The organism is Klebsiella quasivariicola (assembly GCF_002269255.1).
In the GTDB taxonomy this organism is placed as follows: Bacteria; Pseudomonadota; Gammaproteobacteria; order Enterobacterales; family Enterobacteriaceae; genus Klebsiella; species Klebsiella quasivariicola.
Genome location: NZ_CP022823.1, coordinates 1,316,232 through 1,373,902 on the forward strand (window position 1 = coordinate 1,316,232; position 57,671 = coordinate 1,373,902).

Annotated in this window: 51 protein-coding genes, 1 tRNA gene, 3 rRNA genes and 1 other annotated feature (2 of these 56 cut by a window edge); of the genes, 37 read left to right on the top strand and 18 right to left on the bottom strand. The window is 56.1% G+C overall.

Going from position 1 to position 57,671, the window contains the following annotated elements; translation table 11 throughout:
- The 4 genes from B8P98_RS06730 to B8P98_RS06745 form a co-directional block, all read left to right on the top strand.
- Window positions 1–114: the final stretch of a hypothetical protein gene (locus B8P98_RS06730; RefSeq protein WP_095032851.1), read on the top strand. The gene continues 291 nt to the left of window position 1, outside the view; the window shows 114 of its 405 coding nt (coding positions 292–405); its start codon lies off the left edge, out of view; the stop codon is at window positions 112–114.
- A gap of 29 nt (window positions 115–143) precedes the next feature.
- Window positions 144–1,193 (top strand): site-specific integrase, encoded by a 1,050-nt coding sequence (locus B8P98_RS06735; protein WP_095032852.1) that lies wholly within the window; start codon window positions 144–146, stop codon window positions 1,191–1,193.
- Window positions 1,194–1,408: 215 nt separating this feature from the next.
- Entirely contained in the window at window positions 1,409–1,867 is a 459-nt protein-coding gene (locus B8P98_RS06740) for a DUF2946 domain-containing protein (protein WP_080897731.1), read from the top strand.
- A 56-nt stretch (window positions 1,868–1,923) separates the two neighbouring features.
- The gene (locus B8P98_RS06745; RefSeq protein WP_080897732.1) at window positions 1,924–3,294 is read left to right on the top strand and encodes a PepSY-associated TM helix domain-containing protein; all 1,371 of its coding nucleotides are present in this window, start codon (window positions 1,924–1,926) and stop codon (window positions 3,292–3,294) included.
- An 8-nt stretch (window positions 3,295–3,302) separates the two neighbouring features.
- Here B8P98_RS06745 and B8P98_RS06750 read toward each other — a convergent pair whose 3' ends face one another.
- From B8P98_RS06750 to B8P98_RS06760, 3 genes are read right to left on the bottom strand one after another with little or no spacing between them, the layout of a single operon-like run.
- Entirely contained in the window at window positions 3,303–3,785 is a 483-nt protein-coding gene (locus B8P98_RS06750) for an OmpA family protein (RefSeq protein ID WP_025712657.1), read from the bottom strand.
- A gap of 13 nt (window positions 3,786–3,798) precedes the next feature.
- Window positions 3,799–5,022, bottom strand: coding sequence for a diguanylate cyclase DgcN (gene dgcN, locus B8P98_RS06755; protein WP_080897733.1), 1,224 nt, complete (start codon window positions 5,020–5,022; stop codon window positions 3,799–3,801).
- Window positions 5,015–5,524 carry a YfiR family protein gene (locus B8P98_RS06760; protein ID WP_042929424.1) on the bottom strand — a complete coding sequence of 170 codons (510 nt, stop codon included), beginning with the start codon at window positions 5,522–5,524 and terminating at the stop codon, window positions 5,015–5,017. The genes dgcN and B8P98_RS06760 overlap by 8 nt, the downstream gene beginning before the upstream one ends.
- A gap of 341 nt (window positions 5,525–5,865) precedes the next feature.
- On the opposite strand from B8P98_RS06760, the gene aroF reads away from it, so the two are divergent.
- The 3 genes from aroF (at window position 5,866) to B8P98_RS06775 (ending at window position 9,002) form a co-directional block, all read left to right on the top strand.
- Entirely contained in the window at window positions 5,866–6,936 is a 1,071-nt protein-coding gene (gene aroF / locus B8P98_RS06765; RefSeq protein WP_025712659.1) for a 3-deoxy-7-phosphoheptulonate synthase AroF, read from the top strand.
- Between the two features lie 9 nt (window positions 6,937–6,945).
- Window positions 6,946–8,067: a bifunctional chorismate mutase/prephenate dehydrogenase gene (gene tyrA / locus B8P98_RS06770; protein ID WP_025712660.1), complete on the top strand. Its 1,122-nt coding sequence runs from the start codon at window positions 6,946–6,948 to the stop codon at window positions 8,065–8,067.
- A gap of 62 nt (window positions 8,068–8,129) precedes the next feature.
- Window positions 8,130–9,002 (top strand): SMP-30/gluconolactonase/LRE family protein, encoded by an 873-nt coding sequence (locus B8P98_RS06775; RefSeq protein ID WP_025712661.1) that lies wholly within the window; start codon window positions 8,130–8,132, stop codon window positions 9,000–9,002.
- On the opposite strand, the gene pheA is transcribed toward B8P98_RS06775, so the two are convergent.
- The 4 genes from pheA to bamD form a co-directional block, all read right to left on the bottom strand.
- Window positions 8,999–10,159 (bottom strand): bifunctional chorismate mutase/prephenate dehydratase, encoded by a 1,161-nt coding sequence (pheA, locus tag B8P98_RS06780; protein WP_025712662.1) that lies wholly within the window; start codon window positions 10,157–10,159, stop codon window positions 8,999–9,001. The two genes, B8P98_RS06775 and pheA, sit on opposite strands and share 4 nt — an antisense overlap.
- A gap of 24 nt (window positions 10,160–10,183) precedes the next feature.
- Window positions 10,184–10,308, bottom strand: a sequence feature (Phe leader region).
- Window positions 10,260–10,307, bottom strand: coding sequence for a pheA operon leader peptide PheL (pheL, locus tag B8P98_RS30385; RefSeq protein WP_100250063.1), 48 nt, complete (start codon window positions 10,305–10,307; stop codon window positions 10,260–10,262). It overlaps the preceding feature by 48 nt.
- A gap of 105 nt (window positions 10,309–10,413) precedes the next feature.
- Window positions 10,414–10,749 (bottom strand): ribosome-associated translation inhibitor RaiA, encoded by a 336-nt coding sequence (raiA, locus tag B8P98_RS06785; protein ID WP_002914111.1) that lies wholly within the window; start codon window positions 10,747–10,749, stop codon window positions 10,414–10,416.
- A 271-nt stretch (window positions 10,750–11,020) separates the two neighbouring features.
- On the bottom strand, window positions 11,021–11,758 hold the full coding sequence (bamD, locus tag B8P98_RS06795; RefSeq protein WP_025712663.1) for an outer membrane protein assembly factor BamD: 738 nt from the start codon (window positions 11,756–11,758) through the stop codon (window positions 11,021–11,023).
- A gap of 131 nt (window positions 11,759–11,889) precedes the next feature.
- Between bamD and rluD the strand changes: the two genes are divergently transcribed.
- The 8 genes from rluD (at window position 11,890) to B8P98_RS06840 (ending at window position 23,741) form a co-directional block, all read left to right on the top strand.
- On the top strand, window positions 11,890–12,870 hold the full coding sequence (rluD, locus tag B8P98_RS06800; RefSeq protein ID WP_025712664.1) for a 23S rRNA pseudouridine(1911/1915/1917) synthase RluD: 981 nt from the start codon (window positions 11,890–11,892) through the stop codon (window positions 12,868–12,870).
- Window positions 12,867–13,598, top strand: coding sequence for a purine nucleoside phosphorylase YfiH (yfiH, locus tag B8P98_RS06805; protein WP_025712665.1), 732 nt, complete (start codon window positions 12,867–12,869; stop codon window positions 13,596–13,598). The genes rluD and yfiH overlap by 4 nt, the downstream gene beginning before the upstream one ends.
- 129 nt (window positions 13,599–13,727) lie before the next feature.
- On the top strand, window positions 13,728–16,301 hold the full coding sequence (clpB, locus tag B8P98_RS06810) for an ATP-dependent chaperone ClpB (RefSeq protein ID WP_080897734.1): 2,574 nt from the start codon (window positions 13,728–13,730) through the stop codon (window positions 16,299–16,301).
- Window positions 16,302–16,766: 465 nt separating this feature from the next.
- Window positions 16,767–18,306: ribosomal RNA gene (locus B8P98_RS06815) — 16S ribosomal RNA — on the top strand.
- Window positions 18,307–18,391: 85 nt separating this feature from the next.
- Window positions 18,392–18,467: transfer RNA gene (locus B8P98_RS06820), tRNA-Glu, on the top strand.
- A gap of 318 nt (window positions 18,468–18,785) precedes the next feature.
- Window positions 18,786–21,687 (top strand): 23S ribosomal RNA (locus tag B8P98_RS06825).
- A gap of 197 nt (window positions 21,688–21,884) precedes the next feature.
- Window positions 21,885–22,000: ribosomal RNA gene (rrf, locus tag B8P98_RS06830) — 5S ribosomal RNA — on the top strand.
- Together the 16S, 23S and 5S rRNA genes with 1 tRNA gene alongside form the textbook arrangement of a ribosomal RNA operon.
- A 442-nt stretch (window positions 22,001–22,442) precedes the next feature.
- Complete coding sequence (locus tag B8P98_RS06840; protein ID WP_025711642.1) at window positions 22,443–23,741, top strand: MFS transporter; 1,299 nt, start codon at window positions 22,443–22,445, stop codon at window positions 23,739–23,741.
- 3 nt (window positions 23,742–23,744) lie between these two features.
- On the opposite strand, the gene B8P98_RS06845 is transcribed toward B8P98_RS06840, so the two are convergent.
- The 5 genes from B8P98_RS06845 to trxC form a co-directional block, all read right to left on the bottom strand.
- The gene (locus B8P98_RS06845) at window positions 23,745–24,068 is read right to left on the bottom strand and encodes a YfiM family lipoprotein (RefSeq protein WP_025711643.1); all 324 of its coding nucleotides are present in this window, start codon (window positions 24,066–24,068) and stop codon (window positions 23,745–23,747) included.
- A gap of 41 nt (window positions 24,069–24,109) precedes the next feature.
- On the bottom strand, window positions 24,110–25,465 hold the full coding sequence (gene pssA / locus B8P98_RS06850) for a CDP-diacylglycerol--serine O-phosphatidyltransferase (protein ID WP_025711644.1): 1,356 nt from the start codon (window positions 25,463–25,465) through the stop codon (window positions 24,110–24,112).
- A 93-nt stretch (window positions 25,466–25,558) separates the two neighbouring features.
- A complete protein-coding gene (locus B8P98_RS06855) occupies window positions 25,559–28,237 on the bottom strand; it encodes a bifunctional acetate--CoA ligase family protein/GNAT family N-acetyltransferase (RefSeq protein WP_025711645.1) in 2,679 nt (892 codons plus the stop codon).
- Between the two features lie 34 nt (window positions 28,238–28,271).
- The gene (tapT, locus tag B8P98_RS06860; RefSeq protein ID WP_025711646.1) at window positions 28,272–28,970 is read right to left on the bottom strand and encodes a tRNA-uridine aminocarboxypropyltransferase; all 699 of its coding nucleotides are present in this window, start codon (window positions 28,968–28,970) and stop codon (window positions 28,272–28,274) included.
- Between the two features lie 69 nt (window positions 28,971–29,039).
- The gene (gene trxC, locus B8P98_RS06865; protein ID WP_025711647.1) at window positions 29,040–29,465 is read right to left on the bottom strand and encodes a thioredoxin TrxC; all 426 of its coding nucleotides are present in this window, start codon (window positions 29,463–29,465) and stop codon (window positions 29,040–29,042) included.
- A 203-nt stretch (window positions 29,466–29,668) separates the two neighbouring features.
- On the opposite strand from trxC, the gene B8P98_RS06875 reads away from it, so the two are divergent.
- Complete coding sequence (locus B8P98_RS06875; protein WP_025711648.1) at window positions 29,669–30,754, top strand: tRNA/rRNA methyltransferase; 1,086 nt, start codon at window positions 29,669–29,671, stop codon at window positions 30,752–30,754.
- Window positions 30,755–30,810: 56 nt separating this feature from the next.
- Here the strand turns inward: B8P98_RS06875 and ung are convergent, their stop codons facing one another.
- Window positions 30,811–31,500 (bottom strand): uracil-DNA glycosylase, encoded by a 690-nt coding sequence (gene ung / locus B8P98_RS06880; RefSeq protein WP_025711649.1) that lies wholly within the window; start codon window positions 31,498–31,500, stop codon window positions 30,811–30,813.
- Window positions 31,501–31,811: 311 nt separating this feature from the next.
- Between ung and grcA the strand changes: the two genes are divergently transcribed.
- Window positions 31,812–32,195, top strand: a complete 384-nt coding sequence (gene grcA, locus B8P98_RS06885) for an autonomous glycyl radical cofactor GrcA (RefSeq protein WP_002914084.1) — start codon at window positions 31,812–31,814, stop codon at window positions 32,193–32,195.
- A gap of 45 nt (window positions 32,196–32,240) precedes the next feature.
- On the opposite strand, the gene srmB is transcribed toward grcA, so the two are convergent.
- Window positions 32,241–33,572 (bottom strand): ATP-dependent RNA helicase SrmB, encoded by a 1,332-nt coding sequence (gene srmB / locus B8P98_RS06890; RefSeq protein WP_025711652.1) that lies wholly within the window; start codon window positions 33,570–33,572, stop codon window positions 32,241–32,243.
- Between the two features lie 131 nt (window positions 33,573–33,703).
- Here srmB and trmN point away from each other — a divergent pair, with 131 nt between their 5' ends.
- Complete coding sequence (gene trmN / locus B8P98_RS06895; protein ID WP_025711653.1) at window positions 33,704–34,441, top strand: tRNA(1)(Val) (adenine(37)-N(6))-methyltransferase TrmN; 738 nt, start codon at window positions 33,704–33,706, stop codon at window positions 34,439–34,441.
- On the opposite strand, the gene nadB is transcribed toward trmN, so the two are convergent.
- Window positions 34,426–36,045 (bottom strand): L-aspartate oxidase, encoded by a 1,620-nt coding sequence (nadB, locus tag B8P98_RS06900; protein ID WP_025711654.1) that lies wholly within the window; start codon window positions 36,043–36,045, stop codon window positions 34,426–34,428. The genes trmN and nadB overlap by 16 nt on opposite strands.
- A gap of 327 nt (window positions 36,046–36,372) precedes the next feature.
- Between nadB and rseD the strand changes: the two genes are divergently transcribed.
- From rseD to acpS, 12 genes are all read left to right on the top strand, one after another.
- Window positions 36,373–36,468 carry a rpoE leader peptide RseD gene (rseD, locus tag B8P98_RS31995; protein WP_121980491.1) on the top strand — a complete coding sequence of 32 codons (96 nt, stop codon included), beginning with the start codon at window positions 36,373–36,375 and terminating at the stop codon, window positions 36,466–36,468.
- Window positions 36,465–37,040 carry an RNA polymerase sigma factor RpoE gene (gene rpoE, locus B8P98_RS06905; RefSeq protein WP_002914074.1) on the top strand — a complete coding sequence of 192 codons (576 nt, stop codon included), beginning with the start codon at window positions 36,465–36,467 and terminating at the stop codon, window positions 37,038–37,040. Before rseD ends, rpoE begins: the two co-directional genes overlap by 4 nt.
- Before the next feature lie 32 nt (window positions 37,041–37,072).
- A complete protein-coding gene (gene rseA, locus B8P98_RS06910; protein ID WP_025711655.1) occupies window positions 37,073–37,723 on the top strand; it encodes an anti-sigma-E factor RseA in 651 nt (216 codons plus the stop codon).
- A complete protein-coding gene (gene rseB, locus B8P98_RS06915) occupies window positions 37,723–38,679 on the top strand; it encodes a sigma-E factor regulatory protein RseB (RefSeq protein ID WP_004201821.1) in 957 nt (318 codons plus the stop codon). The genes rseA and rseB overlap by 1 nt, the downstream gene beginning before the upstream one ends.
- Complete coding sequence (gene rseC, locus B8P98_RS06920; protein WP_080896815.1) at window positions 38,676–39,155, top strand: SoxR-reducing system protein RseC; 480 nt, start codon at window positions 38,676–38,678, stop codon at window positions 39,153–39,155. The genes rseB and rseC overlap by 4 nt, the downstream gene beginning before the upstream one ends.
- A 185-nt stretch (window positions 39,156–39,340) precedes the next feature.
- The gene (gene lepA / locus B8P98_RS06925; RefSeq protein ID WP_025711657.1) at window positions 39,341–41,140 is read left to right on the top strand and encodes a translation elongation factor 4; all 1,800 of its coding nucleotides are present in this window, start codon (window positions 39,341–39,343) and stop codon (window positions 41,138–41,140) included.
- A 15-nt stretch (window positions 41,141–41,155) separates the two neighbouring features.
- Window positions 41,156–42,130 (top strand): signal peptidase I, encoded by a 975-nt coding sequence (gene lepB, locus B8P98_RS06930; RefSeq protein ID WP_025711658.1) that lies wholly within the window; start codon window positions 41,156–41,158, stop codon window positions 42,128–42,130.
- Between the two features lie 249 nt (window positions 42,131–42,379).
- Window positions 42,380–43,060, top strand: coding sequence for a ribonuclease III (gene rnc, locus B8P98_RS06935; protein ID WP_002914065.1), 681 nt, complete (start codon window positions 42,380–42,382; stop codon window positions 43,058–43,060).
- Complete coding sequence (era, locus tag B8P98_RS06940; protein ID WP_025711659.1) at window positions 43,057–43,962, top strand: GTPase Era; 906 nt, start codon at window positions 43,057–43,059, stop codon at window positions 43,960–43,962. The genes rnc and era overlap by 4 nt, the downstream gene beginning before the upstream one ends.
- 11 nt (window positions 43,963–43,973) lie before the next feature.
- Window positions 43,974–44,711 carry a DNA repair protein RecO gene (gene recO, locus B8P98_RS06945; RefSeq protein WP_002914062.1) on the top strand — a complete coding sequence of 246 codons (738 nt, stop codon included), beginning with the start codon at window positions 43,974–43,976 and terminating at the stop codon, window positions 44,709–44,711.
- Window positions 44,712–44,722: 11 nt separating this feature from the next.
- A complete protein-coding gene (gene pdxJ, locus B8P98_RS06950) occupies window positions 44,723–45,454 on the top strand; it encodes a pyridoxine 5'-phosphate synthase (protein WP_025711661.1) in 732 nt (243 codons plus the stop codon).
- Entirely contained in the window at window positions 45,454–45,834 is a 381-nt protein-coding gene (gene acpS, locus B8P98_RS06955; RefSeq protein ID WP_025711662.1) for a holo-ACP synthase, read from the top strand. Before pdxJ ends, acpS begins: the two co-directional genes overlap by 1 nt.
- 12 nt (window positions 45,835–45,846) lie before the next feature.
- Here acpS and B8P98_RS06960 read toward each other — a convergent pair whose 3' ends face one another.
- On the bottom strand, window positions 45,847–46,107 hold the full coding sequence (locus B8P98_RS06960) for a YfhL family 4Fe-4S dicluster ferredoxin (protein ID WP_025711663.1): 261 nt from the start codon (window positions 46,105–46,107) through the stop codon (window positions 45,847–45,849).
- A 203-nt stretch (window positions 46,108–46,310) separates the two neighbouring features.
- Between B8P98_RS06960 and B8P98_RS06965 the strand changes: the two genes are divergently transcribed.
- Both B8P98_RS06965 and nadS read left to right on the top strand, forming a co-directional pair.
- Window positions 46,311–46,634 (top strand): type II toxin-antitoxin system RelE/ParE family toxin, encoded by a 324-nt coding sequence (locus B8P98_RS06965; protein ID WP_080924283.1) that lies wholly within the window; start codon window positions 46,311–46,313, stop codon window positions 46,632–46,634.
- 60 nt (window positions 46,635–46,694) lie between these two features.
- Entirely contained in the window at window positions 46,695–46,991 is a 297-nt protein-coding gene (nadS, locus tag B8P98_RS06970; protein WP_080896817.1) for a NadS family protein, read from the top strand.
- A gap of 53 nt (window positions 46,992–47,044) precedes the next feature.
- On the opposite strand, the gene B8P98_RS06975 is transcribed toward nadS, so the two are convergent.
- Entirely contained in the window at window positions 47,045–47,893 is an 849-nt protein-coding gene (locus B8P98_RS06975; protein WP_080896818.1) for a MurR/RpiR family transcriptional regulator, read from the bottom strand.
- Between the two features lie 234 nt (window positions 47,894–48,127).
- On the opposite strand from B8P98_RS06975, the gene yfhb reads away from it, so the two are divergent.
- Window positions 48,128–48,739, top strand: a complete 612-nt coding sequence (yfhb, locus tag B8P98_RS06980) for a phosphatidylglycerophosphatase C (protein ID WP_217353409.1) — start codon at window positions 48,128–48,130, stop codon at window positions 48,737–48,739.
- A 62-nt stretch (window positions 48,740–48,801) separates the two neighbouring features.
- On the top strand, window positions 48,802–49,311 hold the full coding sequence (gene tadA, locus B8P98_RS06985) for a tRNA adenosine(34) deaminase TadA (RefSeq protein WP_025711668.1): 510 nt from the start codon (window positions 48,802–48,804) through the stop codon (window positions 49,309–49,311).
- Here tadA and mltF read toward each other — a convergent pair.
- Window positions 49,308–50,924, bottom strand: coding sequence for a membrane-bound lytic murein transglycosylase MltF (mltF, locus tag B8P98_RS06990; protein ID WP_080896819.1), 1,617 nt, complete (start codon window positions 50,922–50,924; stop codon window positions 49,308–49,310). The two genes, tadA and mltF, sit on opposite strands and share 4 nt — an antisense overlap.
- Before the next feature lie 175 nt (window positions 50,925–51,099).
- Here mltF and purL point away from each other — a divergent pair, with 175 nt between their 5' ends.
- The 3 genes from purL to qseG form a co-directional block, all read left to right on the top strand.
- Complete coding sequence (gene purL / locus B8P98_RS07000) at window positions 51,100–54,987, top strand: phosphoribosylformylglycinamidine synthase (RefSeq protein ID WP_025711671.1); 3,888 nt, start codon at window positions 51,100–51,102, stop codon at window positions 54,985–54,987.
- Between the two features lie 590 nt (window positions 54,988–55,577).
- Window positions 55,578–57,014: a sensor histidine kinase gene (locus B8P98_RS07005; RefSeq protein WP_025711672.1), complete on the top strand. Its 1,437-nt coding sequence runs from the start codon at window positions 55,578–55,580 to the stop codon at window positions 57,012–57,014.
- A gap of 17 nt (window positions 57,015–57,031) precedes the next feature.
- A protein-coding gene (qseG, locus tag B8P98_RS07010) for a two-component system QseEF-associated lipoprotein QseG (protein ID WP_025711673.1) crosses the window boundary here: on the top strand, window positions 57,032–57,671 show its 5' portion. The gene runs 47 nt beyond the window's last position; only the first 640 of its 687 coding nucleotides appear in the window; the start codon lies at window positions 57,032–57,034; the stop codon falls past the right edge of the window.

The window sequence follows — 57,671 nt, forward strand, 5'->3', positions numbered from 1 at the left end:
GTGCTTGAGAAGCCAAAAGCAACTTGTGATAAGGCCGGAGAAGAACAAGAAGAACAGTCTAAAATCACAATTTTGTCGAACACGCATGTTACTACAATGAAAGATTTGAAGTAAGAAAATGGCTTCTCGGTCGGGGTGATGTAATGACTGTTAGTAAGCAGAAAAATGGCAAATGGCTCTGTGAGCTTTATCCAAATGGCCGGGAAGGGCGGCGTATACGTCGACAGTTTAATACCAAAGGCGAGGCCGAGGCATTCGAGGCATTCACGAAAAATGAGAGTGAGGATAAGCCGTGGCTCGGTAAGAAAGAAGACCGCCGACGCTTAAGTGAGATTATCCAGCTTTGGCATAATTTACATGGACAGGCGTTGGTCGCCAGTAAGTCGCGGTTAGCTAAGCTTCAAATTGTATGTAATGGGTTGGGCGACCCTATTGCATCTCGTCTTACCGCTAAAGATTGGGCTCATTACCGTGACCGTCGATTACGTGGCGAAATAGACAACGGCTATCACAAAGACCCGGCGAAGTGGATCGCCAAGCCTATAACTGTCAATCGCGAGCAGCAATACCTCGAAGCGGTGTTCAATGAACTGCGACGATTAGGGGAGTGGAGTTTACCCAATCCACTGGACGGGATTCGCGTATTCAAAGAAGCTGAGAAAGAAATGTCCTGGCTAACTTTGTCTCAGCTCCCGGAGCTGTTCCGAGCCTGTGAACAATATGGCAAAGAAAATCTTACGATGATTGTTAAGGTTTGCTTGGCTACCGGCGCACGATGGGGAGAAGCCGAGAGACTTACACGTCCCCAACTTTCCCCATGCAAGCTGACTTTCACCAAAACCAAAGGTAAGAAGAATCGCACGGTTCCGATTCCTAAATGGCTCTACGACGAGTTGTCTGAACGTCAGGGGAGAATGTTCAAACCCTGCTATCAAGACTTTAAGAAGATGCTCAGGCTTACGAACATTGAGCTGACGGAAGGGCAGAAGACTCATGTTTTGCGTCATACCTTTGGTGCGCATTTTATGATGAACGGTGGAAATATACTGGTGCTGCAGAAAATACTCGGACATGCCAACATTCGAGAAACAATGAAGTATGCACACTTTGCGCCTGACCATCTTGAGCAAGCTGTTACCCTTAATCCGTTGTCGCTATATGTTGGCGACAATGTGGCGGCAGAGCTTGCATAACACTGCAATTCGCTGCATTAAAAATTACATTAACTAATTGTTTTATATGGTAAGTGTTTGTTTGTTGGGTGGTGTTAATAGGAGCGTCTTAACTAAGATTCGCTTTCGCGACATCCTGACAGAAAGGGCTGGCCAGAGGGCTGGCCCTTTTTTTATCTTTGTTGTAACCATCGTGATGTAAATCATTTACAATAAACCCTCATTTCGGAGGGGCGGTGGCCAGCAATAGTTTTCAGCAAACGACACCTAAACGGCGAGCCGCATGGCTGGCGCTGTTGGCGATCCTGCTGATCGTCGTGGCCCCCCTGATCTCCATCTCCCTGCAAAAAGACCCCATGAGCGCGATGCCCGGCATGCATCACGCCATGATGATGGACAGCTCGTCCGCGAGCATGGCGCAAATGCCCGACCACGAGATGGCGATGACGCACAGCGCAGACAGCGCTACGCATACCGGACACGCACTGCCGCTGGACCATGCCGAAGCGTGTGGCTACTGCGTGCTGTTGGCCCATGTCCCGGGGCTCCTTTTCGCGCTGGCGCTGTTCGTCGCCATGCTCCTGCGGCGCATTCGCCTGCCGGCTTCTCACCCGGTATTAAAGCACTGGCGCTACTTTTCCTGGCTCTATCCTGAAACCCGTGCCCCGCCGCGGCTGTCTGCTTTTCCCCTTTAATAAAAATCAAACTGCGCACTGCGCAACAACCTCTTTTGCTTTAAAAAAGGAAGAGTATGACAACCTGCACCTCGCGCGCGGCATGGTTAAACCTGCTGCGTCGCCTCCATTTCTATATCGGACTGTTTATCGGACCGTTTATCTTTGTCGCTGCCCTGACCGGCACGCTGTACGTGGCGACGCCGCAGCTGGAAAACTGGATCTATCACGATGCGCTGCATGGCCTATCCGATGGGATCCCGCAGCCGCTCAGCGCCCAGATCGCGGTGGCGGAAGAGGCGACCCAGGGAAACCTGCGGTTGCTGGCGGTGCGTCCGGCACCTGCGATGGGGGAGACTACGCGCATTATGTTTGCCGATCCGGGTCTCGGAGAGTCGGAATCCCGAGCCATTTTTGTCGATCCAATCTCGCTGCGGGTGAAGGGCGATATGACGGTCTACGGTACCAGCGGCATCCTGCCGCTGCGCCAGTGGATTGATTATGCGCATCGTTCGCTGCTGCTGGGCGACAACGGGCGGCTCTACAGCGAACTGGCCGCCTCCTGGATGTGGGTGGCCGCGCTGGGAGGAATAGCCCTGTGGGCGATGACGCGTCCGAAACGGCGGCTCAATAACGCCCTGCAGAACCATCGCCGGCTGCATGTGATCCTGGGCTGGAGCTTACTGCTGGGCATGTTGCTCTTCTCTGCCACCGGGCTGACCTGGTCGCAATGGGCCGGTAGCAATGTGGATAAAATGCGGGCGGCTTTTGGCTGGCTGACGCCGCAGGTCAATACCCAGTTGCATGCTGCACAATCGATGAATCACGATCCCCACGCCGGGCATCATATGGATGCGATGGTCATGGCCCAGCATCGGGCAACGCTGCAGCCAGCGCAGTTTGACCAGGCACTGGCGGTGGCTCGTCAGGCGGGTCTGAGCGCCAGCCGACTGGAGATCCGTCCGCCAGTGTCTGACGAACGCGCCTGGACGGTGAGTGAGATCGACCGCCGCTGGCCGACGCAGGTGGACGCGGTGGCGATCGATGGCGCCACGATGCGGGTGGTGGATCGCACCCATTTCGCCGACTTTCCGCTGATGGCGAAGCTTACCCGCTGGGGCGTCGATTTCCATATGGGGATCCTCTTTGGCCTGGCAAATCAGCTGCTGCTGGTGGGGTTCGGCTGCGCGTTGTGCATTACCATCGGGGTGGGGTACAGGCTATGGTGGATCCGCCGTCCGCCTCAGGCCGTCTGGAATCCGGCACATTCGCTGCTGCAGGCGTGGCTGTCGCTCGCCTGGCCTGCGCGCAGCCTGATGCTGGGGCTGACGTTAGTCCTCGGATTGGCCATGCCGCTGATGGGGGCGAGCCTGTTGCTGTTCATTGCCGTTGACTACCTGCGCTGGCGCACGGCAACGGCAATGAAGGCGGTGAAGTTCAACGAATAAGCTGAGGCCTATGGCGTGCTGATGACCACTGTCACCCGGCGGTTTTCAGCGCGTCCGGCCGCCGTGTCATTGCTGGCAATCGGGTATTTTTTGCCAAGGCCGCGGGTAACTAAATTACTGCGCGGGATGTGGGCGCCTTCCGCCCAGGCATCGGCCACGCTGTTGGCGCGCTTAAGCGAAAGGGCTTCATTATAGCTATCCTCACCATAATTATCGGTGTGGCCTTCAAGGCGGCTATGGGTGATCCCGGTCGCCGCGAGTCTGGAGGCCATATTGGTGATTTGCTGACGGCTGTCGGGACGTAGTCGGTAGTCATTCTTGTCAAACAGGATGCTATCGGATAAGCCCAGTGACCAGTCGCCATTGCTTTCAGTGAAGCCATAAGATTTCATCGCCGCCATTTGCTCTGGGGTAAATTTCCCCTGGGGGGCCTGGCAACCTGTCAGAAGCGCCGCCGCTATCAGGGCGGGCGCGAAATATTTTCTGAGCATAATGAGTCCTTTATTATTTCAGCGTCTGCTGTATACGTTGGTTTTTCATCCGATACATATTCTTATCGGCAAGTTCTTGCAGTGATTCCGCGGTGGCGTGCTCCCATGCCAGCGCGTAGCCGACGCTTAGCGAGAGCGTAGCGGTGTGGCCATTGTGCAGGTTGAATGGCGGAAGAAACTGCTGTGACAGCATCTGGCACAGCGTCTGTACTTCCGCTTCAGAGTGCACCTCGCGCAACAGAACGGCAAACTCATCGCCGCCGAGACGCCAGGCCAGATGGCGTTTGCCAGCGAAGGCCATCAGGCGGCTGGCAACTTCCGTCAGCACTTGATCCCCCGCCGCGTGTCCCCAGTTGTCATTGATCAGCTTGAAGTTATCGCCATCGAGAAACAGTAACGCCGAGGTTTGATGGCCCACCTCGTTCTTCATCAGTTCGGCGAGCGCATTGCGAAAGGCCGCGCGATTAGCCAGACCGGTCAGCGGATCATGTAGCGAGCTGCGTAACAGCTGGGCGTTTTTGGCCTGCAACTGACGCTGCCAGTCCTCCATCTCCCCCAACAGGCTGTTAAAGTCCTGGGCGAAAAGATGGAACTCCTCAATGCGTTCCTCAGGCACCCGACGTGAGAAGTGACGGTTTTCGCGAATATCGTGCACAACCTCGGTGATGCTCTGCAGCGCGGCAACGATCCCCCGGTGCAGGGAGTGGGTCAGCAGCAGGGCGATAAACGAAGCGAGCAGGATGCTGCCGGTCAGGACCAGAATCGAGATACCGAGAAAGTGGCTGATTAGCTTATCGAGAGCCGTTAGCTGCAGTTCGCCAATTTGTTTTCCCTGATGCCAGATAGGCTGTACCGTGGGCTCCGGGAACAGCCATTTACTGACAAGGCCGCTCACTTGCTCTTTATTCGCCAGCGGTTGGTGGCGCCAGGCGGCAAAATGCTGTTTCTGACCGTTGAGCACAATGGCCTGGGAAATCTGACCTTGTTTCCCCAGCGAGGCGAGGGTCTCTTCAGCCGCCGCGCTGTCGCCAAACACCAGGGCTGCTTCGAGGCTGCGGCCCAGGGTGGCGGCAGTGAGCTCAAGGTTTTTCTGCGCGTACTGTTTGAGCGTGAAAATAGAGGCCGTGCTCAACAACAGCCAGACCAGCGTCATGGAGATCACCACGCTTATCACGCTAATGCGACGGAGCGCGCGTTTAAATGTCGGGCGCGGAGTCTGTGAAAAGTCCTTATTCATGTGGTTTCTTCCGGGCAAGCATCAGGACGTCCGGGTTGACCCGGACGCCACTGTGCGTCAGAACGTCCAGATTAACGGAGAAGCGGACCCTGTCGTCGTTGATGATCAGGCAAAACGCGCTACCAGTTGAGCATTCCGTATTTTGTTCTGCGATAAGTAACAGCGGCTTCGGGCCATAACGGCGGGTTAATTCCGACTGTTGGACCGGTGATTCACTGCCAAAATAAAAACCATCGCAGGTCGTTTTTAACGCTTCTTCACTATTACGTACTATCACCGGTTGATAGGGCAAAGCATCAGGATCTTCATGTGCCAGGCTATGAGTGAAGCGTGATGAGGCAAAAATGCATAGCTTCGGCGCCCCTGTTAATGACGGCCAACGGGTGTAGGTCACGATCCCGGATACGATAGCGCGAACATGTTCTGATGGTCCGGCAGCAAAAACAGGAGATACCGTGATGAGAAAAAATACAGTCAATAAAAGACGGTGTAATACTGTCATTCACGCTTCCGTCAAATTCGCCATAGCGCGGAAAAAGCCGCTGCCGATGCCCGGCGCAGAATACCACTGATAGCAAAACCCGTCATTAGATGCGCCCTTTGCTTTGGGACAAATCTTACCAGGATTTTTCGTAATACCGATGGCGATGTTGCGCAAATTCCGGGTTATTTTGGTTGATGTAAATATTTTTGTACGTTGCTTGCGGTATATAACGCCAATTAATTTGTGCGTGTAAAGTAAAATTTACGTTTTATGGATTGAATTCTTTACTTCGTGTGGTATCGTTACGTCATGCCCGCTGAGGCAACCCTTATCGCAAACGAGCTACACAGGATCGAATCATGCAAAAAGACGCGCTGAATAACGTACATATTACCGACGAACATGTGTTAATGACCCCGGAGCAGCTGAAGGCCGAGTTCCCGCTCAGCGTCGAGCAGGAAGCGCAAATCGCGCACGCCCGCCAGACCATTTCCGATATCATCGCCGGCCGCGATCCGCGTCTGCTGGTGGTTTGCGGTCCTTGCTCAATTCACGATCCGGAAGCTGCGATAGAATATGCTCGTCGGTTTAAAGCCCTTGCCGCAGAGGTCAGCGATAGCCTCTACCTGGTGATGCGCGTCTATTTTGAAAAACCCCGTACCACCGTCGGCTGGAAGGGGCTGATTAACGATCCGCATATGGATGGATCGTTTGATGTTGAGGGTGGGCTGAAGATTGCGCGTCGCCTGTTGGTTGAGCTCGTTAATATGGGACTGCCGCTGGCGACGGAAGCGCTGGATCCGAACAGCCCGCAATACCTTGGCGATCTGTTCAGCTGGTCCGCTATCGGCGCGCGTACCACGGAATCACAAACGCACCGTGAAATGGCCTCTGGCCTGTCGATGCCGGTCGGCTTTAAAAACGGTACCGACGGTAGCCTGGCAACGGCCATCAACGCCATGCGTGCCGCGGCGATGCCACACCGTTTCGTCGGTATCAACCAGGCCGGTCAGGTCTGTCTGCTGCAAACGCAGGGTAATCCGAACGGCCATGTGATCCTCCGCGGCGGCAAGGCACCAAACTACGGTCCGGAAGATGTGGCGAAATGTGAAAAAGAGATGGCGCAGGCGGGACTGAAGCCGTCGCTGATGGTAGATTGCAGTCATGGGAACTCCAATAAAGATTTCCGCCGCCAGCCAGCCGTGGCTGAATCCGTTGTCGCGCAGATCAAAGACGGCAACCGCTCCATTATCGGCCTGATGATCGAGAGTAATATCCACGAAGGCAATCAGTCCTCTGAACAGCCGCGTGAGGCGATGAAATACGGCGTTTCGGTGACTGATGCGTGCATCAGCTGGGAAACCACCGATGCGCTGTTGCGTGAACTGGATAAGGATCTCCGCGGCCATCTGGCGGCCCGTTTGGTGTAAGAGGAAAGTATGGTTGCTGAACTGACCGCGTTACGCGATCAAATTGATGAAGTGGATAAAGCGTTGCTTAGCCTGCTGGCTAAGCGTCTGGAACTGGTGGCCGAAGTCGGCGAGGTGAAGAGCCAGTATGGTCTGCCGATTTACGTCCCGGAGCGCGAGGCGGCGATGCTCGCCTCCCGGCGTGAAGAAGCTGCCGCGCTCGGCGTGCCGCCGGATCTGATCGAGGATGTTCTGCGTCGCGTGATGCGGGAATCCTATTCCAGCGAAAACGACAAAGGCTTCAAAACCCTGCACCCGAATCTGCGGCCGGTGGTGATCGTCGGCGGTGGCGGGCAGATGGGGCGTCTGTTTGAGAAGATGTTAACGCTGTCCGGCTACCAGGTGCGTATTCTGGAAAAAGACGACTGGGCGCGGGCGGCGGATATCGTCGCCGATGCCGGCATGGTCATCGTCAGCGTACCGATTCACACTACCGTGGAGACGATCGGCAAGCTACCGCCCCTGCCGGCAGATTGCATCCTGGTTGACCTTGCCTCGGTGAAAGCGGAGCCGCTGCAGGCAATGCTGGCGGCGCATCAGGGCCCGGTTCTCGGCCTGCATCCGATGTTCGGTCCGGACAGCGGCAGCCTGGCGAAGCAGGTGGTGGTCTATTGCGATGGCCGCCAGCCCGAGGCCTATCAGTGGTTCCTTGAGCAAATTCAGGTCTGGGGAGCGCGCTTGCATCGCATCAGCGCCGTAGAGCACGACCAGAACATGGCCTTTATTCAGGCGCTGCGCCACTTTGCCACCTTCGCCTATGGTCTGCACCTCGCGGAAGAGAACGTGCGTCTTGAGCAGCTGCTGGCGCTTTCGTCACCTATTTACCGGCTGGAGCTGGCGATGGTAGGCCGTCTGTTTGCCCAGGATCCGCAGCTGTACGCCGACATTATTATGTCATCGGAAAACAACCTGGCGCTGATTAAGCGCTATTACCAACGTTTCGGCGAAGCGATTGGCCTGCTGGAGCAGGGCGATAAGCAGGCGTTTATCGACAGCTTCCGTAAAATCGAACACTGGTTTGGTGATTACGCTCAGCGCTTCCAGAGCGAGAGCCGCACATTGCTGCGTCAGGCGAACGATAATCGGCAGTAAAGTGAAAAAGGTGTATACAATAAAGCCAGCGACCGCTGGCTTTTTTTATAGGGATGACAACGATGGCTGAACCACAACCGCTGTTTGACTACACCGGATACCTGCCGGAATGCCCGACCTGGAGCGAGGCTGAACAGGCCCTCTACTGGGCCGATATCATGGAGTGTGAAATCCACCGCTACGATAGCCGCAGCGGCGAACACCAGGTGCTGCAGTTTCCGGAGGAGGTCGGCTGTTTTGCCCTGCGTGAGAAGGGCGGATTTATCGTTGCATTACGCAGCGGCATCTGGCTGACCGACGCCCACGGCCTGCTGCGGCGGAAAGTCTGCGATAACCCGAGCAACCCCGAGCTGGCACGGTTTAACGATGGTGGGACCGATCGCGAGGGGCGCTTTTATGCCGGCACTTTCTGGGCGCCGGGGGATTATAACGGCGCGCTGCTGATGCGGGTCGATAACGACCTGAAGCCGAAAGTAATCCAGTGTGACATCCATGGCGCCAACGGCCTGGCGTTTAGCGCCGACCGGCGCTGGATGTATACCTCCGATACGCCGAACGCGGTGATTTACCGCACGCCGCTGGATGAGCAGGGTGAGCCAGGCCGCCGCGAAGTATTCCGCCGTTTCCAGCCAGGCGAAGGGATCCCGGACGGGGCGGCGATTGATGTGGAGGGTTGTTACTGGAGCGCGATGTTTGACGGCTGGCGGATCGCCCGTTTCTCACCGCAGGGAGAGGAGCTGGAGACCTACCCGATGCCGGTACGATGTCCGACAATGGTCTGCTTTGGCGGCGCGGAGATGAAAACGCTCTATATCACCACAACCCGGGAAAACATGGAGGACGATGAGCTGGCGAAGTATCCGTTGTCAGGTGCCATCTTCACCCTGCCGGTAGCGGTGGCAGGGATGAAGAAATTACCGTTCCGTGAACGTTAAACCGGATCCACCGGCACCACGTTTTCGCTGGGGTAGCAACCGAGAACCTTCATGGAGCGGGTGATCTCCGCCAGCTCCTTCAGTGCCTTGCGCATGGACAACGAGTCCAGGTTGGCCTGAATATCGAGATAAAACATCTCTTCCCATGGGTTGCCGTGGATCGGGCGAGATTCCAGTTTTGTCATGATCAGATTGTGATTGCGCAGTACCAGCAGGGCTTCCACCAGAGCGCCCGCCTGCTGACCGGTCGCCATTAACAGCGTGGTCTTGGCCGGAACCTGGTCGGAAACGTTCACCGCTTTGCGCGCGAGGACGAGGAAGCGTGTGATGTTTTGCGTCTGGTTGGCCTGGCAGTGTTCCAGCACCTGCAGACCATACAGGGCGCCACCCGCTTCACTGCCCAGAGCCGCGACGGCCGGGGAGTTCGCCTGCGCGACTTTTTCCATTGCCGCCGAGGTGCTCTCGGTATATTCGATCTTCCAGTGCGGGTAGCGGCTCAGATACTGGCTGCACTGCTGGAACGGCTGCGGATGGCTGTAGACGGTCTGAATTTTATCGGCATCTGTCGAGGTGCTGACCAGCACGCAATGATCGATCGGGATCGTTAGCTCGCCAACGATCGACAGGCTGGTGTGTTGCAGCAGATCGTAGACGTCGTTGATCCCGCCAGAGCTGGTGTTTTCAATCGGCACCACGGCGTAATCGGCCTGGCCAGTTTCCACCTGATTAAAAATGTCGGCAAACTTCGCGCAGCCGCTTTCAATAAACTGCTCAAAATGGCGAGCGGCGTACTGACGCGCCGCCAGATGGGAATAAGAGCCTTTGGGACCCAGAAACGCCACGCGAGCCGAATGCGGGTTAATTTTATTCAGATGCTGCTGCAGCAGGGTTTGCTGGGTCAGAACAGAGTCTTCGATGATCAGCTGGAACAGGCGGGTGATGTAGTGTGCATCAAGATTATGGCGCTTGCCGAGGGTCATCAGACGCTCCAGCAGATCGCGTTCGCGGTCAATATCACGCACCGGACGGTGGGAGGCCAGTTTGGCTTTTCCAACCTCAACAGCCAGCCCGCGGCGCTCCGCCAGCAGAGCAAGCAGTTTCTCGTCCAGGGCGCTTATCTTATCGCGCAGCGCCAGTAATGGGTTTTCCTCGGTCATAGATGTTGCCTTTGTTGTTATCAAATAAAAAAGGCCTCCCGGGTGGGAGGCCTTATTGTTCGTCTTCGCATTCTTTCTTATACGACGAATTGCCTCCCGGTCAGGGGAAGGTAAAAAAGAATGCGAAGAAGAACGGGACAAGTTTCATGGTAAATTCCTTTAGGTAGTGGGGATTACAGTACCTGTACTGTTTTCACTCTGTCAATAAAAAACGCGCCCGAAGGCGCGTGGCATGACACAACTTAAGTTAAGGATTACTCTTCTTCTTCCACAAAGCCTGCCTCTTTCACCGACGTCGCGGCGCGGCGGGCTTCCCCTTTGTGTTGCACTTTATTGAGCTGCCGTTCCAGCTTGTTGATCAATTCGTTAATGGCGGCGTACATATCTTCATGACGCGCACTGGCAACCAGATGGCCGTTTGGCGTGTTGATGGTTGCATCAGCGATAAAACCCTGCGGCTCCTTAGACAGAATGATATGCGGGTTGATTAAATGAGTTTGCCACTTATCCAGTTTGGCGAGACGGTCTGCGACATGCTGGCGGATTGCCGGAGTAATTTCCATTTGTTTACTGGTAATGTTCATTGTCATAAATTTTACCTCTTGTCTTTCCCGTCTTGGTGAATCCAGCATACCTTTCCCAATGTCAAAATGCGTGATCTAAATCACATTTTATTGTCACTTTTTGTCAACGAATTCATTTTGTGAGACAGGGCAGGAAGAAGTGAGATTTTACTTGTCGAACCTCGCAAAGCAGGCCATATTTGATGAGTTAACCCGGCGCTAAACCGCTTCAGCTAGCCCGGGAAAAGTATAAAAAAACGGCAGCCAGTGGCTGCCGTTTGCGATCGATGAGTCAGGCTCAGCTGTTCTTGCTGTTCGCGGCGATAATCTTCGCGACTTTGTCCGCCTGGGCGTTCATCTGCATCTGGCGATAGGCGTTTTCCATCTTCGGCAGCGCATCGCGGGTGGCCTGAGTATCGGGATAATTACGCATCATACCGTCCACGCGGTTCACCACGGCGACCCAGGCGCCACGATCGGTGTAGTAATCCACCACCGACAGCTCATACTTCGCCAGACGATCTTTCAGGAATACCATGCGCTTATAGGCGTCAGTGGCATACTGACTGTTCGGATAACCACGGACCAGTTTGGAGAAGTCATTGAAGGCATCGCGCGCGTGCTGCGGATCGCGATCAGAACGATCCACACCGAAGAAGCCTTGCAGGGCGCTGTCATCCAAAGCCATGTTAGTCAGGCCGCGCATATAGATGACGTAGTCAATGTTCGGATGGGTGGGGTTCAAACGCATGAAGCGATCGATGGCCGCCTGAGCCAGTGGCAGATCGGCGTTTTTGTAATACGCATAAATCAGATCCAGCTGTACCTGTTGGGAATAAGGGCCGAATGGATAACGATTATCCAACGCTTCCAGTTGCGTTATCGCCTGTTTCCAGTTACCGTCCTGCAGTTTTTGCTGGGCGGTCGCGTAGATTTCATTCGGCGGATTATCAGGCACCTCTTCCTTAGAGCCGGAGCAACCCACCAAAGCCAGGCTCAGTGTGGCGGCTGCCACCAGGTATTTCATGCGCGTCATGACGTTTTGACTTCCTCAAAATGTTTATGCGGGAGAATCTCTGTTCCTGCTCCCGATTAAGACCAGCTACAATAGCACACTATATTAAACGGCAAAGCCGTAAAACCCAACGTTAAACGAAGAAGCTGTATATGGCACAACGAGTACAACTCACCGCAACGGTGACCGAAAATCAACTCGGTCAACGCTTAGATCAGGCTTTGGCCGAATTGTTCCCTGATTATTCGCGATCGCGAATAAAAGAATGGATCCTCGACCAACGCGTATTAGTCAATGGCACCATTGGCGATAAGCCGAAAGAAAAAGTGCTGGGGGGAGAGCACATCGCTATCGATGTCGAAATCGAAGAAGAGGCGCGCTTCCAGCCGCAGGATATTCCGCTCAATATCGTTTACGAAGATGATGACATCCTCGTGATCAACAAACCGCGCGATCTGGTTGTGCATCCTGGCGCGGGCAACCCTGACGGTACTGTGCTGAATGCGCTGCTGCACTACTATCCGCCTATTGCCGATGTACCGCGCGCGGGGATCGTGCACCGTCTGGATAAAGACACCACCGGTCTGATGGTAGTTGCGAAAACCATCCCGGCGCAAACCCGGCTGGTGGAGTCGCTGCAGCTGCGCGAGATCACCCGTGAATACGAAGCGGTAGCGATCGGTCATATGACCGCCGGTGGCACTGTGGAAGAGCCGATCAGCCGTCACCCGACGAAACGTACCCATATGGCGGTTCACCCCATGGGCAAACCGGCGGTAACCCACTACCGCATTATGGAACATTTCCGTATTCATACCCGCTTGCGCCTGCGCCTGGAAACCGGCCGTACGCATCAGATCCGCGTGCATATGTCGCATATCACCCATCCGCTGGTGGGTGACCAGGTGTATGGCGGCCGGCCGCGTCCGCCAAAGGGGGCATCGGAGGAATTCATTACCGCACTGCGTAAATTCGACCGCCAGGCGCTGCACGCCACCATGCTGCGTCTGTACCACCCGATTACCGGCATTGAAATGGAGTGGCATGCGCCCATTCCACAGGATATGGTCGAGCTCATCGAGGCGATGCGCGCCGACTTTGAAGCCCATAAGGACGATATTGACTGGTTATGACGAAACTGATTGTACCGCAGTGGCCAATGCCCGACAGCGTGGCGGCCTGTAGTTCTACCCGCATCGGCGGTGTAAGCCTGCCGCCCTATGACTCGCTCAACCTGGGCGCCCATTGCGGAGACAATCTGCAGCATGTCGAAGAAAACCGGCGGCGGATGTTTGCCGCCGGCGGTTTGCCGTCTTACCCGGTTTGGCTGGAGCAGGTCCATGGTACCGATGTCCTGACGCTGGACGGCGGTCCTTATCCATCGAAACGTGCCGATGCTTCTTACACTCGTACGCCCGGGACCGTCTGTGCGGTAATGACCGCTGACTGCCTGCCGGTTCTTTTCTGTAACCGCGCCGGCACTGAAGTCGCCGCGGCGCATGCAGGATGGCGCGGATTATGCGAAGGGATCCTGGAACAGACCGTTGCTCGTTTCGCCGATAAAGCCGAAAACATAATGGCATGGCTGGGCCCTGCCATCGGTCCACAGGCGTTTGAGGTGGGACCGGAAGTCCGGGATGCCTTCATGGCGAAGGACGAGAACGCGCACCGGGCTTTCCGTCCGGCAGGCGAGAAATATTTTGCCGATATCTACCAACTGGCTCGGCAGCGTCTGGCAAATGTCGGCGTTGAGCAAATTTTCGGCGGCGATCGCTGCACGCTAAGCGAAAAGAACGATTTTTTCTCTTACCGGCGCGACAAGACCACGGGTCGTATGGCAAGTTTCATTTGGCTGATATAACCTAGAGAATCAAGACGATCCAGAAGGCAAACTTATTTTTCGCATAGTTCAGGTCTTTAACCTTGAATAATTGAGGGATGACCTCATTTAATCTCCAGTAGCAAATTTGACCTGTTTATGGGAGGAGTTATGCGTCTGGATCGTCTTACCAATAAATTCCAGCTTGCTCTTGCCGATGCCCAGTCACTCGCACTCGGGCACGACAACCAATTTATCGAACCACTTCATCTAATGAGCGCCTTGCTGAATCAGGAAGGGGGATCGGTACGTCCTTTATTAACCTCGGCGGGCGTGAATGCCGGGAAACTACGCACTGACATCGAACAGGCCCTGAGCCGTTTACCGCAGGTGGAAGGCACCGGCGGCGATGTGCAACCTTCTCAGGATTTAGTGCGGATCCTGAACCTTTGCGACAAGCTGGCGCAAAAGAAAAAGGACAACTTTATTTCGTCGGAACTGTTCGTTCTGGCGGCGCTTGAATCACGCGGTACGCTGACCGACCTTTTAAAATCCGCCGGAGCAACAACCGCCAACGTGACTCAGGCGATTGAACAAATGCGCGGAGGTGAAAGCGTGAACGATCAGGGTGCCGAAGACCAACGTCAGGCATTGAAGAAATTTACCGTCGATCTGACCGAGCGAGCCGAGCAGGGCAAGCTGGATCCGGTGATCGGCCGTGATGAAGAGATTCGCCGTACTATCCAGGTACTGCAGCGTCGTACCAAAAACAACCCGGTTCTTATCGGTGAGCCGGGGGTCGGTAAAACCGCTATCGTCGAAGGACTGGCGCAGCGCATCGTCAATGGCGAAGTGCCGGAAGGGCTGAAAGGCCGTCGGGTGCTGGCGCTGGATATGGGGGCGCTGGTGGCCGGGGCGAAATACCGCGGTGAGTTTGAAGAGCGTCTGAAAGGCGTGCTGACCGACCTGTCAAAACAGGAAGGCAACGTTATCCTGTTTATCGACGAACTGCACACCATGGTTGGCGCGGGTAAAGCGGACGGCGCAATGGACGCGGGCAACATGCTGAAGCCGGCGCTGGCACGTGGCGAACTGCACTGCGTCGGGGCGACGACGCTTGACGAATACCGTCAGTACATCGAAAAAGACGCCGCGCTGGAGCGTCGCTTCCAGAAAGTATTCGTCGCTGAGCCGTCGGTAGAAGATACCATCGCTATCCTGCGTGGTTTGAAAGAACGTTACGAGCTGCACCACCACGTGCAGATCACTGACCCGGCGATTGTCGCGGCGGCGACCTTGTCGCATCGTTACATTGCTGACCGTCAGCTGCCGGATAAAGCCATCGACCTTATCGATGAGGCGGCGTCAAGCATTCGTATGCAGATCGACTCCAAACCGGAAGAGCTGGACCGTCTCGATCGGCGTATTATCCAGCTGAAACTGGAACAGCAGGCGCTGAAGAAAGAGTCTGATGAGGCAAGCCTGAAGCGTCTTGATATGCTCAATGAGGAGCTGGCGGATAAAGAACGGCAGTACTCGGTGCTGGAAGAAGAGTGGAAGGCGGAAAAAGCATCCCTCTCTGGCACTCAGACTATTAAAGCCGAGCTGGAACAGGCGAAAATCGCTATCGAACAGGCGCGTCGCGTCGGCGATCTGGCGCGGATGTCCGAGCTGCAGTACGGCAAAATTCCGGAACTGGAGAAACAGCTGGCGGCTGCCACGCAGTCCGAAGGCAAAACCATGCGTCTGCTGCGTAATAAAGTGACGGATGCTGAGATTGCCGAAGTGCTGGCCCGCTGGACCGGTATCCCGGTCTCCCGCATGATGGAAAGCGAGCGCGACAAACTGCTGCGTATGGAGCAGGAGCTGCATCATCGGGTGATTGGCCAGGATGAGGCGGTTGAAGCGGTATCCAACGCCATTCGCCGTAGCCGCGCCGGGTTGTCCGATCCGAACCGGCCGATTGGTTCGTTCCTGTTCCTCGGTCCGACCGGGGTGGGTAAAACCGAACTGTGCAAAACGCTGGCTAACTTTATGTTCGACAGCGACGACGCGATGGTGCGTATCGATATGTCCGAGTTTATGGAGAAACACTCCGTCTCACGTCTGGTCGGTGCGCCTCCGGGATACGTCGGCTATGAAGAGGGCGGTTACCTGACCGAAGCGGTTCGTCGTCGTCCTTATTCCGTCATCCTGCTGGATGAAGTGGAAAAAGCGCACCCGGATGTGTTCAACATTCTGCTGCAGGTGCTTGACGATGGTCGCCTGACCGACGGCCAGGGGAGAACAGTCGACTTCCGGAATACGGTGGTTATCATGACTTCGAACCTCGGTTCCGATCTGATTCAGGAACGGTTCGGCGAGCTGGATTACGGGAGTATGAAAGACCTGGTTCTGGGCGTGGTAAGCCAGAACTTCCGTCCGGAGTTTATCAACCGTATCGACGAAGTGGTGGTCTTCCATCCGCTGGGCGAGAAACATATTGCTTCCATTGCCCAGATCCAGCTGCAGCGTCTGTATAAACGCCTGGAAGAGCGCGGGTATGAAGTGCAGATGTCCGATGAGGCGCTGAAGTTGCTCAGTGCCAATGGTTACGATCCGGTATACGGCGCGCGGCCATTGAAACGCGCAATTCAGCAGCAGATAGAAAACCCGTTAGCTCAGCAGATCCTTTCCGGTGAGCTGGTCCCGGGCAAAACTGTCGAGCTGGTGGTGAAAGACGACCGTATCGTGGCAGTGCAGTAAGTCACAAAACGACAAAAACGGGCCCAACGGGCTCGTTTTTGTTTAAAAACCAGGCAAGAATTAAACCTCAATAATCGATTTGGTTGAAAAGTGAGCGGTTGAATTGTTTTTTTGAATTTATCCTTGTCACTTCAGAATTACTCCCTATAATGCGCCTCCACTGACACGGAACAACGGCAAGCAAGCCGCCGGGCCAGCAGGATTCAACGACGAAAATGGACGTTGAAAGCCGACAGAGAAAAGCAAAATAAGCGCTTGACTCTGAATGAGGAAAACGTATTATACGGGACCTCGCGACAGAGCGCTAAAGCGCGTCGCAACTGCTCTTTAACAATTTATCAGACAATCTGTGTGGGCACTCAAAGTGACATGGATTCTTAACGTCCTCGGACGAAAAATGAATACCAAGTCTCTGAGTGAACATACGTAATTCATTACGAAGTTTAATTCACGAGCATCAAACTTAAATTGAAGAGTTTGATCATGGCTCAGATTGAACGCTGGCGGCAGGCCTAACACATGCAAGTCGAGCGGTAGCACAGAGAGCTTGCTCTCGGGTGACGAGCGGCGGACGGGTGAGTAATGTCTGGGAAACTGCCTGATGGAGGGGGATAACTACTGGAAACGGTAGCTAATACCGCATAACGTCGCAAGACCAAAGTGGGGGACCTTCGGGCCTCATGCCATCAGATGTGCCCAGATGGGATTAGCTAGTAGGTGGGGTAACGGCTCACCTAGGCGACGATCCCTAGCTGGTCTGAGAGGATGACCAGCCACACTGGAACTGAGACACGGTCCAGACTCCTACGGGAGGCAGCAGTGGGGAATATTGCACAATGGGCGCAAGCCTGATGCAGCCATGCCGCGTGTGTGAAGAAGGCCTTCGGGTTGTAAAGCACTTTCAGCGGGGAGGAAGGCGGTGAGGTTAATAACCTTACCGATTGACGTTACCCGCAGAAGAAGCACCGGCTAACTCCGTGCCAGCAGCCGCGGTAATACGGAGGGTGCAAGCGTTAATCGGAATTACTGGGCGTAAAGCGCACGCAGGCGGTCTGTCAAGTCGGATGTGAAATCCCCGGGCTCAACCTGGGAACTGCATTCGAAACTGGCAGGCTAGAGTCTTGTAGAGGGGGGTAGAATTCCAGGTGTAGCGGTGAAATGCGTAGAGATCTGGAGGAATACCGGTGGCGAAGGCGGCCCCCTGGACAAAGACTGACGCTCAGGTGCGAAAGCGTGGGGAGCAAACAGGATTAGATACCCTGGTAGTCCACGCCGTAAACGATGTCGATTTGGAGGTTGTGCCCTTGAGGCGTGGCTTCCGGAGCTAACGCGTTAAATCGACCGCCTGGGGAGTACGGCCGCAAGGTTAAAACTCAAATGAATTGACGGGGGCCCGCACAAGCGGTGGAGCATGTGGTTTAATTCGATGCAACGCGAAGAACCTTACCTGGTCTTGACATCCACAGAACTTAGCAGAGATGCTTTGGTGCCTTCGGGAACTGTGAGACAGGTGCTGCATGGCTGTCGTCAGCTCGTGTTGTGAAATGTTGGGTTAAGTCCCGCAACGAGCGCAACCCTTATCCTTTGTTGCCAGCGGTTAGGCCGGGAACTCAAAGGAGACTGCCAGTGATAAACTGGAGGAAGGTGGGGATGACGTCAAGTCATCATGGCCCTTACGACCAGGGCTACACACGTGCTACAATGGCATATACAAAGAGAAGCGACCTCGCGAGAGCAAGCGGACCTCATAAAGTATGTCGTAGTCCGGATTGGAGTCTGCAACTCGACTCCATGAAGTCGGAATCGCTAGTAATCGTAGATCAGAATGCTACGGTGAATACGTTCCCGGGCCTTGTACACACCGCCCGTCACACCATGGGAGTGGGTTGCAAAAGAAGTAGGTAGCTTAACCTTCGGGAGGGCGCTTACCACTTTGTGATTCATGACTGGGGTGAAGTCGTAACAAGGTAACCGTAGGGGAACCTGCGGTTGGATCACCTCCTTACCTTAAAGAACCTGCCTTTGTAGTGCTCACACAGATTGTCTGATGAAAATAGAGAAGCAAGGCGTCTTGCGATTGAGACTTCAGTGTCCCCTTCGTCTAGAGGCCCAGGACACCGCCCTTTCACGGCGGTAACAGGGGTTCGAATCCCCTAGGGGACGCCACTTGCTGGTTCGTGAGTGAAAGACGCGTGCCGACATATCTCAAAACTCATCTTCGGGTGACGTTTGAGATATTTGCTCTTTAAAAATCTGGATCAAGCTGAAAATTGAAACGACACACTGTTAAGTGTGTTCGAGTCTCTCAAATTTTCGCAATCAGAAGATGGCACTGTAAAAGGTGACGTGAGCAAAGTGAAGCCAAGGCGTACCGCACGCAGCAAGCGGAGTGGACTATATGTCCATGAGCATCGCGAGTACGGAACAACGCAGGATTCACGATGCGCAACGAACCGGACAGAACAAGACATCTTCGGGTTGTGAGGTTAAGCGACTAAGCGTACACGGTGGATGCCCTGGCAGTCAGAGGCGATGAAGGACGTGCTAATCTGCGAAAAGCGTCGGTAAGGTGATATGAACCGTTACAGCCGGCGATGTCCGAATGGGGAAACCCAGTGTGATTCGTCACACTATCGTTAACTGAATACATAGGTTAACGAGGCGAACCGGGGGAACTGAAACATCTAAGTACCCCGAGGAAAAGAAATCAACCGAGATTCCCCCAGTAGCGGCGAGCGAACGGGGAGCAGCCCAGAGTCTGAATCAGCTTGTGTGTTAGTGGAACGGTCTGGAAAGTCCGACGGTACAGGGTGATAGTCCCGTACACCAAAATGCACAGGCTGTGAACTCGAAGAGTAGGGCGGGACACGTGGTATCCTGTCTGAATATGGGGGGACCATCCTCCAAGGCTAAATACTCCTGACTGACCGATAGTGAACCAGTACCGTGAGGGAAAGGCGAAAAGAACCCCGGCGAGGGGAGTGAAAAAGAACCTGAAACCGTGTACGTACAAGCAGTGGGAGCACCTTCGGGTGTGACTGCGTACCTTTTGTATAATGGGTCAGCGACTTATATTCTGTAGCAAGGTTAACCGTATAGGGGAGCCGCAGGGAAACCGAGTCTTAACTGGGCGTTAAGTTGCAGGGTATAGACCCGAAACCCGGTGATCTAGCCATGGGCAGGTTGAAGGTTGGGTAACACTAACTGGAGGACCGAACCGACTAATGTTGAAAAATTAGCGGATGACTTGTGGCTGGGGGTGAAAGGCCAATCAAACCGGGAGATAGCTGGTTCTCCCCGAAAGCTATTTAGGTAGCGCCTCGTGAACTCATCTTCGGGGGTAGAGCACTGTTTCGGCTAGGGGGTCATCCCGACTTACCAACCCGATGCAAACTACGAATACCGAAGAATGTTATCACGGGAGACACACGGCGGGTGCTAACGTCCGTCGTGAAGAGGGAAACAACCCAGACCGCCAGCTAAGGTCCCAAAGTCATGGTTAAGTGGGAAACGATGTGGGAAGGCCCAGACAGCCAGGATGTTGGCTTAGAAGCAGCCATCATTTAAAGAAAGCGTAATAGCTCACTGGTCGAGTCGGCCTGCGCGGAAGATGTAACGGGGCTAAACCATGCACCGAAGCTGCGGCAGCGACACTATGTGTTGTTGGGTAGGGGAGCGTTCTGTAAGCCTGTGAAGGTGGCCTGTGAGGGCTGCTGGAGGTATCAGAAGTGCGAATGCTGACATAAGTAACGATAAAGCGGGTGAAAAGCCCGCTCGCCGGAAGACCAAGGGTTCCTGTCCAACGTTAATCGGGGCAGGGTGAGTCGACCCCTAAGGCGAGGCCGAAAGGCGTAGTCGATGGGAAACAGGTTAATATTCCTGTACTTGGTGTTACTGCGAAGGGGGGACGGAGAAGGCTATGTCATCCGGGCGACGGTTGTCCCGGTTTAAGCATGTAGGCTGGTTATCCAGGCAAATCCGGATAATCAAGGCTGAGGTGTGATGACGAGGTACCACGGTACTGAAGTGACAGATGCCCTGCTTCCAGGAAAAGCCTCTAAGCATCAGGTAACATCAAATCGTACCCCAAACCGACACAGGTGGTCAGGTAGAGAATACCAAGGCGCTTGAGAGAACTCGGGTGAAGGAACTAGGCAAAATGGTGCCGTAACTTCGGGAGAAGGCACGCTGGTGTGTAGGTGAAGTCCCTGCGGACGGAGCTGAGACCAGTCGAAGATACCAGCTGGCTGCAACTGTTTATTAAAAACACAGCACTGTGCAAACACGAAAGTGGACGTATACGGTGTGACGCCTGCCCGGTGCCGGAAGGTTAATTGATGGGGTTATCCGTAAGGAGAAGCTCTTGATCGAAGCCCCGGTAAACGGCGGCCGTAACTATAACGGTCCTAAGGTAGCGAAATTCCTTGTCGGGTAAGTTCCGACCTGCACGAATGGCGTAATGATGGCCAGGCTGTCTCCACCCGAGACTCAGTGAAATTGAACTCGCTGTGAAGATGCAGTGTACCCGCGGCAAGACGGAAAGACCCCGTGAACCTTTACTATAGCTTGACACTGAACATTGAGCCTTGATGTGTAGGATAGGTGGGAGGCTTTGAAGCGTGGACGCCAGTCTGCGTGGAGCCAACCTTGAAATACCACCCTTTAATGTTTGATGTTCTAACGTTGGCCCCTTATCGGGGTTGCGGACAGTGTCTGGTGGGTAGTTTGACTGGGGCGGTCTCCTCCCAAAGCGTAACGGAGGAGCACGAAGGTTAGCTAATCCTGGTCGGACATCAGGAGGTTAGTGCAATGGCATAAGCTAGCTTGACTGCGAGCGTGACGGCGCGAGCAGGTGCGAAAGCAGGTCATAGTGATCCGGTGGTTCTGAATGGAAGGGCCATCGCTCAACGGATAAAAGGTACTCCGGGGATAACAGGCTGATACCGCCCAAGAGTTCATATCGACGGCGGTGTTTGGCACCTCGATGTCGGCTCATCACATCCTGGGGCTGAAGTAGGTCCCAAGGGTATGGCTGTTCGCCATTTAAAGTGGTACGCGAGCTGGGTTTAGAACGTCGTGAGACAGTTCGGTCCCTATCTGCCGTGGGCGCTGGAGAATTGAGGGGGGCTGCTCCTAGTACGAGAGGACCGGAGTGGACGCATCACTGGTGTTCGGGTTGTCATGCCAATGGCACTGCCCGGTAGCTAAATGCGGAAGAGATAAGTGCTGAAAGCATCTAAGCACGAAACTTGCCCCGAGATGAGTTCTCCCTGAGACTATAAGTCTCCTGAAGGAACGTTGAAGACGACGACGTTGATAGGCCGGGTGTGTAAGCGCAGCGATGCGTTGAGCTAACCGGTACTAATGAACCGTGAGGCTTAACCTTACAACGCCGAAGATGTTTTGGCGATTTGAGAGAAGATTTTCAGCTTAGATTCAGAGTTGAGTACGCAATAATTTGCGCAGCAGCAAGGCGACAAGCGAAGTAAAGGAAGGAGCATACTGAAGTATGTGACTGACTTTGCGAGCGCAGGCAACGCGGCTGATGCGATAAAGAATTGCGTACTGAGCACAAAGAATTTGCCTGGCGGCACTAGCGCGGTGGTCCCACCTGACCCCATGCCGAACTCAGAAGTGAAACGCCGTAGCGCCGATGGTAGTGTGGGGTCTCCCCATGTGAGAGTAGGGAACTGCCAGGCATCAAATAAAGCAGAAAGCTCAGTCGAAAGACTGAGCTTTTTGTTTTTGCGTTTTAACAAGAACCCCGTGCCGAAAGGTGCGGGGTTTTTTGCGGTGTGGGGTATGTCTCCCCGGTGGCGCTGCGCTTACCGGGGCTACAAAACAGTAGCCCGGACAAGGTGCGCAGCACCGCCTCCGGGGAAAATTCCGCCATACCCGTCCCATTATCTTCATTTAAAGCAAAATAAAACCCCGTCATGGCACTCCCTTCGCCATAAACCACTTTTTCCCTGCCTCTGCGTTGGCGTTGATCGCGAAAACCGCTCTTCCGAAAAAAAATGTGAATGTAATCACATATAAAGATATAACAATTATATAACATTTAGTTTACTAACTAATTTGTCTGCGTGACGTGGTACGCCCGACAAGACAGATTGCAGTCTTTGCTGGAGCAATATAACAATGACAGAAAGTAGCATTACCGAACGGGGTGCGCCGGATCAGGCTGATACCCGTCGTCGTATTTGGGCAATTGTTGGCGCATCCTCGGGGAATCTGGTTGAGTGGTTTGATTTTTACGTCTACTCATTCTGCTCGCTCTATTTTGCCCATATCTTCTTCCCATCCGGGAATACCACCACTCAACTGTTACAAACAGCTGGCGTATTTGCCGCCGGGTTTCTGATGCGTCCAATCGGTGGATGGTTGTTTGGTCGAATCGCTGACCGCCGCGGACGTAAAGCATCTATGCTTATCTCGGTGTGCATGATGTGCTTCGGATCACTGGTGATTGCCTGTCTGCCTGGATATGCCGTTATCGGCACCTGGGCTCCGGCGCTGCTGCTGCTGGCTCGTCTGTTTCAGGGGCTGTCGGTGGGAGGAGAATACGGCACCAGTGCGACTTATATGAGTGAAGTGGCGATTGAAGGTAAGAAAGGCTTTTACGCTTCCTTCCAGTATGTCACGTTAATTGGCGGTCAACTGCTGGCGGTATTAGTCGTCGTAGCGCTTCAGCAGGTGCTCAGCGATGAAGATCTCCATGCCTGGGGATGGCGTATTCCTTTTGCTCTTGGGGCGGTACTGGCTATCGTGGCGCTATGGCTGCGTCGTCAGCTGGATGAAACCTCAAAGCAGGAGACTCGAGCGCTGAAAGAGGCGGGGTCGTTTAAAGGGTTGTGGCGCAATCGTCGGGCCTTCGTGATGGTATTAGGCTTTACCGCCGCCGGATCGCTGACCTTCTACACCTTTACTACCTATATGCAAAAGTATCTGGTCAACACGGCGGGCATGACGGCCGGCACCGCCAGCGTGATCATGACTGCGGCGTTGTTCGTTTATATGCTGGTTCAGCCGCTGTTCGGTGCTTTTTCCGATAAAGTCGGTCGCCGAACGTCCATGCTTTGCTTTGGCGTGCTGGCGACGTTATTTACCGTGCCTATTCTCAGCGCCCTGCAGAAGGTAAGCTCGCCTTACGCTGCCTTTGGGCTGGTAATTTGTGCCTTGCTGATCGTCAGTTTCTATACCTCGATCAGCGGTATCCTGAAAGCTGAGATGTTCCCGGCTCAGGTTCGCGCGCTTGGGGTCGGACTGTCCTATGCCGTCGCGAATGCCCTGTTCGGCGGCTCGGCGGAGTACGTCGCTCTGTCGCTCAAGTCGGCGGGGATTGAACACGCGTTTTACTGGTATGTGACGGTGATGGCGGCCATTGCCTTCCTGGTTTCCTTGATGTTGCATCGCAAGGGGAAAGGGCTACGCCTGTAGCGTTTACTGGTGTGCCAACTGCCATACAGCGTAGCCGGTGGTCGCGCCGGCTACGTCCCAGGCAAAATCTTTCCAGCTCCAGCCGCTCCCTGCCGGGCGGCTGTCCCAAAGTTCTTTTGAAGCGCCAAGGCTGATGGAAAACATCAAGCCGATAGCGGCGCTGCGGTCCCGGCTGTAACCCTGATGTTGCGCATATTCATTGCCAGCGGCAGACAGCATCGCCGAGGCAAGAAAATGCTGGGCTTTGTCCTGACCGGACCATGCATCATTCGCCATGTGGCTGCAGCCCGTTAACAGCAGCGAAGCAATCACTATTATCGTACGCATAATGCTTCCAGAAAAAAGCCCCGTCGACGCGGGGCTGATAGTCAGAGAATACGGCTGATCAGCCGGTCAATGCGGATCCGTCGCAGACGGCGGATCAGTTTCCGCACTTTAACCGGATAGTCGGCAATACTTTGCAGATCCCGATAATGTTTCACCACCGTGGTGTGGGTGCGGATGAGCTTCAGCTCTTTCTCCCGCATGGCTCCCAGCTGCTGCTTTGGATCATGGATAAGAATGGCGTTTTCCAGATCGAGTCGCCAGGCGCGCGGGTTCAGGTTGTTGCCGGTAAGCAGCATCCACTCATCGTCAACCCACATGCCTTTCAGGTGATAGCTGTTATCGTCATCCTTCCACAGGCGGACGATCAGCTGATCGGTATTCACATAATACTGCAGCCGGCTGAGGAAACGCCGCAGGTTGATTTCATAAAGATAAGGAAGCGCACCGATGATTTTAAACGGTTGATCTTCTGGTATGTAGAAATCGTTAGCGGTTTTATCGCCGACAATAATCTCCACCTGTTTACCGTCGCGCAGCAGCTGAATGATATTTCTGACCAGCACGGCAGGGAGGTTGAAGTAGGGGGTGCAGATCGTCAGCTTGTGCTCGGCACAGGGCATCAGGTGAAAAATGGTTTTGTTCAGCAGACTGGATTTACCCAGACCTACCAGCGGAGTGACGGAGAGTTCTTCGTCACCGGCAGTACCGACAAAATGGTAGCTGCGGTCGCGGAGCTCCTGACGGTACTGGCGAATGTCGTTTTTGATTTCCGGACTTTTTGGCCGATCCGGTCTGTCGAGACGATTAACGCCGCGTCCCTGGACCAGATTATTGTCGACCCAGTCGAACATGACGTCCGCCATCTTGCCGTTACGGATGCACTGATAGCGATCATAGCGGTACTTATCATGCTGATGCAGATAAACATCGTTCAGGCTGGCGCCGCTGTAGAGGACGCAGTCATCGATAATAAAGCCTTTGAAATGGAGAACGCCAAGCGCCTCCCGGGTGTTAATCGGCACGCCGTAAACGGGAATATCGATGCCCGGATTTTCATTGGCCATTCGACAATACCAGTCGGCATTGGTGTTGGAGGCAGCGGCGCCGATACGGCCACGTTGAGCGCGGTGCCAGTCCACAAGGACGCGAACATCGAGTTCCGGACGCTGGCGTTTGGCGTCATAAAGGGCCTGCAAAATTCCTTTTCCGCCATCATCTTGCTCAAGGTAGAGCGCAATAATGCATATACGCTGAGTGGCGTTGGCAATCCGGGTCAGTAACGCTTCCCTGAATTCTGCAGGGGCGTAAAAGAACTCTACATCATCAACTGACTGAGAAAGCTTAGGGAGTTGGGCAAGGTGTTGTTGATGTTTATTACGCTTAAATTTTGACAACATCACAGTGCGTTTCTTCTCTGTTTATTGAAGGGTCTTCTGTACCATGCAGACGACGTAAGCGGGCAATAATACCATCACTACCCGCTAAAGTGGTCAACAATTGCGGTCAGCGTCGCGCGATTGTCCCTGGGTCAGGGGAAGCGACAGACTGACAATCCCCTCTTCCAGCTGAATATCGACGGTGAATCCCAGCTTTCTGGCGAGGCCGATCATGCCTCTATTATTCGGCATTGTAATCCCATTCAGCCGCTGCAGCCCGTGGCTTTGCGTATAGGCGATCAGCTTTTCCAGCAGTCTTCGTCCCAGCCCTAACCCTTTTAAATCTGAGCGGACCAGAACGGCAAACTCGGCATCAATATTGTCAGGATCGGAGATAGCGCGCGTCACACCAAGGATTTCGCTCTGTTCTGCGGTTGTCCTGACGGCGACGAACGCCATTTCACGATCGTAGTCGATCTGCGTCATATTGGCTAAGTCATCGTGGGTAAATTCATTGATCTCGCTAAAATAACGATAATAGAGATCTTCTTTGGTGACCTGGGCGATAAACGCGAGCAGCTGAGGTTCATCTTCGGGGAGGATCGGTCGGAACAGGCAGCGATCGCCATTTTTCATCACCACCCACTCCTCCAGTTGGTGCGGATAGGGACGAATGGCGAGGCGGCTATCACTGTCGCCGTTAAAGGGGGCGAGACCGAGGGTCACATCCAGTGCCGTAAACTCGTTGCCGGCGGCGAGCAGGGGATGAATGTCCAGGCGCTGGATCTCCGGACAATCGACGATCAGGTTCGACACCTGAACCAGCAACTGGCTCAGGCCAACGATATCCAGCGGGCGCAGTGCACTACGGCCGCGGATCTTTTTATTTTTGATCGCCTGGATAACCAGATAACGCGCCAGGTTCATATTCAGCGGCGGCAGTGCCACCGCGGCCTGATCTTCGGCCCGCCACTCCACGCCGCCTTCGCCAAGCATAATCAAAGGACCAAAAAGAGGATCGTGTTCAACCACTACTCTCAGTTCCTGAGCGCCGGCACGATTAGCCATACTCTGTACCAGCAGACCATGAATGCGCGCCTGGGGCCAGGCGAGCCTGACGCGATCGATCATCGCATCCGCTGCCTGCTGGACCTCTGCGGCGGTACGCAGATACAACATGACCCCCTGAACTTCCGATTTGTGCGGGATATCCGGGGAACGCAGCTTCAGCGCAACCGGATAGCCTATTTGCTCTGCGATATGTACCGCTTCCGCGCTGTCTGCGGCGATCCAGGTCGGCAAAGTATGGATGCCATAGGCACGTAGCACCGGGCTGACCTCGTGGGTATCCAGCGTGGTGGTGCCATCATCTATCGCCTGCTGCAGTAGGGCATGCGCCTCGCTGGTATTGGCGGTTAATGAGTCCGGTAGCACCGGCGTCTCACGCAGTTGCTTCTGGTTGCGTCGATACTCGACCATGTGCATAAAAGCGGTGATCGTCCCCTCCGGTGTGCGGTAGGTGGGGAGTCCGGCATCACTGAACAAGCGCCGCGCTTCCTGTGAGGAGAATTCGCCGCACCAGTTGGTCAGCACAGTGACATATTTACCACGCGGATGATGCTTAAGAGCATCTATCAGCGCCAGGGCGCTCTCGGTGCCAGGTGCGGCGGCGCTGGGCGAGTGGATCACCAGCAGCGCGTCATAGTCCTGGCTATTAAGCAGAATATTCAACGCCTGCTGATAATGTTGGCTGCTGGCGTCATCGCGCAGATCCAGTGGGTTAGCGATCCCGACGCCCCCCGGCAGTGCCTGGCGTAAGGCGTCGCACGTCTCCTCGCTGAGGACCGCCAGCTTGCCATTACGCAACCAGAGCTCATCCAGGGCCAGCGCTGCCGGCGCCGCACCGTTGCTGACGATCATTAATTTTTCACCGCGCAGTGGGCGCATGTGGCTGAGCGTTTCCACCGCAGAGAAAAGCTCATGGGTATCCTGCACCCGCAGCAGGCCTGCACGCTGAATGGCCGCATCCCATGCCGGATCCATCCCTGAGTTAACCTGCAACAGCTTTTGCGCCGCGGGGCTGCGGCCGCTTTTAATCACCAGGATTGGCTTGTTACGCGAGGCGCTGCGTGCGGCGGAGACAAACCGACGGGCGTCGCTGAGATGTTCGAGGTACAGCAAAATGGCGCTGGTCTTGCTGTCGCGGGCCAGAAAGTCCAGCAGGTCATCGACATCAATATCCAGGCTATCGCCCAGCGCGATGAAGTAGGAGAACCCCATCTCACGCTGCTGTGCCCAGTCAAGAATGGTATTGGAGACGGCGGCAGACTGCGAAATAAAGGCCAGTTTACCGCGATGGATCGGCACCGGTGAAAAGCTGGCGTTCAGCCCTTGCCATGGGGCCAGTAATCCGAGACTGTTGGGGCCGAGCAGGCGCATCTGAAAGCGCGTGGCACATTCCAGCAGCGCCGGATACTGGTCCGGCTGCGAAGAGAGGATGATGCAGGTCTTGCAGCCTTTTTGCCCTAAGGCTTCGAGCAATTCGAGATTACGCCGGGCGTTAGTACAGAGCACCGCCAGATCCGGCGTAAACGGCAGGCTGTCGATGGTAGGCCATGCCAGTACCCCAAGCACCGCCTTCCAGGCGGGGGTCACCGGCAATACCGGACCATTGAAACCGCCGGCTAACAGGTTGCGCATCATGAGATAGCCAGCGCGCTGTGGCTTCATTGACGCGCCAATGACGGCGATGGACTTTGGTCGCAGCAGCGCTTCCAGGCCTCGTTGGCTCATACCGGTCTCCTTTCATCCCAGTGACCGAATGATTTTAAACGTTTTCTACCTGGTCCGCTGTGATGCTGCCCTTATGCTGGGTTTTTCCCGCCAGATAGCGGGTCCGGAAACGAGTGAAGTGTTCGCCAAGCGCTGAGGCGGCCGGGGCATCACCCGCCAGGTCCAGCAGGGCGATCGCCACTTCCGCGGTACAGTATTGTCCGTCGGCGTGTGCTTCACGTAGATAGTAGGCTGAGATGCGGGACAAATCGACGGAGATGATCGGCAGCGCGTCAAGATAAGGACTCTTGCGGAACATTTTACGCGCTTCGGTCCAGGTGCCGTCGAGCATGATAAATAGCGGCGGTTTGCCGGAGGGCGGCGCGCTCAGGACCTGGCGCTCCGGCCCGGCGTAGGAGGCAGGGAACACCACCATTGGCTGATAATCAGGATGGGCGACCAGATCGAGCAGCCCCTGTGGCGGCTCGGTTCTCGACCACTGATAAGCCTCAGTATCTGGCAGAATATCGGCAATGAGTCGGCCGGTGTTGCTGGGCTTCATCGGCTCTGTATCAAACATCACCAGACAGAAGCGGCTGGTGGCCTGCGCTGGCACTAACGTCGCGCACAAACACTGTTTAAGCGGCAGCAGGCAGCGTTGGCAGCGGCGGATACGGTTACCACGAGCAAGGAAAGGTCGGGTCGCCCGCGCGAGACGTTCGGCGCGCAGGCGAAGAACAGCGTTATCAATCATGAGAGTCGCTAGTGAAAAACGCTATTGTCGCAGAGGCGAAAACGGGGCACAAGCCGTGCCCCGGAAGGATTACTGTTGGCCGGCTTCGTTCAGCCAGCTATCGAATGGCGCTTTTGGCACTGCGCCATTAAGCATGTCTATTACTTCGCCATTTTTGAATATCATAATGGTCGGGATACTGCGGATACGAAACCGGGCGCTGAGCTCACGTTCTGCTTCGGTGTTTACTTTTACAAAACGCATCTTCCCACTACGCTCTTCCGCGACATCTTCAAAGATCGGCGCGAAGCTACGGCAGGGGCCGCACCATGGCGCCCAGAAATCGACAACGACCGGCAGATCGTCCTTTAAGAGTTTATCCAGCGTTGCCCCGGTCGCGTTGATGACGTCGCCGTCAAAAAGATCGTGACCGCAGCGTCCGCACTTTGCGCCATCCGCGCTACGATCGTCCGGAAGGCGGTTCAGAGCCTGACAACTGGCACAAACGGTATTCATAACTAACCTCTGGTTATGGGTTGCAACGTGGCACGTGGCCGATATGTTTCTGTGATGTTACACATTATCGATTAAGTGTTATTGAAGGACAATGCGTTTTGTTCGATGAGTGCAATAGAGGCCGGCTTTTAAACGAAATCATGGCGAAGCGATGACACATCGGGTAATCTGCGCGCTTCGCGCAGCGCAGGTGGAGAAAATTGATGAGCGACGAACTGAAAAATAAAAGCGGCAAGGTCAAAGTGATGTATGTCCGCAGTGATGATGATTCTGATAAACGCACCCATAACCCACGTACCGGGAAAGGGGGAGGTCGTCCAGGAAAATCTCGTGTTGACGGCCGCAGCCGCCCTGCGCGCGATGAACGAAACAGCCGCGGTGACGATCGTAAACGCGATGACCGCAAGCGTGACGACCGCAAGCGCGATGATTTCCATCGCGACGATGCGTCCCCGTGGCGTACTGTTTCCCGCGCCCCTGGCGATGAGACCCCGGTAAAAGAAGATCACGGCGGGATCAGCGGGAAGAGCTTTATTGATCCGGAAGTGCTGCGTCGTCAGCGTGCGGAAGAAACCCGCGTGTATGGCGAAAACGCCTGTCAGGCGCTGTTCCAGAGTCGTCCGGAAGCTATCGTTCGCGCCTGGTTTATCCAGAGTGTGACGCCGCGCTTTAAAGAGGCGCTGCGCTGGATGGCGGCTAACCGTAAAGCCTATCATGTCGTGGACGAAGCTGAGCTGGCAAAAGCCTCCGGCACCGAGCACCACGGCGGGGTCTGCTTCCTGATCAAAAAACGCCACGGCACCTCTGTTGCCCAATGGGTCGCGAAGGCCGCGGAAGAAGATTGCGTTCTGGCGCTGGAAGATGTTGGCAACCCGCACAACCTCGGCGCGATCATGCGTAGCTGCGCGCACTTTGGCGTGAAAGGCGTTGTGGTCCAGGATGCCGGCGTGCTGGAGTCCGGGGCGGCGATCCGTACGGCGGAGGGCGGTGCGGAGCATGTTGAACCGATCACCGGCGACAGCTTTATTGATACGCTGGATCAGTTCCGCAACGCGGGCTACGCGATTGTCTCAACGTCCAGCCATAATGGCATCCCGCTGTTCAAAGCCGAGCTGCCGAAGAAAATGGTGCTGGTGTTAGGCCAGGAGCGTGATGGTCTGTCCGATGCGGCGATTTCCAGCGCCGATCTCAGCGTTGCCATCGACGGTACCGGCAATGTTGAAAGCCTGAACGTCTCTGTGGCGACCGGCGTCCTGCTGGCGGAATGGTGGCGTCAGAACAAGGCGTAATTCGTCTGCCTGAATGCGAAAAAGCCAGCTAATGCTGGCTTTTTTATGCCTGTCGATCACTCGCTTTCGGCGGGCAGCACTGGCATCCAGTCGATCGGCGCTTCGCCGCGGTCAACCAGCCACTGGTTGGTCTGTACGAAATGGTTGCTGCCAAAGAAGCCGCGATGTGCAGAGAGCGGCGAAGGGTGTGGCGCCTTCAGCACGCAGTGGCGCTGACGATCGATAATCGCGCCTTTCTTCTGCGCATGAGAACCCCACAGCAGAAAGACCACCCCCTCGCAATGCTCATTGATTAACGCGATAACTTTATCGGTAAAGGTCTCCCAACCAAGGCTGGCGTGCGAGTGCGCCTGTCCGGCGCGGACGGTCAGGACCGTATTCAGCAGCAGCACGCCCTGTCGCGCCCAGCTTTCCAGGTAACCGTGGGTGGGGCGGGTAAAGCCGGGGATCGTGGCCTCCAGCTCTTTGTACATATTCAGCAGCGACGGCGGGATCGCGACGCCCGGGCGAACCGAGAACGCCAGACCGTGAGCCTGACCCGGGCCGTGATAGGGGTCCTGGCCGAGAATGACGACTTTGACATCGCTCAGTTCGGTAAAGCGAAACGCATTGAAGACGTCTTTTTGCGGTGGATAGATAGTGATCCCGGACTGACGCTCTTCGGCGACGGTCTTCAGAGTATTGAGAAAATAGGGTTGTTGCTTTTCATCCGCCAGCACGTCATGCCAGGTTAAAGGGGTGGTCATCTTGCTCTCCTGCAAAGGGTCATCGCTATAGCTTAACGACTTCTTTCTGCAGAACAAAATCGCTACCGTTATCTCGTTGCTTTTATGCAAATAAAATTGAAAATTTACAAAAATATTTTTAACCCCACCTGGCGTAACTTGATGTAAAACAATAAAATCCTCGCATACCCACTTTTAGTGAGTGGTTTTTATTGATTTGAATCAATGAATGCCAAGGGTACGGCTGATATATATACAGTCATACAACAATGGTTTTACCAATTGGCCGCGAAGAGGCCAAAATCGAATAAACACTGCCTGGGAGGCATCAAATGATTACTGGTATCCAAATTACTAAAGCGGCAAACGACGACCTGCTGAACTCTTTCTGGCTGCTGGATAGCGAAAAAGGCGAAGCACGTTGCCTGTGCGCCAAAGGTGGTTTTGCGGAAGATGACGTGGTTGCGGTGAGCAAACTGGGCGAAATCGAATACCGTGAAATCCCGGTAGACGTGAAACCGGAAGTTCGCGTGGAAGGCGGTCAGCACCTGAACGTTAACGTGCTGCGTCGCGAAACCCTGCTGGACGCGGTTGAGCATCCGGAAAAGTATCCGCAGCTCACCATTCGTGTTTCCGGCTACGCGGTACGTTTCAACTCCCTGACTCCGGAACAGCAGCGCGACGTTATCGCTCGTACCTTTACCGAAAGCCTGTAAGGCTGACGCAAGATGTGAAAACGCCGGGATATCCCGGCGTTTTTTTTACTCTTCGTTGGACGCTGATGGCGTTTCGGCTGCACTTGGCTTGCGGCGCTTACCGATATTCTTGGTATCGCGGTGGCGCTTCTTCACCCGAGGTTTCTCTTTTTCATCTTTTTTCTTCTGAGCGCGCTTCGCCAGCACTTTCTTCGACGGCTTACCGGTCAGTTTCTCGCTTGGCGCACGGGTCGTTGGGCGCAGTTCATCGATCACCCTGGCCTTCAGCGGCTCTTCAATATAACGCCCAATCTTACCCAGCAGCAGATGATCATGCGCTTCTACCAGAGAAATGGCGGTTCCTTTTTTACCGGCGCGGCCGGTACGACCGATACGGTGCAGGTAGGTATCCGCGGTACGCGGCATATCGAAGTTAAAGACGTGGCTGACGTCCGGAATATCGATACCGCGGGCAGCGACGTCGGTGGCGATCAGCACGTTCACGCGACCGTCGGTCAGGCGCTTGATGGCTTCGTTACGCTTGGCCTGCACCATCTCGCCTTCCAGCCAGCAGGTGTTAATCCCGGCCTCACGCAGCCAGTTGGCCAGCTCATGCACGCGCTCGCGCTTACGCACAAAGACGATAGCGCGGGTGGCTTCGGGCTGTTGCAGCAGATTCACCAGCAGTTTGGTTTTATGTTCGATATCGTCGGCGCGGTAGTACCACTGGTGGATTTTCTTACGCTCACGGGTCGACGGATTGGCGGAAACTTCCACCGGCTCCTCCAGCAGACGCTCAGCGAAGTCTTTAATCGCATCGCCTTCCAGTGTCGCGGAGAACAGCATCGTCTGCTTACGCCAGCGAGTTTCACCGGCGATGGTTTCGATATCCTGAGCAAAGCCCATGTCCAGCATGCGGTCGGCTTCATCGAGGATCAGGGTTTCGACGGCGCGGCAGTCAAAGTTCTCTTCTTTAATATATTGCAGCAGGCGACCGGTGGTCGCGACCACGATATCCTGGTTTTCGCTGAACACTTCCGCGTGGTTCATGTACGCGACACCGCCGGTAATGGTGGCGATATCCAGATGGGTATGCTTCGCCAGCTCGCGGGCGTGGTCAGCCACCTGCATCGCCAGCTCACGGGTTGGCGTCAGGATAAGAATTCGCGGCGGGCCGGATTTCTTACGCGGGAAATCGAGCAGGTGCTGCAACGCTGGCAGCAGATACGCCGCCGTTTTACCGGTGCCGGTCGGCGCTGAACCGAGAATGTCACGGCCATCGAGCGCAGGCGGAATAGCGGCGGCCTGAATGGCTGTCGGGCGAGTGAAACCTTTATCCTGGAGGGCTTCCAGCAGGTTTTCGTCGAGTTCAAGTTCGGAAAAAGTCGTTACAGTCATGTTCTACCTCTGAGTGGGCCGCCGATTATAGACGTTACTGACGTAATGTTCATCTGTTTGTAAGGCTATCTGTTCTCCGGTATTGTGCATAGCCTTACGTTCAGGAGTTTTTGTCGGCAAGGTTATTGAGGATGTCTCAGTCGAAGTTTGCGCTGCCGCGCAATGGTTTTACCTTCAAACAGTTCTTCGTCGCCCATGACCGTTGTGCCATGAAGGTGGGCACCGACGGTATTTTGCTCGGCGCCTGGGCGCCGATTGCCGGCGTGAAGCATGTGCTGGATATTGGCGCGGGCTGCGGTCTGTTGGCGCTCATGGTGGCGCAGCGTACCGCTCACGATGTGCGTGTCGATGCGGTTGAGCTGGACGAAGAGGCCGCTGCTCAGGCACAGGAAAATGTCCTCGCGTCACCCTGGTCCGCACGAATTGACGTCAGCCAGGCCGATATTCATCAGTGGCAGCCGTCGCAGACCCGACGCTATGAACTGATAATCAGTAACCCGCCCTTTTTTGCCGAAGGGGTGCCTTGCGCAACCTCGCAGCGGGAGCAGGCGCGGTATACCACGACGCTCGATCACGCCTCCCTGCTGACCTGTGCCGCAGAGTTGATCACGGAAGAAGGATTTTTTTGCGTCGTCCTGCCGGTGGATATCGGGAATGCGTTTATCGAGCGGGCAACCGCGATGGGCTGGCATCTGCGACTGCGCACTGACGTGGCGGAGACCGAGCTGCGGCCGCCGCATCGGGTACTTCTCGCTTTCTCGCCAACGGCGGGGGAGTGTTTCAGCGACCGGCTGGTGATCCGCGGGCCAGAGCAGCAGTATTCTGAAGGATTTACTGCTCTGACCGAGGATTTTTATCTCTTTATGTGAGCCAGGGGCGACAATATTGAGGGGCCGCTGTTCGGCAGCGGCTGTGGATAGTCGAGGGTATAGTGCAGACCGCGACTCTCTTTACGCAACATCGCACAGCGTACGATAAGCTCCGCTACCTGCACCAGATTGCGCAGCTCCAGCAGATTATTCGAGACGCGGAAGCGGGCGTAATACTCATCCAGCTCCTGCTGTAGCATGGTAATGCGCCGCAGGGCGCGCTCCAGTCGGCGCGTCGTGCGCACAATCCCGACATAATCCCACATCAGCAGCCGCAGTTCGTGCCAGTTGTGCTGGATAACCACCAGTTCATCCGGGATCTCCACCTGACTTTCATCCCATGCCGGCAGAGAGGCGACCTTCTGAGCCAGTGGCAGGCGCCGGGCGATATCCTCCGCAGCGGACCAGCCATAGACCAGGCACTCCAGCAGCGAGTTTGACGCCATTCGGTTCGCACCGTGTAGCCCGGTATAGCTGACTTCACCGATGGCGTATAAACCATCGACGTCAGTACGGCCATTATCATCCACCATCACACCGCCGCAGGTGTAATGCGCGGCGGGAACGATCGGCACCGGCTCTTTTGTCAAATCGATGCCCAGGCCGAGCAGCTTTTCGTAAATCATCGGGAAGTGCTGGCGAACAAACGCCTCGGGCTTGTGACTGATATCAAGGTACATGCAGTCGACGCCGAGGCGCTTCATTTCATGATCGATAGCACGGGCAACAATATCGCGCGGAGCCAGTTCACCGCGCTCGTCAAAGTCCGGCATAAAGCGGGTGCCGTCCGGTCGCTTAAGGTGAGCGCCTTCGCCGCGCAGTGCTTCAGTAAGCAGGAAATTGCGTGCCTGTGGATGATACAACGCGGTGGGGTGGAACTGGTTGAACTCCAGATTCGCCACCCGGCATCCCGCTCGCCAGGCCATCGCAATACCGTCTCCGGAAGAGACGTCGGGGTTGGTGGTGTATTGATAAACCTTGGCGGCGCCGCCGGTCGCGAGCACTACCGCCTTCGCGCTGCAGGTTTCTACGCGCTCTTTATTGCGGTTCCAGATCCAGGCCCCAACTACCCGGCGCGTACCTGGCAGGCCAATTTTATCCGAGACGATCAAATCAACCGCATTGCTGCGCTCAATGATGCGGATATTAGGATGAGCAAGGGCTTTATCGACCAGTGTCGTTTCCACCGCTTTGCCGGTAGCGTCAGCGGCGTGAAGAATGCGCCGGTGGCTGTGTCCCCCCTCGCGGGTGAGGTGGTAGCTCTCTTCGCCATTCGCCTGAACCTGGGTGTCGAATAGCACCCCCTGATCGATAAGCCACTGTACGCAAGGCCTGGCGTTGCTGGCAACGAAGGTGACCGCATGGCGATCGCAGAGTCCTGCGCCAGCGATGAGGGTGTCTTCGACATGAGATTCGATACTGTCCGTCTCATCAAAGACGGCGGCAATTCCGCCCTGCGCATAAAAGGTCGAACCTTCGCTAATCGGCCCTTTACTAAGTACCGTCACCGAACTGTGCTCTGCCAGGCGCAGGGCAAGGGAAAGACCGGCAGCGCCGCTGCCAATAATCAACACGTCACAAGAGAAATCAGGTGTGGTATTCATCGTCTTTGTTTAATTTACTAAACACATTTCGCTCACAATAGCACCAGCCTGCGAGGAATCGTACAATTTTTTTGCCTGGCGTTGTGACGGCTAAACAGAAAGGGACGGGAAAGGTGGCGTTGAGGGCGTAAAAAACGAAGCGGGGCCGCTTGTTTCTATAGGATTTTATAGTGAAATAAACGCCGTGTTACGATACCCTTCAAACGGGCCTGCGCTTTTTCTTATTGACTAACCTATCGTTTAGCAACCTGGGCATATAATGATTGATAACGATCTGCCGCCGTTGCCAGACAAAAAACAAAAGCGTAACGGAACTTTATTGTTTTCATGCACTCCAACAGTCAGCTTGCTCATAATGCAGATTTTGGGTGGTGTTTTGAAGACGCATGGGAATTGGGTTTGGGGAGACATTACCTCGGATGAGCGAGCAGTTAACGGATCAGGTCCTTGTTGAACGGGTCCAGAAAGGAGATCAGAAAGCGTTTAATTTGCTGGTGGTGCGCTATCAGCATAAGGTCGCGAGCCTGGTTTCCCGCTATGTACCGCCGGGCGATATCGCTGACGTTGTTCAGGAATCGTTCGTTAAGGCATGGCGTGCGCTGGACTCTTTCCGGGGAGATAGCGCTTTTTACACCTGGTTATACCGTATCGCCGTCAACACGGCGAAGAATTATCTGGTTGCTCAGGGACGCCGTCCGCCGTCCAGCGATGTTGACGCCAACGAGGCGGAAAACTTCGAAAGCGGTGGGGCGTTGAAAGAAATTTCGAACCCTGAGAACTTAATGTTGTCAGAAGAACTGAGACAAATAGTTTTTCGTACCATTGAATCGCTCCCGGAAGATTTACGCATGGCAATTACGTTACGGGAGCTGGATGGCCTGAGCTATGAAGAGATAGCCGCTATCATGGATTGTCCGGTTGGGACGGTGCGTTCGCGTATCTTCCGGGCGCGAGAAGCTATTGATAATAAAGTTCAACCGCTTATCAGGCGTTGACGATAGCGGAATACTGGAAAAGGGTATCAGGCATGCAGAAAGAAAAACTTTCGGCTTTAATGGATGGTGAAACGCTGGATAACGAACTGCTCAACGAGCTGAGTCGTTCTTCTGAGATGCAAAAAACCTGGGAGAGTTACCACCTTATTCGCGATACGCTGCGTGGCGATACCGCAGAGGTGCTGCAGTTTGATATCTCCGCCCGGGTGATGGCCGCCATTGAAAATGAGCCCGTTCGTCAGACGGCGCCGCTTATTCCTGAATCTCAGCCCGCACCAAACCAGTGGCGGCAAATGCCGTTCTGGAACAAGGTGCGTCCGTGGGCCAGTTCACTGACTCAGATGGGCGTAGCCGCCTGCGTATCGCTTGCGGTAATCGTCGGCGTCCAGCACTATAATGGACAGTCTGATGCGACCCAGCAGCCAGAGGCGCCGGTGTTTAATACGCTGCCGATGATGGGTAAAGCGAGCCCGGTTAGCCTTGGCGTACCGGCTGACGCATCAGCAGGTAGCGGCCAGCAGGCGCAGGTGCAGGAGCAGCGCCGCCGGATTAACGCCATGTTGCAGGATTATGAACTGCAGCGTCGCCTGCACGCTGAGCAGCTTCAGTTTGGCCAGGCCCAGACTCAGCAGGCTGCAGTCCAGGTGCCGGGCTATCAAACTTTAGGAACGCAATCGCAGTAATGAAGCAACTTTGGTGTGCTATGTCACTCATGGCAGGCAGCCTGTTGTTCTCTGTCAACGCCTCGGCTGATACATCGTCCGGGGCGTTGTTGCAGCAGATGAACCTGGCCAGCCAGTCACTCAATTATGAGCTGTCTTTCGTCAGCATCAGCAAACAAGGCGTTGAGTCGCTGCGTTATCGTCATGCGCGGCTGAACAACCAGCCGCTGGCGCAGCTGCTGCAGCTGGACGGTCCGCGCCGGGAAGTGGTTCTGCGCGGTACAGAAATCAGCTATTTTGAACCCGGTCTCGATCCATTCACGCTGAACGGCGACTATATCGTCGATTCGCTGCCGTCATTGGTTTACAGCGATTTCAAACGTCTTTCCGCAGCGTATGATTTTATTTCTGTGGGCCGTACCCGTATTGCTGATCGCCTGTGCGACGTCATTCGCGTCGTGGCCCGCGACGGCACGCGCTATAGCTTTATCGCCTGGCTGGACGCTGAAACTAAGCTGCCGCTGCGCGTCGATTTGCTCGACCGCGATGGCGAAACGCTGGAGCAGTTCCGGGTGGTCTCCTTCAACGTTGGCGATAATGTAAGCGCCAGCATGGAGACGCTGGCAAAAGCGAATCTGCCGCCGCAGCTGTCGGTGCCTGAAGGAGGCGACAAAGCCAACTTCAACTGGGCGCCGACGTGGCTCCCGCAGGGCATGACGGAGGTTTCCAGCAGCCAACGCCGTCTTCCCACCTTTGACGGTCCGGTAGAATCACGTCTCTATTCCGACGGCTTGTTCAGCTTCTCGATTAATATCAACCGCGCCACGGCGGCCAGCAGCGACCAGCTGTTGCGCACTGGCCGACGCACCGTCAGCACGACGGTACGCGATAACGCGGAGATCACTGTGGTAGGCGAACTGCCGCCGCAGACGGCGAAGCGTATCTCAGACAGCATTAAATTCAAGGCAGTACAATGATCAAAGAGTGGGCCACCGTGGTTTCCTGGCATAACGGCGTGGCGCAGGTGCACTGCGACGTTAAAGCCTCCTGCAGCAGCTGCGCCTCCCGCGCCGGCTGCGGCAGCCGGGTATTAAACAAGCTGGGGCCACAGACTAGCCATACCATTAGCGTGCCCTGCGAGCAGCCGTTGTCTGCGGGGCAAAAAGTGGAGCTGGGGATCGCTGAAAGCAGCCTGCTGGGCTCAGCGCTGCTGGTCTACATGGCGCCGCTGGCGGGGCTGTTTGTGATGGCGTCGATTTTTCAGGTGCTGTTTGCCAGCGATATCGCCTCGCTGTGCGGCGCGCTGTTGGGCGGCGTCGGCGGTTTTCTGATAGCGCGTGGTCTGTCGCCGCAGCTGGCAGCGCGTCAGTCCTGGCAGCCGGTAATTTTGAGCGTCGCGCTGCCGCCGGATCTGCTGCGTGTTGATACGCCTTCCTCTGAAATGGGGCAGTGATTTCACTGTCCCTCATCTTTATTTACTCTTCCTGTTACAACGCCACAATTTCTGCCGTTATGCTGGATCTAACAGCATTTCCTGGTTTCACGGATGTAGTGTAGAATGCGGCGTTTTCGGATTAAAAAACGTCAGGCACAGTACAGCGGCCTCATGATACTCGTAAGGCATAATTAACTCTAAATATGAAGAATATACGTAACTTTTCGATCATCGCTCACATCGACCACGGTAAGTCGACGCTGTCTGACCGTATCATCCAGATTTGCGGTGGCCTTTCTGATCGCGAAATGGAAGCCCAGGTTCTGGACTCCATGGATCTTGAGCGCGAACGCGGGATCACCATCAAGGCGCAGAGCGTCACCCTGGACTATAAAGCCAGCGACGGTGAGACCTACCAGCTGAACTTTATCGACACCCCGGGTCACGTGGACTTCTCCTATGAAGTTTCCCGTTCTCTTGCCGCGTGCGAAGGCGCGCTGCTGGTGGTAGACGCCGGGCAGGGTGTAGAAGCCCAGACCCTGGCCAACTGCTACACCGCCATGGAGATGGACCTGGAAGTGGTTCCGGTACTTAACAAGATCGACCTGCCTGCGGCCGACCCGGAGCGCGTAGCGGACGAAATTGAAGATATCGTCGGGATTGACGCTCACGACGCGGTGCGCTGCTCGGCGAAAACCGGCGTTGGCGTGCCGGACGTGCTGGAACGCCTGGTACGCGATATTCCGCCGCCGGAAGGCGATCCGGACGCGCCGCTGCAGGCGCTGATTATCGACTCCTGGTTCGATAACTACCTCGGCGTGGTGTCGCTGGTGCGGATTAAAAACGGCACCATGCGCAAGGGCGACAAAATTAAGGTGATGAGCACCGGTCAGGTCTATAACGCCGACCGTTTGGGCATCTTCACCCCGAAACAGGTTGACCGTACCGAGCTGAAATGCGGCGAGGTGGGCTGGCTGGTCTGCGCGATCAAAGACATCCTCGGCGCGCCGGTGGGCGATACCCTGACCGCCGCCCGCAACCCGGCAGACAAAGCGCTGCCTGGCTTTAAGAAGGTGAAACCGCAGGTTTATGCCGGCCTGTTCCCGGTGAGCTCCGATGATTATGAAGCCTTCCGCGACGCGCTGGGCAAACTGAGCCTCAACGATGCCTCTCTGTTCTACGAGCCGGAAAGCTCTACCGCGCTGGGCTTCGGCTTCCGCTGCGGCTTCCTTGGCCTGCTGCACATGGAGATCATTCAGGAACGTCTGGAGCGTGAATACGATCTCGACCTGATCACCACCGCGCCAACGGTAGTCTACGAAGTGGAGACCACCTCCAAAGAAGTTATCTACGTCGACAGCCCGTCCAAGCTGCCGCCGCTGAATAATATTCAGGAGCTGCGCGAGCCAATCGCCGAGTGTCACATGCTGCTGCCGCAGGAGTTCCTCGGTAACGTGATCACCCTGTGTGTCGAGAAGCGTGGCGTGCAGACCAACATGGTTTACCACGGTAAACAAGTGGCGCTGACTTACGAAATCCCGATGGCGGAAGTGGTCCTCGACTTCTTCGACCGTCTGAAGTCTACCTCCCGCGGCTATGCGTCGCTGGACTACAACTTCAAACGCTTCCAGGCGTCGAACATGGTACGTGTCGACGTGCTGATCAACGGCGAGCGCGTCGATGCGCTGGCGCTGATCACCCACAACGATAACGCGCCGTATCGCGGCCGCGAGCTGGTGGAAAAGATGAAAGATTTGATTCCGCGTCAGCAGTTCGACATTGCGATTCAGGCGGCCATCGGCAACCACATCATCGCGCGCTCTACCGTGAAACAGCTGCGTAAAAACGTCCTGGCGAAATGCTACGGCGGCGACGTCAGTCGTAAGAAAAAGCTGCTGCAGAAGCAGAAAGAAGGTAAGAAGCGTATGAAGCAGGTCGGTAACGTTGAGCTGCCGCAGGAAGCGTTCCTCGCCATTCTGCACGTTGGTAAAGACGGCAAATAACCCTAAGGAGTTGGCATGGCGAACATGTTTGCCCTGATCCTGGTGATTGCGACCCTGGTGACGGGCGTTTTATGGTGCCTGGACAAGTTCATTTTTGCACCGAAACGTCGTGAGCGTCAGGCCGCTGCTCAGGCAGCGACCGGCGAGCAACTGGACAAGAAGACGCTGAAGAAAGTCGGCCCGAAACCGGGCTGGCTGGAAACCGGCGCATCGGTTTTCCCGGTGCTGGCGATCGTTCTGGTGGTGCGTTCATTTATTTATGAGCCGTTCCAGATCCCGTCAGGTTCGATGATGCCAACGCTGCTCATCGGCGATTTTATTCTGGTAGAGAAATTTGCCTACGGCATTAAAGATCCTATCTACCAGAAAACGCTGATCGAGACCGGCCATCCTAAGCGCGGCGATATCGTGGTCTTCAAATATCCGGAAGATCCGCGTCTCGACTACATCAAGCGCGCGGTGGGGTTACCGGGTGATAAGGTCACCTACGATCCGGTAGCCAAGCAGGTCACTATTCAGCCGGGATGCAGTTCCGGACAGGCCTGTGGCAACGCGCTGCCGGTGACCTATTCCAACGTGGAGCCGAGCGATTTCGTTCAGACCTTCTCCCGTAGCAACGGCGGGGAAGCGACCAGCGGTTTCTGGCAGCTGCCGAAAGGCGAAACCAAAGCCGACGGGATTCGTCTGACCGAGCGTCAGGAGACGCTGGGCGACGTCACGCACCGTATTTTGATGGTGCCGATTGCCCAGGATCAGGTCGGAATGTACTACCATCAGTCTGGTCTGCCGCTGGCCACCTGGATTGTGCCGCCCGGTCAGTACTTTATGATGGGCGACAACCGGGATAACAGCGCCGACAGCCGTTACTGGGGCTTTGTGCCGGAAGCCAACCTGGTCGGCAAAGCGACCGCAATCTGGATGAGTTTTGAAAAGCAGGAAGGCGAATGGCCGACCGGCGTGCGGTTATCGCGCATTGGTGGAATTCATTAATTTTCTCTGCTGAATTCACGTCGCTGCTATTATCGCAGCGGCGTGAATTATTTAGTATTTAAATCCATTCAAACTAACGACATCCCGTGTCGTTGCGTATAGAATATCCCCCCGAAGTTTTTGGTTGTCGCTCTGCCGGGTGACACTGCACACGAAAGCGTATTGGTCTGTTTCAACTTACTGTTTGAAGCGTATGCTCAGGTCGGTTTCGTGTGCTGCATCTTTGACGCATTCATTTATTGGTAACGCATGAACCCCATCGTAATTAATCGGCTTCAACGAAAGCTGGGCTACACTTTTCATCATCAGGAGCTGTTGCAACAGGCATTAACTCACCGCAGTGCCAGCAGCAAACATAATGAGCGCCTGGAATTTTTAGGTGACTCCATTTTAAGTTTCGTGATCGCGAATGCGCTGTATCATCGCTTTCCTCGCGTGGACGAAGGCGATATGAGCCGTATGCGCGCGACGCTGGTGCGTGGCAACACGCTGGCAGAGATCGCCCGCGAGTTTGAGCTGGGCGAATGTCTGCGCCTCGGGCCGGGTGAACTGAAAAGCGGCGGTTTCCGTCGCGAATCAATTCTCGCGGACACCGTTGAAGCGTTAATTGGCGGGGTTTTCCTCGACAGCGATATTCAGAACGTTGAACGCTTAATCCTCTCCTGGTACCAGACTCGTCTGGACGAAATCAGTCCGGGCGATAAGCAAAAGGATCCGAAGACGCGTCTGCAGGAGTATCTGCAGGGACGTCATCTGCCGTTGCCGTCCTACCTGGTGGTCCAGGTGCGCGGCGAAGCGCACGATCAGGAATTTACTATCCACTGCCAGGTCAGTGGCCTGAGTGAACCGGTGGTTGGCACAGGTTCCAGCCGTCGCAAGGCGGAGCAGGCTGCCGCCGAACAGGCGCTGAAAAAGCTGGAGCTGGAATGAGCGAAGAAAAAAGTTATTGTGGGTTTGTTGCCATCGTGGGTCGCCCAAACGTTGGCAAATCCACGCTGTTGAACAAGCTGCTTGGGCAGAAGATCTCGATCACCTCCCGTAAAGCGCAGACTACCCGTCACCGCATCGTCGGCATCCATACTGAAGGGCCGTATCAGGCGATTTACGTCGATACCCCGGGCCTGCATATGGAAGAGAAGCGTGCGATTAACCGCCTGATGAACAAAGCGGCCAGCAGCTCGATTGGCGATGTTGAACTGGTCATCTTCGTGGTGGAAGGCACTCGCTGGACGCAGGACGATGAAATGGTGCTGAACAAGCTGCGTGAAGCGAAAGCGCCGGTGATCCTCGCGGTCAACAAGGTGGATAACGTGCAGGAAAAAGCGGACCTGCTGCCGCACCTGCAGTTCCTCGCCAGCCAGATGAATTTCCTCGATATCGTGCCGATCTCGGCAGAAACCGGGACTAACGTCGACACCATCGCGGCGATCGTGCGTAAGCATCTGCCGGAAGCGATCCATCACTTCCCGGAAGATTATATTACCGATCGTTCTCAGCGCTTTATGGCCTCTGAAATCATCCGTGAAAAACTGATGCGTTTCCTCGGCGCAGAGTTGCCGTACTCCGTCACCGTGGAAATTGAACGTTTCGTGACCAATGAGCGCGGTGGCTACGATATCAACGGTCTGATCCTCGTCGAGCGCGAAGGGCAGAAGAAGATGGTGATTGGCAACAAAGGCGCCAAAATCAAAACCATCGGCATCGAAGCGCGTAAGGACATGCAGGAGATGTTTGAAGCGCCGGTGCACCTCGAGCTGTGGGTTAAAGTGAAATCCGGCTGGGCCGATGACGAGCGCGCGCTGCGCAGTCTCGGTTACGTTGACGACCTCTGAGTTAACGCAACGTGGATGGATGGCAGCGCGCCTTTGTCCTGCATAGCCGACCGTGGAGCGAAACCAGCCTGATGCTGGACGTCTTCACGGAAGAATCGGGTCGCGTGCGCCTGGTTGCCAAAGGCGCACGCTCCAAACGCTCTAATCTCAAGGGCGCTTTACAGCCCTTCACCCCCTTACTGGTTCGCTTCGGCGGCCGCGGCGAAGTCAAAACCCTGCGCAGCGCAGAAGCGGTCTCGCTGGCGCTACCGCTCAGCGGTATCACCCTCTACAGCGGTCTCTACGTTAACGAGCTTATCTCCCGCGTGCTGGAGCACGAAACACGCTTCTCCGAACTCTTTTTCGACTACCTGCACTGCATTCAGGCGCTCGCCGGGGCCAGCGGCTCGCCTGAACCCGCGCTGCGACGTTTTGAGCTGGCGCTGCTCGGGCACCTGGGCTATGGCGTGGATTTTCTCCACTGCGCGGGGAGCGGTGAGCCGGTGGACGACACCATGACCTACCGCTATCGCGAAGAAAAGGGCTTTATTGCCAGCCTGGTGATTGATAACAACACGTTTACCGGGCACCATTTGAAAGCGTTGGCGAGTCGTGAGTTTCCTGATGTTGATACGCTGCGCGCCGCAAAGCGCTTTACCCGTATCGCCCTGAAGCCCTATCTCGGCGGCAAACCACTCAAGAGCCGGGAATTGTTTCGCCAGTTTATGCCCGCGCGAAAGGCGCGAGCGGATAATACGAATAATGATTAACGAGGATTGTCATGGCTGAATTACTGTTAGGGGTCAATATTGACCATATCGCGACCTTACGTAACGCGCGCGGTACCGCTTATCCGGATCCGGTGCAGGCGGCTTTCATTGCTGAACAGGCCGGCGCCGACGGCATTACAGTGCATCTGCGCGAAGACCGTCGCCATATTACCGATCGCGATGTACGTATCCTGCGCCAGACCCTGCACACCCGCATGAATCTTGAAATGGCAGTCACCGAAGAGATGCTGGCGATCGCCTGCGAAACCAAACCGCACTTCTGTTGCCTGGTGCCGGAGAAGCGTCAGGAAGTCACTACCGAAGGCGGACTGGATGTAGCGGGGCAGCGCGATAAAATGCGCGACGCCTGTAAACGCCTGGCAGATGCCGGCATCCTGGTCTCTCTGTTTATTGATGCGGATGAAGCGCAGATCAAAGCGGCGGCGGACGTTGGCGCGCCCTATATCGAAATTCACACCGGCTGCTACGCCGATGCCAAAACTGACGCCGAGCAGGCGAAGGAGCTGGAACGTATTGCCAAAGCGGCCACCTATGCCGCCAGCCTTGGCCTGAAAGTGAATGCTGGCCATGGTCTGACCTACCACAACGTGAAAGCGATTGCTGCGCTGCCGGAAATGCATGAGCTGAATATCGGCCACGCGATTATCGGTCGGGCGGTGATGAGCGGCCTGAAAGAGGCAGTCGCGGAAATGAAACGTCTGATGCTGGAAGCGCGCGGCTAATGGCTATCCTCGGGCTGGGGACCGACATCGTCGAGATCGCCCGTATCGAAGCGGTGATCGCCCGTAGCGGCGATCGCCTTGCCCGCCGGGTGCTGAGCGACCATGAATGGAGCATCTGGGCGCAGCATCAGCAGCCGGTGCGTTTCCTGGCGAAACGCTTTGCGGTCAAGGAAGCGGCGGCGAAAGCGCTGGGAACCGGGATCCGTAATGGACTGGCCTTTAATCAGTTCGAGGTTTACAACGATGAGCTGGGCAAGCCGAAGCTGCGGTTATGGGGTGAGGCGCAACGGCTGGCGGATCGGCTGGGGGTGAGTCACATTCATGTCACGCTCGCCGACGAGCGACATTACGCCTGCGCCACGGTGATCGTCGAAAGTTAAGCAGGGCGGTTGTTAAATTTTATCCGCGTGGTGCAGCAGCACAAATTTATCCCACAGCTGTTCTTCACTCTCGATGTGTGCCGGATCTTTCAGGATCGTATTTGGGATCGGGCACACTTTCTGGCAGGTTGGCGTGTCGTAATGCCCCACGCACTCAGTGCAGCGGTCGCTGTTAATTTCATAAATGCTGTCACCCATCGAAATGGCCTCATTCGGGCATTCCGGTTCGCACATATCGCAATTGATGCATTTTTTGGTAATTAACAGCGCCATCAGGAAAGTCTCAGAAACAACACAAACAGGGCGGGCATTATACGCCCATTTGCTGCTCAGACCAGCTTTTTCACCAGCGCTTCGCTATGGCTCATACTGAACAATCCCGCTGCACTAAAGATGTACCGGGTACATTTATCAGCTTGATTGTTGTACCCGGTACACTTATGATGGTTTTATAATCATCATACGCAGGATGCGGTATGTACACTTTTATTGAGCTGCAGGGTTTCAGTAAACGGCGTCAGGCGCTTCTACCGGATGACGAGTTTCGCGTTTTTCAGGAGATGTTGATTGAGGATCCTGAGGCTGGCGATACCATTGCAGGGACTGGGGAATTTCGAAAAATTCGCTGGAGCCGACCGGGGATGGGCAAGCGTGGCGGGGTGAGAATTATTTATTACAATGTGACGCGTAAAGGGCGAATTTATCTGGCATTGGTCTATCCCAAAAATGAGCTGGATGATTTAACGGAAGAACAAAAGAAGATGCTGAAACAGTTATCCGCTATGCTGGTATTCCGCTGAGTTTCTATCACTCCACGGGACCACGGTGTCAGTGGTGTCCACGAGGGCGATGAGGTACAGATGAAAGACGAATTATTTGCCGATCTGCTGGCCAGTGCAGAAGAAATGGTGAGAATTGAAAAAGGTGAGCAAACCCCTGAGCCACAGCATGTTCACACTTATAGCCCGATTGATGTGAAAGCGATTCGCGAGGCTACCGGCTTAAAACAGCAGGATTTTGCTCTCGCCGTAGGCGTTAGCTATGACTTAGTTAAAAGCTGGGAAACTAAACGGCGCGAGCCAACCGGCGCCCCGAGAAAATTGCTGCTTTTATTACAGCTCAATCCTTTTATTATCAATCAGCTTAAAGCAATTTAGATTTTTGATACTCATAATGGGCGTGGCAGTATTTTCTGACGCCCATTTGCTGTTCAGACCAGCTTTTTCACCAGCGCTTCGCTATGGCGAATGCGCTCCGGCGCTCGCTCCAGATCCTGCTGCACCAGCCCCATAAACAGCAGGTCGGTCAGCATCATTTGCGCGCTGGTGGAGGAGATGGCCGCGCTGCGCGTCGCCTGCTCTTCGGCGATGGTATACAGGCAGTGGGTCGCCTGCTGCTGCAGGGCGTTCGGGCTAAACCCGGTGATCGCCAGGATCTTGCAGCCTACGCGCAGCGCTTCACCTGCCGCCATATTGATCTCCCGGCGCTCGCCGGAGTAAGAGATAGCCAGCAGCAGATCGTCGCTGGACAGGGCCTGCACCGTCGCCAGCAGCGCGTGCATATCCTGCTCCGAGACAGCGTTGACGCCGATCTTCATCAGTTTCCAGCTAAAGTTACGCGCTACCAGACCGGAGGCGCCAATCCCGGTGACGATCACCCGGCGGGCGTTGCGCAGCAGCGTGACGGCTTCCCGCAGCGTTTCTTCAGTGTTGACGTCCAGCGAGGCATGCATGGCGGCGACATTGTCCTTAATCAGTTTTTCGCCCACCAGACGCAGCGGATCATCACCGCGAATATGGTTATGTACCGGGACGGACTGGGGATCCGGACTGCTGGCCAGCGCTTCACTGAGGGCCAGCTTCAGCGCCGGAAAGCCTTTGAATCCCAGCTTCTGGGCAAATTTAACCACGCTGGACTGACTCACACCGGCTTGCGCCGCCAGCTGCTGTGAGCTGAGGTGCCGGGTCTCATCGGGTTGACCCAGAATATAATCGGCCAACTTTTTGTCGCTCGCCGCCAGGGTGGGATAGCGCTGACGAATGCGCGTTAAACAGTTCATTGGAGCTCCGCTGGAGCCGTCCGGCTCGTGACTGACAGAATTTTTATTCGATTATAAGGGGTATACCACGAATTAAAAATTCTCAGGCCACAATTTTTCCTTAGCCTGCTACTGTCATTCTTCCTCAACGGCAGGGATGTTTTCCCGCTTTGCGGCGCAAGACTGTTAAGCTTAGATAACGAGAAGCGAGTCCTGAGATGAGGAGGCAGTTTGCAGCGCAGTGAACGGAGAGTGGTGTTTTTTGATCTGGATGGAACCTTGCATCAACAGGATATGTTCGGCAGCTTTCTGCGCTATCTGCTGCGCCGACTGCCGCTGAACCTGTTGCTGGTGGTGGCGATGGGGCCGGCGATCCTTGCCGGGCTGGCGGTGTGTGGGCGGGCGGCGCGCTGGCCGATGAGCCTCCTGCTGTGGGCGTCAACCTTTGGCCGTCGCGAGGCGGTACTGAAGCGGCTGGAAGCGGAATTTGTCGGCTGGTTTCGTCATCATGTGACGGCGTTTCCGGTGGTTCATGCGCGGCTCACGGCCTACCTGACCAGCACCGATGCCGATGTGTGGTTGATCACCGGCTCGCCGCAGTCGCTGGTGGAGCAGGTCTATCGCGATACCCTCTGGTTGCCGCGGGTCAATCTGATTGCCAGTCGCACCGCGCGCCGCTGGGGCGGCTGGGTATTAACCCTGCGCTGTCTGGGGCATGAAAAGGTGGTGCAGCTGGAGAAAAAGATTGGCGCCCCGCTGCGGCTGTACAGCGGCTATAGCGATAGCGAGCAGGACAACCCCTTGCTCGGCTTTTGCCAGCACCGCTGGCGTGTCACCCCTCAGGGAGAACTCCAGCAGCTGGAGTAATAGTGTGTAATTGATAGCGCCCATGTATAATGCGCCCCGCTTTTTCTGCTGGAGTGGCCGCTGTGTCTGACCTCGAACTCAATGATGAATACTGGATGCGTCATGCCCTGACGCTGGCGAAGCGCGCCTGGGAAGAGGGCGAGGTGCCGGTGGGCGCGGTGCTGGTGCATAACAACCAGGTTATTGGCGAGGGCTGGAACCGGCCGATAGGCCGTCACGACCCCACCGCGCACGCGGAGATTATGGCCCTCCGCCAGGGCGGCCTGGTGTTGCAAAACTACCGCCTGATCGACGCCACGCTGTACGTGACGCTGGAGCCCTGCGTCATGTGCGCTGGGGCGATGGTGCACAGCCGTATCGCCCGCCTGGTCTTTGGCGCCAGGGATGCGAAGACCGGCGCCGCCGGGTCGCTGATAGATATTCTGCACCACCCGGGAATGAATCATCGGGTTGAGATTAGCGAAGGCGTGCTGGCTGAGTCCTGCGCTTCAATGTTGAGCGACTTTTTCCGCTGGCGACGGGCAGAGAAGAAGGCGCTGAAGAAGGCCCGGGAGCAGCAAGGAGAGAATTAGTACGGATGGCCGGGGAGCTTTAACCGGGCATTATCCAGCTGTTTATCGGCGCGAAACTTGAAAAAGGGCAGGGTCGTTTCCTGCGGTTGTTCAAGCTCATGCGGGAGCACGGCCGGATAATCCTCCGCCAGGGCCAGCGTTTGCTGCTGCTGGCGCTCCTTCTCTGACAAATAGCCGACAAGGCTAATCTGATATTTGCGGATGTTTTCCACGTAGGCGTAGGCCTCATGGCCGCGGGCATAGCCGTATTTAAGTTTGCTGTAATAAGGCTTCTGGCTCAGCAACGGTAAACGCAGCTTAACGTCCGCCCAGCTGTTAGGGTTGCCTTTCTGTTTGCGGGTGAGCGCCATGGCGTCCAGCATATGGGCATAGCCCATATTGTAAGCGGCCAGCGCAAACCAGATGCGTTCGTCTTTCGGGATCGAATCCGGGACTTTATCCATCATATCCTGCAGGTAGCGCATGCCACCGTCGATACTCTGCGCCGCATCGGTGCGGTCTGTCAGCCCCAGGCTTTGTGCGGTATTGCGTGTCAGCATCATCATGCCGCGCACCCCGGTGGGGGAGGTGGCCTGTGGATCCCAGTGGGACTCCTGCCAGGCAATCGCGGCCAGCAGGCGCCAGTCAATCTCGCGAGCGTACTTTTCAAACAGCGGTTGCACCTCGGGGAGAATATTTTCCACCGCGCGCAGGAAGGTGCGGGTGTCGACATAATCGAAGTCGTTGCCGTGGCCGAGGTATTTCTCTTCCAGGCGGGCCAGCGTCCCGTCTTCATTAATGTTATTGAAGAAATCAAGCATCGCCGCCGACAGCGAATTATCCTCGCCACGAGCGCTAAACCAGGTGACCGGCTGTTCGTCGGTGATATCCAGCGCCACCGCCAGCTCCGGATGGACGCGCTGAAACAGGCTGACGGCCACCGAATCGGCGACGGTGTAATCAAGTTTACCGTCAATCACCGCCTGCATCAGAGCCGTGGTGCCGCGCTTCTCATCCACGCGCCAGGCAAGATCCGGGTATTTCTCCGCTTGCAAAGCCTGCAGATCGTTGATCGCCACATGGCCCGGGGCAATGGCAAGCTGCTCGGCGCTAAGCGCAGCGAGCGTGCGCGGCCGGGTATTGCCGACGCGATAGACCAGCTGTTGCGAAACGGAGTAGTAGGTAGGCCCGGCCTGGTAGTTTTTCACCCGCTCCTGGTTATAGACCAGACCGGCGGCCAGCATATCGGCCTGACCATCGTCGAGGTCGTCAAACAGCTGGCTGATGTTCTGCCGGACGGTTACCTTAAGCGTTACGCCCAGGTAGTCAGCAAACTGTTTCGCCAGTTCATAATCCAGACCGAACGTTTTATTGTTCATGGTGGTGAAGGTCATCGGCGAGTTAATGGTGCTGATGCGTAGCTCGCCGCGAGCGATAATGCCTGCCACCCGGTTTTCGGGTTTACTGGACCAGGGGATCGACGGCCACAGGGCCGCCGCCAGCAAAAGGGTGACAATGCCGATCAGCAGATAATTAATCTTTAATTTTTTCAGAGCGTTAATCTTCTGCAGCTTCAGGTTCCTCAGCAGGCGATGTCCGGAAAAAACGCAAGGTTGTCGTTGAATGAGCGGCATTCTGCTTAAGAATGCGCCAGTTGGCAACTTATTCGCGATGGACGTCACATTTATTGATAAAGCTGATGAATCATTTTATTTCTACGCAAACGGTTTCGTCGGGGCGCAGGATTCACTATAATGACGCCCGTTTCCCCCCCTGGCTCACCCTGAAAGCTTCGAAGACGAGAGACTTATGATGGAAATTTTGCGTGGTTCACCTGCACTGTCGGCATTCCGTATTAATAAACTGCTGGCACGATTTCAGGCGGCCAACCTTCCGGTAAGCGCCATATATGCCGAGTATATTCATTTTGCCGATCTGAACGCCCCGCTGAGTGCTGACGATCGCGAGCGCCTGGCGCGACTGCTTAAGTATGGCCCGAGCTTAAACAGCCATACCCCGACCGGTAAATTACTGCTCGTGACCCCTCGCCCTGGTACCATCTCTCCCTGGTCTTCTAAAGCTACCGATATTGCCCATAACTGCGGTCTGTCGCAGGTCGTGCGCCTGGAGCGCGGCGTGGCGTATTACGTTGAAGCCTCGACCCTGACCGAAGCGCAGTGGGCGGCCGTGGCCGCGGAGCTGCATGACCGCATGATGGAGAGCGTCTTCGACGCCCTGGAAGCGGGTGAGAAGCTGTTTGCCCACCATCAGCCGACGCCGGTCACCAGCGTTGACCTGCTTGGCGAAGGGCGTCAGGCGCTGATTGACGCCAACCTCCGTCTGGGGCTGGCGCTGGCAGACGACGAAATTGACTATCTGCAGGACGCGTTTACCCGTCTGGGCCGCAATCCGAACGATATCGAGCTGTATATGTTCGCCCAGGCGAACTCAGAGCATTGCCGCCATAAGATTTTCAACGCCGACTGGATCATCGACGGCGAACAGCAGCCGAAGTCGCTGTTCAAAATGATCAAAAACACCTTTGAAAAAACGCCGGATTACGTCCTGTCGGCCTATAAAGACAATGCCGCGGTGATGGAAGGGTCTGAAGTCGGACGTTACTTCGCCGACCACCAGACCGGACGCTACGACTTCCATCAGGAGCCGGCGCACATTCTGATGAAGGTGGAAACCCATAACCACCCGACGGCCATCTCTCCATGGCCGGGCGCGGCAACCGGCTCCGGCGGTGAAATTCGCGATGAAGGCGCCACCGGCCGCGGCGCGAAGCCGAAAGCGGGCCTGGTGGGCTTCTCGGTTTCCAACCTGCGTATTCCGGGCTTCGAGCAGCCGTGGGAAGAGGATTTCGGTAAACCGGATCGCATCGTCACCGCCCTGGACATCATGACCGAAGGCCCGCTGGGCGGCGCGGCGTTTAACAACGAATTTGGTCGTCCGGCGCTGAACGGCTACTTCCGCACCTATGAAGAGAAAGTTACCAGCCATAATGGCGAAGAGCTGCGCGGCTACCACAAACCGATCATGCTGGCCGGCGGTATTGGCAACATCCGCGGCGAGCATGTGCAGAAGGGTGAAATCACCGTCGGCGCGAAGCTGATCGTGCTGGGTGGCCCGGCGATGAACATCGGCCTCGGCGGCGGCGCGGCGTCTTCTATGGCCTCCGGCCAGTCTGATGCCGACCTCGATTTCGCCTCCGTACAGCGTGACAACCCGGAAATGGAGCGTCGCTGTCAGGAAGTGATCGACCGCTGCTGGCAGCTGGGCGACGCCAACCCGATCCTCTTTATCCACGACGTTGGCGCCGGCGGTCTCTCCAACGCCATGCCGGAGCTGGTGAGCGATGGCGGCCGCGGCGGTAAATTCCAGCTGCGCGATATCCTGAGCGATGAGCCTGGCATGAGCCCGCTGGAGATCTGGTGTAACGAATCGCAGGAACGTTATGTTCTGGCGGTCGCCCCGGAACAGCTGCCGCTGTTCGACGAGCTGTGCCGCCGCGAGCGCGCGCCTTATGCCGTTATCGGCGAAGCCACCGCGGAGCAACATCTGAGCCTGAGCGACAGCCACTTTAACGATCAGCCGATCGACCTGCCGCTGGACGTCCTGCTCGGCAAAACGCCGAAAATGACCCGCGACGTGCAGACCCTGAAAGCCCAGGGGAGCGCGCTGGATCGCCAACCAATTACCCTTGCCGATGCGGTAAACCGTGTTCTGCACCTGCCGACGGTGGCCGAGAAAACCTTCCTCGTGACCATCGGCGACCGCACCGTGACCGGTATGGTCGCCCGCGACCAGATGGTTGGCCCGTGGCAGATCCCGGTGGCCAACTGCGCGGTGACCACCGCCAGCCTCGACAGCTACTACGGTGAAGCGATGGCGATGGGCGAGCGCGCCCCGGTCGCCCTGCTGGACTTCGCGGCCTCTGGCCGTCTGGCGGTCGGCGAAGCGTTGACCAATATCGCCGCTACGCAGATTGGCGAGCTGAACCGCGTGAAGCTGTCGGCTAACTGGATGGCCGCCGCAGGTCACCCGGGTGAAGACGCTGGCCTGTATGAGGCGGTGAAAGCGGTGGGCGAAGAGCTGTGTCCGGCGCTGGGCCTGACCATTCCGGTCGGCAAAGACTCGATGTCGATGAAAACCCGCTGGCAGGAAGGCAGCGAGCAGCGTGAGATGACCTCCCCGCTGTCGCTGGTGATTTCCGCCTTCGCCCGTGTCGAAGATGTTCGTCATACCGTCACGCCGCAGCTTTCGACGGAAGATAACGCCCTGCTGCTGATCGACCTCGGTAAAGGCCACAACGCGCTGGGCGCGACGGCGCTGGCGCAGGTCTATCGCCAGCTCGGCGACAAGCCGGCTGACGTGCGCGATGTTGCCCAACTGAAAGGCTTCTGGGATGCGATGCAGGCCCTGGTGGCGCAGCGGAAACTGCTGGCCTACCACGACCGCTCCGACGGCGGCCTGCTGGTAACTCTGGCGGAAATGGCCTTTACCGGCCACTGTGGCCTGGAAGCGGATATCGCCGCCCTGGGGGATGACCGTCTGGCGGCGCTGTTCAATGAAGAGTTGGGGGCGGTGATCCAGGTGCGCGCCGCAGACCGTGAGGCGGTGGAGGCCATTCTGGCGGCTAACGGCCTGGCGGACTGCGTGCATTACCTCGGCAAAGCCGTCGAGGGCGATCGCTTCGTGCTGACCGCCAACGGTCAGACGGTGTTCAGCGAGAGCCGCACCACGCTGCGCATGTGGTGGGCGGAAACCACCTGGCAGATGCAGCGTCTGCGTGACAACCCGGCCTGCGCCGATCAGGAGCACGAAGCGAAAGCCAATGACGCCGACCCGGGCCTCAATGTGAAGCTCTCCTTTGATATTAATGACGACGTTGCCGCACCGTACATTGCCACCGGCGCGCGCCCGAAAGTAGCCGTTCTGCGCGAGCAGGGGGTGAACTCCCACGTTGAAATGGCGGCAGCCTTCCATCGTGCTGGTTTTGACGCTATCGACGTGCATATGAGCGACCTGCTGGCGGGCCGGACCGGTCTGGGTGATTTCCATGCCCTGGTGGCCTGCGGCGGCTTCTCCTATGGCGACGTGCTGGGCGCGGGTGAAGGCTGGGCGAAGTCGATTCTGTTCAACGAGCGCGTGCGCGATGAGTTCGCGACGTTCTTCCATCGTCCGCAGACCCTGGCGCTCGGCGTGTGTAACGGCTGTCAGATGATGTCCAACCTGCGCGAGCTGATCCCGGGCAGCGACCTGTGGCCGCGCTTTGTGCGTAACCAGTCTGACCGCTTCGAAGCGCGCTTTAGCCTGGTGGAAGTGACGCAAAGCCCGTCCCTGCTGCTGGAAGGCATGGTTGGCTCGCGGATGCCGATTGCGGTCTCCCACGGCGAAGGTCAGGTGGAAGTGCGCGACAGCGCGCATCTTGCCCAGCTGGAGAGCAAAGGTCTGGTGGCGCTGCGCTTCGTAGATAACTTCGGCAAAGTGACCGAAACCTATCCGGCGAACCCGAACGGTTCCCCGAACGGTATCACCGCGGTGACCAGCGAAAGCGGGCGCGCGACCATCATGATGCCGCACCCGGAACGCGTCTTCCGCACCGTAAGCAACTCCTGGCACCCGGAGAACTGGGGCGAGGACAGCCCGTGGATGCGTATCTTCCGTAACGCGCGTAAACAGCTGGGGTAATTTTCCCACGGCGTACCACGCGACCGTATCGGCCCCCTGCTCAGGCAGGGGGCTTTTTTATCTGTGATGGCCGGCACGCCAGGGTGTCGGGAATTACCGACAACGGCGATATTGCAGTGTCGTCAATAGGCGACATTTAAGTCATTGATTTAAATGATGAGTAATCGGTGGCTTATTTGGTGTCGCTAAATGGCGACAGTTTGAATATAAAATGAACAGTGATTACGCGACTGTTTTTGTGGTTGAAAGTCATATATATCAATGTGTTAATAAAATGTTTTGAAAGATGGCATAGTTCATGCATAATATTAACCAGTGGCTCATTCACCTTCTTATGTCAGCCCCTTCGGGACGCGCTACATAAACTTCGAATGACGCACAAACAGGTGCCTGCCGTCCAACTCCTGATAATAGCCTGGCTTTATCAGACATCGGGCGAAACGTCGAGTAAGGCACCGCCTCATTCCTGAACAAAGCCAGGCCTTGCGCCTGGCTTTGTTGTTTCTGCGGTGCAGTGGCCAGCGGTAGCGCTTTTCTCCGGCGCGCTCCTCGGTTAGCATCGACCAGAGCTAATGATTGAGACAAGATCCTTGAAGCGACTCTCCCTGTTTCCCCGTTCGCTGCGTCAGCTGGTGACGCTCTCCTTTGTGCTGATCCTGCTGCCGCTGCTGGTGCTGGCGTGGCAGGCCTGGCAGAGCCTGAATGCCCTTAGCGCCCAGGCGGCGCATATCAACCGCACCACGCTGGTTGATGCCCGACGCAGCGAGGCGATGATCAATGCCGCGCTGGAGATGGAGCGCAGCTATCGCCAGTACTGCGTGCTGGACGATCCGACGCTGGCGCGGGTGTATCAGAATCAGCGACAGCGCTACAGCCAGATGCTGGACGCGCACGCCGGTGTACTGCCTGATGAAAAGCTCTGGCAGGCGCTGCGTCAGGACGTTAGCGATCTGGCGCAGCTGCAGTGTAAAAACAGCGGCCCTGACGCCCAGGCAGCCGCCAGGCTCGAAACGTTCGCCAGCAATAATAGCGATATGGTGCAGGCGACCCGTGCGGTCGTCTATTCCCGCGGCCAGCAGCTGCAGCAGGAGATAGCCGAACGCGGCCAGTTTTTTGGCTGGCAGGCGCTGGTACTGTTTCTGCTGAGCCTGGCGCTGGTGCTGCTCTTCACCCGCATGATTATCGGCCCGGTGAAAGGCATCGAAAGAATGATCAATCAGCTGGGGGCAGGGAAGTCGCTGGACGATGCAGCATTGTTTACCGGCCCGCGCGAACTGCGCTCGGTGGGCAAGCGCATCATCTGGCTCAGCGAGCGCCTGGCGTGGCTGGAGTCGCAGCGGCATCAGTTTCTTCGCCATCTGTCGCATGAGCTGAAAACCCCGCTGGCCAGTATGCGTGAAGGCACTGAGCTGCTGGCTGACCGGGTCGCCGGGCCACTGACCTCTGAGCAGCAGGAAATCGTCGAGATCCTCGACAACAGTAGCCGTAATCTGCAAAAGCTGATTGAACAGTTACTGGACTACAATCGCAAACAGGCTGACGGCCCGGTGGCTCGCGAAGCGGTGGATCTGGTCGAGCTGGTGGAAAACGTTGTGGCGGCGCACAGTCTGCCCGCGCGGGCTAAACTGATGCATACCGAGCTGACACTGCAGGCGCGACACTGTCTGGCAGAGCCTGCGTTGTTGATCAGCGTGATGGATAATCTCTACTCCAATGCGGTGCACTATGGTGCTGAATCCGGTAACATCCGTATCCATAGCTACCGGCACGGAGAGCAGGTGCGTATTGATGTCGCCAACAGCGGCGAACCGATCCCGGCCGCGGAAAAAAATATGATTTTTGAGCCTTTTTATCAGGGAAGTCACCAGCGTAAAGGGGCCGTTAAGGGCAGTGGTCTGGGTTTGAGTATTGCCCGTGACTGCGTCCGGCAGATGCAAGGGGATCTCAGTCTGGTTGACGCACCCGCCGGGCAGGTCTGTTTTCGCATTACGCTCCCCGCAGCAGCACCGGAAAAATCCAATCTATGAATCGATATCGGGGAACTATGTCCCAATTCCTGGCCTGGCGCCGTTCGCTCAACGGATGGTTGCTCTCAGGCATTGCTTGTCTGACGCTGGCGGGGTGTTCCGCCGGCTTCTCACCGCATACCGCGGAAGGTAACGCCGCCCCCGGGCTGGCGCAGCATCAGGTGGCCGATTTTCTCGCCGTCGACTGCGCCGATATCTGGGCTTACAGCAGCGATGCCAGCGATAAAAATCCCCTTTACTGGCTACGGGGAATTGACTGTGCCGATCGTCTGGCGCCGGTGCAGGCGCGGGCGGAGGCGAAACGTCATACTGACGACAGCTGGCAGGACGCGTTCCGGCGCGGCATCCTGCTTGCTGATGCCAAAATTACCCCTGACGAGCGCCGCGAGCTGGTGGCACGTCTCGACGCCTTTAGCCCGCAAATTGCCGTACAGGTCCGCCCGCTCTATCAGCTCTGGCGTGACGGGCAGACCCGTCAGCTGCAGCTGGTGGAGGAACGAGCACGCTACGCGAAGCTTCAGCAGTCCAGCGATAGCGAACTGGAAACACTGCGCCAGCAGGAGCAGGCGCTGCGCGAACAGCTGGAGCTGACCACCCGTAAGCTGGAGAACCTGACGGATATCGAACGCCAGCTCTCCAGCCGCAAGCCGGGCGGCA

Bases quoted from the DNA above. Each gene is read 5' to 3' on its own strand.
- B8P98_RS06735 (WP_095032852.1), top strand. From the start codon at position 144: ATGACTGTTAGTAAGCAGAAAAATGGCAAATGGCTCTGTGAGCTTTAT.
- B8P98_RS06745 (WP_080897732.1), top strand. From the start codon at position 1,924: ATGACAACCTGCACCTCGCGCGCGGCATGGTTAAACCTGCTGCGTCGC.
- B8P98_RS06750 (WP_025712657.1), bottom strand. From the start codon at position 3,785: ATGCTCAGAAAATATTTCGCGCCCGCCCTGATAGCGGCGGCGCTTCTG.
- dgcN (WP_080897733.1), bottom strand. From the start codon at position 5,022: ATGAATAAGGACTTTTCACAGACTCCGCGCCCGACATTTAAACGCGCG.
- B8P98_RS06760 (WP_042929424.1), bottom strand. From the start codon at position 5,524: ATGACAGTATTACACCGTCTTTTATTGACTGTATTTTTTCTCATCACG.
- aroF (WP_025712659.1), top strand. From the start codon at position 5,866: ATGCAAAAAGACGCGCTGAATAACGTACATATTACCGACGAACATGTG.
- tyrA (WP_025712660.1), top strand. From the start codon at position 6,946: ATGGTTGCTGAACTGACCGCGTTACGCGATCAAATTGATGAAGTGGAT.
- B8P98_RS06775 (WP_025712661.1), top strand. From the start codon at position 8,130: ATGGCTGAACCACAACCGCTGTTTGACTACACCGGATACCTGCCGGAA.
- pheA (WP_025712662.1), bottom strand. From the start codon at position 10,159: ATGACCGAGGAAAACCCATTACTGGCGCTGCGCGATAAGATAAGCGCC.
- raiA (WP_002914111.1), bottom strand. From the start codon at position 10,749: ATGACAATGAACATTACCAGTAAACAAATGGAAATTACTCCGGCAATC.
- bamD (WP_025712663.1), bottom strand. From the start codon at position 11,758: ATGACGCGCATGAAATACCTGGTGGCAGCCGCCACACTGAGCCTGGCT.
- rluD (WP_025712664.1), top strand. From the start codon at position 11,890: ATGGCACAACGAGTACAACTCACCGCAACGGTGACCGAAAATCAACTC.
- yfiH (WP_025712665.1), top strand. From the start codon at position 12,867: ATGACGAAACTGATTGTACCGCAGTGGCCAATGCCCGACAGCGTGGCG.
- clpB (WP_080897734.1), top strand. From the start codon at position 13,728: ATGCGTCTGGATCGTCTTACCAATAAATTCCAGCTTGCTCTTGCCGAT.
- B8P98_RS06840 (WP_025711642.1), top strand. From the start codon at position 22,443: ATGACAGAAAGTAGCATTACCGAACGGGGTGCGCCGGATCAGGCTGAT.
- B8P98_RS06845 (WP_025711643.1), bottom strand. From the start codon at position 24,068: ATGCGTACGATAATAGTGATTGCTTCGCTGCTGTTAACGGGCTGCAGC.
- pssA (WP_025711644.1), bottom strand. From the start codon at position 25,465: ATGTTGTCAAAATTTAAGCGTAATAAACATCAACAACACCTTGCCCAA.
- B8P98_RS06855 (WP_025711645.1), bottom strand. From the start codon at position 28,237: ATGAGCCAACGAGGCCTGGAAGCGCTGCTGCGACCAAAGTCCATCGCC.
- tapT (WP_025711646.1), bottom strand. From the start codon at position 28,970: ATGATTGATAACGCTGTTCTTCGCCTGCGCGCCGAACGTCTCGCGCGG.
- trxC (WP_025711647.1), bottom strand. From the start codon at position 29,465: ATGAATACCGTTTGTGCCAGTTGTCAGGCTCTGAACCGCCTTCCGGAC.
- B8P98_RS06875 (WP_025711648.1), top strand. From the start codon at position 29,669: ATGAGCGACGAACTGAAAAATAAAAGCGGCAAGGTCAAAGTGATGTAT.
- ung (WP_025711649.1), bottom strand. From the start codon at position 31,500: ATGACCACCCCTTTAACCTGGCATGACGTGCTGGCGGATGAAAAGCAA.
- grcA (WP_002914084.1), top strand. From the start codon at position 31,812: ATGATTACTGGTATCCAAATTACTAAAGCGGCAAACGACGACCTGCTG.
- srmB (WP_025711652.1), bottom strand. From the start codon at position 33,572: ATGACTGTAACGACTTTTTCCGAACTTGAACTCGACGAAAACCTGCTG.
- trmN (WP_025711653.1), top strand. From the start codon at position 33,704: ATGTCTCAGTCGAAGTTTGCGCTGCCGCGCAATGGTTTTACCTTCAAA.
- nadB (WP_025711654.1), bottom strand. From the start codon at position 36,045: ATGAATACCACACCTGATTTCTCTTGTGACGTGTTGATTATTGGCAGC.
- rseD (WP_121980491.1), top strand. From the start codon at position 36,373: ATGCACTCCAACAGTCAGCTTGCTCATAATGCAGATTTTGGGTGGTGT.
- rpoE (WP_002914074.1), top strand. From the start codon at position 36,465: ATGAGCGAGCAGTTAACGGATCAGGTCCTTGTTGAACGGGTCCAGAAA.
- rseA (WP_025711655.1), top strand. From the start codon at position 37,073: ATGCAGAAAGAAAAACTTTCGGCTTTAATGGATGGTGAAACGCTGGAT.
- rseB (WP_004201821.1), top strand. From the start codon at position 37,723: ATGAAGCAACTTTGGTGTGCTATGTCACTCATGGCAGGCAGCCTGTTG.
- rseC (WP_080896815.1), top strand. From the start codon at position 38,676: ATGATCAAAGAGTGGGCCACCGTGGTTTCCTGGCATAACGGCGTGGCG.
- lepA (WP_025711657.1), top strand. From the start codon at position 39,341: ATGAAGAATATACGTAACTTTTCGATCATCGCTCACATCGACCACGGT.
- lepB (WP_025711658.1), top strand. From the start codon at position 41,156: ATGGCGAACATGTTTGCCCTGATCCTGGTGATTGCGACCCTGGTGACG.
- rnc (WP_002914065.1), top strand. From the start codon at position 42,380: ATGAACCCCATCGTAATTAATCGGCTTCAACGAAAGCTGGGCTACACT.
- era (WP_025711659.1), top strand. From the start codon at position 43,057: ATGAGCGAAGAAAAAAGTTATTGTGGGTTTGTTGCCATCGTGGGTCGC.
- pdxJ (WP_025711661.1), top strand. From the start codon at position 44,723: ATGGCTGAATTACTGTTAGGGGTCAATATTGACCATATCGCGACCTTA.
- acpS (WP_025711662.1), top strand. From the start codon at position 45,454: ATGGCTATCCTCGGGCTGGGGACCGACATCGTCGAGATCGCCCGTATC.
- B8P98_RS06960 (WP_025711663.1), bottom strand. From the start codon at position 46,107: ATGGCGCTGTTAATTACCAAAAAATGCATCAATTGCGATATGTGCGAA.
- B8P98_RS06965 (WP_080924283.1), top strand. From the start codon at position 46,311: ATGTACACTTTTATTGAGCTGCAGGGTTTCAGTAAACGGCGTCAGGCG.
- nadS (WP_080896817.1), top strand. From the start codon at position 46,695: ATGAAAGACGAATTATTTGCCGATCTGCTGGCCAGTGCAGAAGAAATG.
- B8P98_RS06975 (WP_080896818.1), bottom strand. From the start codon at position 47,893: ATGAACTGTTTAACGCGCATTCGTCAGCGCTATCCCACCCTGGCGGCG.
- mltF (WP_080896819.1), bottom strand. From the start codon at position 50,924: ATGCCGCTCATTCAACGACAACCTTGCGTTTTTTCCGGACATCGCCTG.
- purL (WP_025711671.1), top strand. From the start codon at position 51,100: ATGATGGAAATTTTGCGTGGTTCACCTGCACTGTCGGCATTCCGTATT.